The 57,671-nt window shown below is 56.9% G+C and carries 43 protein-coding genes (1 of these 43 cut by a window edge); 36 read left to right on the forward strand and 7 right to left on the reverse strand.

Translation table 11 applies throughout. The annotated features are described in order from the left end of the window. Window positions 1-281 carry the end of an alpha/beta hydrolase gene (locus ACFSR7_RS35430; protein ID WP_378169354.1) on the forward strand. Its footprint begins 601 nt before the window's first position, so only the last 281 of its 882 coding nucleotides appear in the window; its start codon lies off the left edge, out of view; its stop codon occupies window positions 279-281. A gap of 6 nt (window positions 282-287) precedes the next feature. Continuing rightward, entirely contained in the window at window positions 288-1,529 is a 1,242-nt protein-coding gene (locus ACFSR7_RS35435) for a serine hydrolase domain-containing protein (RefSeq protein ID WP_378169355.1), read from the forward strand. Here ACFSR7_RS35435 and ACFSR7_RS35440 read toward each other — a convergent pair. The 3 genes from ACFSR7_RS35440 to ACFSR7_RS35450 form a co-directional block, all read right to left on the reverse strand. Beyond that, window positions 1,524-1,877: a hypothetical protein gene (locus ACFSR7_RS35440; protein WP_378169356.1), complete on the reverse strand. Its 354-nt coding sequence runs from the start codon at window positions 1,875-1,877 to the stop codon at window positions 1,524-1,526. The two genes, ACFSR7_RS35435 and ACFSR7_RS35440, sit on opposite strands and share 6 nt — an antisense overlap. Window positions 1,878-2,306: 429 nt before the next feature. Then, window positions 2,307-3,281 carry an N-acetylglucosamine kinase gene (locus ACFSR7_RS35445; protein WP_378169357.1) on the reverse strand — a complete coding sequence of 325 codons (975 nt, stop codon included), beginning with the start codon at window positions 3,279-3,281 and terminating at the stop codon, window positions 2,307-2,309. A 14-nt stretch (window positions 3,282-3,295) separates the two neighbouring features. Beyond that, window positions 3,296-4,060 carry a DeoR/GlpR family DNA-binding transcription regulator gene (locus tag ACFSR7_RS35450; protein WP_378169358.1) on the reverse strand — a complete coding sequence of 255 codons (765 nt, stop codon included), beginning with the start codon at window positions 4,058-4,060 and terminating at the stop codon, window positions 3,296-3,298. Between the two features lie 202 nt (window positions 4,061-4,262). Between ACFSR7_RS35450 and ACFSR7_RS35455 the strand changes: the two genes are divergently transcribed. The 6 genes from ACFSR7_RS35455 (at window position 4,263) to ACFSR7_RS35480 (ending at window position 13,314) form a co-directional block, all read left to right on the forward strand. Then, the gene (locus ACFSR7_RS35455; protein ID WP_378169359.1) at window positions 4,263-5,018 is read left to right on the forward strand and encodes a sugar isomerase domain-containing protein; all 756 of its coding nucleotides are present in this window, start codon (window positions 4,263-4,265) and stop codon (window positions 5,016-5,018) included. Window position 5,019: 1 nt separating this feature from the next. Beyond that, window positions 5,020-5,760, forward strand: a complete 741-nt coding sequence (locus tag ACFSR7_RS35460) for an SIS domain-containing protein (RefSeq protein WP_378169360.1) — start codon at window positions 5,020-5,022, stop codon at window positions 5,758-5,760. 16 nt (window positions 5,761-5,776) lie between these two features. Continuing rightward, window positions 5,777-6,913 (forward strand): beta-galactosidase, encoded by a 1,137-nt coding sequence (locus ACFSR7_RS35465; RefSeq protein ID WP_378169361.1) that lies wholly within the window; start codon window positions 5,777-5,779, stop codon window positions 6,911-6,913. 261 nt (window positions 6,914-7,174) lie between these two features. After that, window positions 7,175-7,609, forward strand: a complete 435-nt coding sequence (locus ACFSR7_RS35470; RefSeq protein ID WP_378169362.1) for a HEAT repeat domain-containing protein — start codon at window positions 7,175-7,177, stop codon at window positions 7,607-7,609. A 468-nt stretch (window positions 7,610-8,077) separates the two neighbouring features. Next, window positions 8,078-9,907, forward strand: a complete 1,830-nt coding sequence (locus ACFSR7_RS35475) for a hypothetical protein (protein WP_378169363.1) — start codon at window positions 8,078-8,080, stop codon at window positions 9,905-9,907. Beyond that, window positions 9,865-13,314: an S-layer homology domain-containing protein gene (locus ACFSR7_RS35480; RefSeq protein ID WP_378169365.1), complete on the forward strand. Its 3,450-nt coding sequence runs from the start codon at window positions 9,865-9,867 to the stop codon at window positions 13,312-13,314. The genes ACFSR7_RS35475 and ACFSR7_RS35480 overlap by 43 nt, the downstream gene beginning before the upstream one ends. Window positions 13,315-13,383: 69 nt before the next feature. Here ACFSR7_RS35480 and ACFSR7_RS35485 read toward each other — a convergent pair whose 3' ends face one another. After that, window positions 13,384-14,478, reverse strand: coding sequence for a GntR family transcriptional regulator (locus ACFSR7_RS35485; RefSeq protein ID WP_378169366.1), 1,095 nt, complete (start codon window positions 14,476-14,478; stop codon window positions 13,384-13,386). A 205-nt stretch (window positions 14,479-14,683) separates the two neighbouring features. Here ACFSR7_RS35485 and ACFSR7_RS35490 point away from each other — a divergent pair, with 205 nt between their 5' ends. The 11 genes from ACFSR7_RS35490 (at window position 14,684) to ACFSR7_RS35540 (ending at window position 30,179) form a co-directional block, all read left to right on the forward strand. Beyond that, window positions 14,684-15,574 (forward strand): ABC transporter permease, encoded by an 891-nt coding sequence (locus tag ACFSR7_RS35490; protein WP_378169367.1) that lies wholly within the window; start codon window positions 14,684-14,686, stop codon window positions 15,572-15,574. After that, window positions 15,568-16,512, forward strand: coding sequence for a carbohydrate ABC transporter permease (locus ACFSR7_RS35495; RefSeq protein ID WP_378169368.1), 945 nt, complete (start codon window positions 15,568-15,570; stop codon window positions 16,510-16,512). The genes ACFSR7_RS35490 and ACFSR7_RS35495 overlap by 7 nt, the downstream gene beginning before the upstream one ends. Before the next feature lie 63 nt (window positions 16,513-16,575). Further along, window positions 16,576-18,177: a type 2 periplasmic-binding domain-containing protein gene (locus ACFSR7_RS35500; RefSeq protein WP_378169369.1), complete on the forward strand. Its 1,602-nt coding sequence runs from the start codon at window positions 16,576-16,578 to the stop codon at window positions 18,175-18,177. 24 nt (window positions 18,178-18,201) lie between these two features. Continuing rightward, complete coding sequence (locus ACFSR7_RS35505) at window positions 18,202-20,976, forward strand: alpha-mannosidase (protein WP_378169370.1); 2,775 nt, start codon at window positions 18,202-18,204, stop codon at window positions 20,974-20,976. A gap of 3 nt (window positions 20,977-20,979) precedes the next feature. After that, complete coding sequence (locus ACFSR7_RS35510; RefSeq protein ID WP_378169371.1) at window positions 20,980-23,562, forward strand: glycoside hydrolase family 2 protein; 2,583 nt, start codon at window positions 20,980-20,982, stop codon at window positions 23,560-23,562. A gap of 11 nt (window positions 23,563-23,573) precedes the next feature. Then, entirely contained in the window at window positions 23,574-26,657 is a 3,084-nt protein-coding gene (locus ACFSR7_RS35515) for a hypothetical protein (protein ID WP_378169372.1), read from the forward strand. Between the two features lie 399 nt (window positions 26,658-27,056). Continuing rightward, window positions 27,057-27,269 carry a hypothetical protein gene (locus tag ACFSR7_RS35520; protein ID WP_378169373.1) on the forward strand — a complete coding sequence of 71 codons (213 nt, stop codon included), beginning with the start codon at window positions 27,057-27,059 and terminating at the stop codon, window positions 27,267-27,269. A 563-nt stretch (window positions 27,270-27,832) separates the two neighbouring features. Further along, window positions 27,833-28,465 carry a 3-hexulose-6-phosphate synthase gene (gene hxlA, locus ACFSR7_RS35525; RefSeq protein ID WP_378169374.1) on the forward strand — a complete coding sequence of 211 codons (633 nt, stop codon included), beginning with the start codon at window positions 27,833-27,835 and terminating at the stop codon, window positions 28,463-28,465. A 4-nt stretch (window positions 28,466-28,469) separates the two neighbouring features. Beyond that, window positions 28,470-29,027: a 6-phospho-3-hexuloisomerase gene (gene hxlB, locus ACFSR7_RS35530; RefSeq protein WP_378169376.1), complete on the forward strand. Its 558-nt coding sequence runs from the start codon at window positions 28,470-28,472 to the stop codon at window positions 29,025-29,027. A 134-nt stretch (window positions 29,028-29,161) separates the two neighbouring features. Further along, a complete protein-coding gene (locus tag ACFSR7_RS35535; RefSeq protein ID WP_378169377.1) occupies window positions 29,162-29,554 on the forward strand; it encodes a winged helix-turn-helix transcriptional regulator in 393 nt (130 codons plus the stop codon). Between the two features lie 34 nt (window positions 29,555-29,588). Continuing rightward, on the forward strand, window positions 29,589-30,179 hold the full coding sequence (locus ACFSR7_RS35540) for an ankyrin repeat domain-containing protein (RefSeq protein WP_378169379.1): 591 nt from the start codon (window positions 29,589-29,591) through the stop codon (window positions 30,177-30,179). 19 nt (window positions 30,180-30,198) lie between these two features. Here ACFSR7_RS35540 and ACFSR7_RS35545 read toward each other — a convergent pair whose 3' ends face one another. Both ACFSR7_RS35545 and ACFSR7_RS35550 read right to left on the reverse strand, forming a co-directional pair. Continuing rightward, on the reverse strand, window positions 30,199-31,710 hold the full coding sequence (locus ACFSR7_RS35545; protein ID WP_378169381.1) for a response regulator transcription factor: 1,512 nt from the start codon (window positions 31,708-31,710) through the stop codon (window positions 30,199-30,201). Then, on the reverse strand, window positions 31,707-33,623 hold the full coding sequence (locus tag ACFSR7_RS35550; RefSeq protein WP_378169383.1) for a cache domain-containing sensor histidine kinase: 1,917 nt from the start codon (window positions 33,621-33,623) through the stop codon (window positions 31,707-31,709). The genes ACFSR7_RS35545 and ACFSR7_RS35550 overlap by 4 nt, the downstream gene beginning before the upstream one ends. Window positions 33,624-33,830: 207 nt before the next feature. Here ACFSR7_RS35550 and ACFSR7_RS35555 point away from each other — a divergent pair, with 207 nt between their 5' ends. From ACFSR7_RS35555 to ACFSR7_RS35575, 5 genes are all read left to right on the forward strand, one after another. Continuing rightward, window positions 33,831-34,730, forward strand: coding sequence for an ABC transporter permease (locus ACFSR7_RS35555; RefSeq protein WP_378169384.1), 900 nt, complete (start codon window positions 33,831-33,833; stop codon window positions 34,728-34,730). Window positions 34,731-34,745: 15 nt separating this feature from the next. Continuing rightward, window positions 34,746-35,627: a carbohydrate ABC transporter permease gene (locus ACFSR7_RS35560; RefSeq protein ID WP_378169385.1), complete on the forward strand. Its 882-nt coding sequence runs from the start codon at window positions 34,746-34,748 to the stop codon at window positions 35,625-35,627. A gap of 30 nt (window positions 35,628-35,657) precedes the next feature. Beyond that, the gene (locus ACFSR7_RS35565) at window positions 35,658-37,256 is read left to right on the forward strand and encodes an extracellular solute-binding protein (RefSeq protein ID WP_378169386.1); all 1,599 of its coding nucleotides are present in this window, start codon (window positions 35,658-35,660) and stop codon (window positions 37,254-37,256) included. 111 nt (window positions 37,257-37,367) lie between these two features. Further along, window positions 37,368-38,378 (forward strand): family 43 glycosylhydrolase, encoded by a 1,011-nt coding sequence (locus ACFSR7_RS35570; RefSeq protein ID WP_378169387.1) that lies wholly within the window; start codon window positions 37,368-37,370, stop codon window positions 38,376-38,378. A gap of 580 nt (window positions 38,379-38,958) precedes the next feature. Continuing rightward, window positions 38,959-40,239 carry a carbohydrate-binding domain-containing protein gene (locus ACFSR7_RS35575; protein WP_378169389.1) on the forward strand — a complete coding sequence of 427 codons (1,281 nt, stop codon included), beginning with the start codon at window positions 38,959-38,961 and terminating at the stop codon, window positions 40,237-40,239. Between the two features lie 41 nt (window positions 40,240-40,280). Here the strand turns inward: ACFSR7_RS35575 and ACFSR7_RS35580 are convergent, their stop codons facing one another. Continuing rightward, window positions 40,281-41,192 carry a helix-turn-helix transcriptional regulator gene (locus tag ACFSR7_RS35580; protein ID WP_378169390.1) on the reverse strand — a complete coding sequence of 304 codons (912 nt, stop codon included), beginning with the start codon at window positions 41,190-41,192 and terminating at the stop codon, window positions 40,281-40,283. A gap of 89 nt (window positions 41,193-41,281) precedes the next feature. Between ACFSR7_RS35580 and ACFSR7_RS35585 the strand changes: the two genes are divergently transcribed. The 12 genes from ACFSR7_RS35585 to ACFSR7_RS35640 all read left to right on the forward strand — a co-directional run bounded on the left by ACFSR7_RS35585 (window position 41,282) and on the right by ACFSR7_RS35640 (window position 57,224). After that, window positions 41,282-41,749, forward strand: coding sequence for a VOC family protein (locus tag ACFSR7_RS35585; protein WP_378169391.1), 468 nt, complete (start codon window positions 41,282-41,284; stop codon window positions 41,747-41,749). Window positions 41,750-41,774: 25 nt separating this feature from the next. Continuing rightward, window positions 41,775-42,344, forward strand: coding sequence for a YdeI/OmpD-associated family protein (locus tag ACFSR7_RS35590; protein WP_378169393.1), 570 nt, complete (start codon window positions 41,775-41,777; stop codon window positions 42,342-42,344). 191 nt (window positions 42,345-42,535) lie between these two features. After that, window positions 42,536-42,856, forward strand: coding sequence for a hypothetical protein (locus ACFSR7_RS35595; protein ID WP_378169395.1), 321 nt, complete (start codon window positions 42,536-42,538; stop codon window positions 42,854-42,856). Between the two features lie 190 nt (window positions 42,857-43,046). Then, window positions 43,047-44,285: a stage II sporulation protein P gene (spoIIP, locus tag ACFSR7_RS35600; RefSeq protein ID WP_378169397.1), complete on the forward strand. Its 1,239-nt coding sequence runs from the start codon at window positions 43,047-43,049 to the stop codon at window positions 44,283-44,285. Window positions 44,286-44,434: 149 nt separating this feature from the next. After that, on the forward strand, window positions 44,435-44,992 hold the full coding sequence (locus ACFSR7_RS35605; RefSeq protein ID WP_378169399.1) for an RNA 2'-phosphotransferase: 558 nt from the start codon (window positions 44,435-44,437) through the stop codon (window positions 44,990-44,992). 172 nt (window positions 44,993-45,164) lie between these two features. Next, window positions 45,165-46,715, forward strand: a complete 1,551-nt coding sequence (locus ACFSR7_RS35610) for a response regulator (protein WP_378169444.1) — start codon at window positions 45,165-45,167, stop codon at window positions 46,713-46,715. Beyond that, the gene (locus tag ACFSR7_RS35615; protein ID WP_378169400.1) at window positions 46,712-48,421 is read left to right on the forward strand and encodes a cache domain-containing sensor histidine kinase; all 1,710 of its coding nucleotides are present in this window, start codon (window positions 46,712-46,714) and stop codon (window positions 48,419-48,421) included. Before ACFSR7_RS35610 ends, ACFSR7_RS35615 begins: the two co-directional genes overlap by 4 nt. A gap of 665 nt (window positions 48,422-49,086) precedes the next feature. Then, a complete protein-coding gene (locus ACFSR7_RS35620; RefSeq protein WP_378169402.1) occupies window positions 49,087-52,284 on the forward strand; it encodes a polysaccharide lyase family 8 super-sandwich domain-containing protein in 3,198 nt (1,065 codons plus the stop codon). Window positions 52,285-52,448: 164 nt separating this feature from the next. Next, a complete protein-coding gene (locus ACFSR7_RS35625) occupies window positions 52,449-53,411 on the forward strand; it encodes an ABC transporter permease (protein ID WP_378169403.1) in 963 nt (320 codons plus the stop codon). Then, entirely contained in the window at window positions 53,405-54,265 is an 861-nt protein-coding gene (locus tag ACFSR7_RS35630; RefSeq protein WP_378169405.1) for a carbohydrate ABC transporter permease, read from the forward strand. The genes ACFSR7_RS35625 and ACFSR7_RS35630 overlap by 7 nt, the downstream gene beginning before the upstream one ends. A 32-nt stretch (window positions 54,266-54,297) precedes the next feature. Continuing rightward, a complete protein-coding gene (locus tag ACFSR7_RS35635) occupies window positions 54,298-55,845 on the forward strand; it encodes an extracellular solute-binding protein (RefSeq protein WP_378169406.1) in 1,548 nt (515 codons plus the stop codon). Further along, window positions 55,842-57,224, forward strand: coding sequence for an FAD-dependent oxidoreductase (locus ACFSR7_RS35640; protein ID WP_378169407.1), 1,383 nt, complete (start codon window positions 55,842-55,844; stop codon window positions 57,222-57,224). Before ACFSR7_RS35635 ends, ACFSR7_RS35640 begins: the two co-directional genes overlap by 4 nt. Window positions 57,225-57,671 lie beyond the last annotated feature (447 nt).

Raw genomic sequence — 57,671 nt, forward strand, 5'->3', positions numbered from 1 at the left:
ACGAAAAGGAGAGGAACAGTCCGCTGCGTTACGTAAACGCCGGCACGCCGCCGACTTTTCTGTGGCATACGGCCGACGACGAGCTCGTCAGCGCACGCAATTCGTTGCTGTGGGCGATGGCGCTCGGGGATCGGGGTATTCCGTACGAGCTACATGTATTCGAGAGCGGCGTTCACGGGCTGTCGCTGGCCGATGCGACATCGGCGGCGGACGATACGCATATCAACGCAGGCTGCCAAAAATGGTTCGAATTGGCCCTGACGTGGCTAAGGAGCAGATGACGGATTATGGCATTTGAAGCATGGAAGGCTTGGGGATCGCCGGAAGAAGGCGGCTTTGACGCAGGCAAGCTGAGCGTTGTCGCGGAGCTGCTCGAACGGCGCATCCGCGAGGGGAAGCTGGCGGGAGCGGCTTCATTCGTGTCGCGGGGCGGAAGGATCGCGCTATGCGCGGTTCAGGGCTATGCGGATAAGGAGAACGGGCGGCCGCTTCGGCAGGAAGCGGTCTTCCGGCTTGCTTCGATGACGAAACCGATCGTGGCGGTCGCCGTCATGACATTGGTGGAGCAGGGAAAAATCGGGTTGACGGATCCGATCGGCAAGTACGTACCGGAATTCGGCGGGAATGCCAATGTCGCTGTACCTGACGTTCAAGCGTCCGTTGCCGCTTACGAACCGGACCCGGAGGCCCCGGCCGGCGCGATGCCAACAGTCGCTGCCTCCTATACGCTGGAACCCGCGGCCCGTCCGATAACGGTGCGGGACCTGCTCACCCATAGCTGCGGCTTGGGGCAAGGTCCGGTCGGGTTTCGCGAGATGCGGATGCCCGGCGAGGGCGCGACGTTGGCCGGTCATATTCCGGCCTGGGCAAGCGTACCGCTCGATTTTCAGCCGGGTGCGTTGACGGGGTATAGTCCGATTGCAGCGTTCGATATTGCGGGAAGAATCGTCGAGGTCGCTTCGGGACTGCCGTTGGATATTTATCTGCGGAGGGCACTGTTCGAGCCGCTCGGCATGCGCGATACGACGTTCGTCCTATCGCCGGAGCAGCGCAGCCGGCTTGTCCCGCTGTATGAAAGCGTCGAGTGGGGTCTAAGTAGAACGGAAGAACAAAACCCGTTCTTCCATCCGACCTATCATTCCGGTGCGGCCGGCTTGTTCGGAACGTTGGAAGACTACTGCCGCTTCGCGGGGATGTTGTCAGGCGAAGGAAAATTCGCAGGGACGCGGATTTTAAATGCGGACACGGTGAAGGAGATGGCTTCGCCGCAGCTTTCGGCCTCGATAGCGGGCTTCCCCGAGTGGCAGACATGGGGACTCGGCATGCGTGTCATCACGGACGGGGAGTCTGCGGGGACGCCACTGACCATCGGCAGCTACGGATGGAGCGGAGCATGGGGGACGCATTTCTGGATCGATCCGGGCAAGGACCTCTTCGCCGTGCTCATGACCAATCTGGCTAACGCGGGAGGCTCCGATGCCGAAGCCTCCCGCGAGTTCGAGGTCGCGGTAATGAGAGCCGTTTTATAAGAAAAGACGCTGGGCTGATGCTATCTCTGCTATCCAACCCATATAGGCAAACTTTCGGCGTGTCGGTGCTTTTCGATGGTTTGCGGGTCGAAAAACCTGCATTTGTACATGTATTTTCTGCCGACCAACGGTACTTGATAAAATACCTGCAATTGTGCAGGTAAATTCCAAGCGCAAGCCAGTAATCGAACTGATGGAGGAAAATACCTGCACTATTGCATCTTTTCTGCCCAGAAGGGGCGACAACGGCAAAAAAAGATGTATATTTGCAGGCATTGCGGCGAAAGAACAACGCGGGCGGGCGAAGATGGCCCAACCCATCGCAACGGCTGTCGGATGAACCATCAAGAGGCGTTCCGCCAAAGCAAGTTTCGGATATCCGCCAAACCTAAAAGGACCGTCAGGGCGATTTTCCTTAAAAAATAGTGTATGAGATCAAAAGAATATTACATGAAGCGTCCGCTCGCCGCTCTTATCCACGAGAAAATCCATTTGGTCGTTGATATTATATACGCCCTCATTTTCATGCAAAACGATCTCGTCCGCGGACGTCGGTGCATACGGTGCCGGCGAGAACGGCTTCCAGACGATGGAGACGCCGATGATGAGCAAGGCGATGGCGAAAATGAAAAAAAACGGTTGTTGGCAATAATGGATTGCTTGCTCGCCATTGCGGCGAATCCCCGTCTATATCTATGCATCCCCCATATCAAAAACATAGCGTGTCGAATCTGTCTACGGCGCACAAAGCGGGAATCGGATATTAAAAACAAATGGTCAATCCAAACTTAGATTAGGGAACGAAAAATCGCTATACGAAGCGTGCTCCAGCCGCTTCGCATCCATGCCGGCCGCCTCGAGCCCGAGCAAGATGCCCCCGATGACGGGATCGAACCTCGGCGGGATCAGGGCGATGTCCGGGTAGCGCTCCTTCACGCGCCGGCCGAACGATCGGAACAGCAGCGGGCTCGATTTCCATACCCCGCCCGATACCGTCAGCGGCAAGTCTTGCGCGTTGGTCTTCCCGATCAAGTGAACCATCTGATCGGCTAGCTGTCCGGCGGCCTCCGCGAGGATCCGGGCGGCCACCTCGTCGCCCGATGCGGCGCACTGTCCGACGAGTGGACAGAGAGAGGCGACGAGCTTGCGCTGCACGTTCAGCTTCGTCGCATAGAGCATGATCATGACGTCCAGTAGACGGGGAAAATTCCACAAGCGCAGAATCTGCTCCAACATCATCGTGGACGGGCCGCGCCCGTCCGCCATGAGCGAGCATGCCGCCAACGCCTGCTGGCCGATGTGCGTCCCCGAGCCTTCGTCTCCGATCATGGCGCCCCATCCGCCGACTGCCGAAAAGCCGTCCCGGTTGCACACGCCGGCAAACGATCCGGTGCCCGCCAGCGCGAGGCTCCCGTGCCGCTCCTGAATGGCGCCGAACAGGGACAGCGTGAATTCGTCCGAGATATGGATCTCCGTATGCCCGCAGACAAGCGTGTCCAGCGCTTGTCGGATGATCTCGATCTTCAGGACGGGCATCGCGGTATAAATCGCCGAGAGGTCCGAAGCCGCGATGCCCGCGGACGCCAGCGCTTCCGTAACCCCCGAGCGAATGGTCGATATGATCTCATCCGCGGTATCGAACTGCGAGTTCGTCGAGCCCGCGATCGACCGGCCCACAAGCTTGCCTTGTTCGTCGGCGATCAGGCAGCTTAGCTTGGTGCCGCCTCCGTCCAGCGATGCGATATATCTCATCGGACATCCTCCGCCTACGTCAGGTTAGCGACGCGAACTTCAATTCCCTTCTGCTGAAAAAAGTGGCTGAACGGCTCGATCGGCGTCTGATCCGTTACCACGTGCCGAACCTTGTCGAAGCTGCTGATGCTGAAGACGACGTTCTCGTTGTTGAATTTGCTATGGTCCGCGAGCGCGATCACCTTGTCGGCGGACGCGATCATTTTGTTGCGGATGGCCGCCTCCTGCACGCTCGTATCCCGCAGCCCTTCCGGCAAGAGACCTTTCGGCGCGATAAAGGCTTTGCTCACCCTGAGCTTGGCGATCATCTCTTCGGCGAAGGGGCCGACGAAAGATTGCGTGTACGGACTCAGGGTGCCGGCGATGCCGATCACCGTTCCGTTGCGGTATTCCTTGAGCTTGTCGAAGATCGGGATTGAGTTGGTAATGACCGTTACATTGCTCATCTGGGCGATGGCGTCCGCCATCAGAATCGTCGTCGAGCTCGAATCGAGGAAGAGGCTGTCGCCTTCTTCGATCAAAGCGGATGCCTCGTGCGCGATCGCCGCCTTGATGTCGCTCAATAATTTAGATGTCGTGGAAAGCGGCTGCACGTCTTCCCTCAGAATGGACGCGCCTCCGTAGTTTTTCGTAATCTTGCCCTGCTGCTCCAGCAGCTTGAGGTCGGACCGGATGGTGACTTCGGATACCTGGTACATGCTGCTCAGTTCGGCAACCGAGATGAATTGACGATCCTGGGCTAATTTATAGATCTCGTCTCTTCTTTGCGAAGCGAACATCGTCGATCTCTCCTTGCGCGATGCGATATACGGACGGATGTACGATGATTTTATATCAAAACCTTACGATTCACAATGAAAACGAAAAAAATATAAAAATTGACAGTGTAAAAACCGGAAAATATAATATAAACGTAAAACAACGAAAGATAACGAAAGATTTCGGCGTATTCCGAACTGTTATTCTATTCCGGGGAGGCGTATGGTTATCCTTGCACAACCGTTCGATCTCAAGCAAGTTTACTTTCAGAAGATTAATGAATTAATTCATCGGGTGGAGCAAACGCAAAGCCAGGCGATCGATCAGGCCTCGGCCATCATCGCCGATGCGGTCGAGCAGGGACGGGGTCTTCATGTATTCGACACCGGTCACATGCTGGACAGCGAATTAATCGATAGAGCGGGCGGGCTGTACAGCTTCAAGCGGCTCTCCATGAAGTTCGAGATCGACAACGATGTCCGCAAGCGCCCCGGGGACGGGGAGAAGGACCGCAGCCTCGAAGGTCTGATGAAGTATGCGTTGAAGTCGAGCAACGTCCAGCCCGGCGATGTCCTTGTCATCGGGAGCGTATCGGGCAAAACCGTATTTCCCGTCGACCTCGCGTTCGAAGCCCGTCGGCTCGGCGTCACGGTCATCGCGCTGACGAGCCTGACTTATTCGCAGCTGTTGAAGAGCGATCATTCCACCGGCAAAAGGCTGTTCGAGCTGGCCGACCTGGCAGTCGACAACTGTGCGCCGGCGCTGGATGCCATGATCGATGTGCCGGATATGGACGCGCCGATCTGTCCGGCTTCGGGCATCTCTTCGGCCGTCATCATGTGGGCGATCGAAGCCAGGACGGTCCAACTTCTGCTGGAGCGGGGGATCAAGCCGACCGTGCTTAAGTCGATCAATAACCCCGGCAGCGACAAGTTTAACGAAACGCAGATGCTGCGCTACCAAGAGACGGGACATTGAGATGGACCCGATCGCGGAGTACTGCCATAGCGTGACCGAGGCGGTGCGGCGGATTCAAAGCGAGCAGCGCGATGCGATGACCGCCGTCGCGGCGATGCTTGCGGATAAGGTAGAAAGCGGACGGTCGATTTATATTACGGGCTGCAGCCACTCCAGCATATTCGCCCAGGAAGTGTATTACCGGGCCGGCGGTTTTTTGCTCATGAATCCGATCCTCCTGCCGGGCATGACGCTCGACATTCGTCCGGTCACGCTCACGAGCCAATATGAACGAATATCGGGCATCGCCGAAGCGGTATTGTCCGGCTCGCCGATCCGGGCGGGGGATGTCCTGTTTATCGCTTCGGTGTCCGGACGCAACGACGTTCCCGTAGAGATGGCTTTGTGGGCGCGGGACCAAGGCATATCCGTCGTCGCGTTGACTTCAATGGCATACTCCGGGGCCGTAACGAGCCGGCATGCCAGCGGGCTTCGTCTATTCGAGGTGGCGAATTTCGTTCTGGATCTGATGTGCCCGGAAGGAGACGCGGTACTCGATATCGCGGGACTGCCGGTCAAGACGGGCGCCATCTCCACGGTCACCGGCATTACGATGATGCATGCGGTCATCTCGGAGACGCTTCGGCTCCTGGTCGAACGCGGAATGACGCCGCCGGTGTTCATGTCCGGCAATCGGGACGGCGGGGACGATTACAACCGGGCGCTGCTTGCGCAGTACCGGTCGCAAATCCATTATATGTAAGCAGGGGGATCAGGTCATGAGCAAAGCTGATTTTGTCGGCGCGCAATCATTTCCGGTCGGGATGTGGGTACCGCCTCCGGCAGCCGAGATTTCCGTCGAGCGATACAAGGAAATACGCGACGGCGGGTTTACTTTTGTAATCGGATTCAGGGAGATCGAGGATGGCGAGGAGACGGTGCGCAAGGCGCTCGATTGCGCCGAGGCGAACGGCCTCAAGTACCTGGTCAGCGATCCGCGCGTGAAAAATCTGGCTATATCCGAGGTGGCGCAAATGGGGCCGCTCGTCGCCCCGTATACCGCGCATCCCGCCTATATGGGGCATTTGTTCTTCGACGAGCCGGGCGCCGGCGAATTCGAACGGTTGGCCGCGCTTGCCGAGAGCTACTATACGCATGTGCCTGACGGTCTGGCGTACGTCAATTTGCTGCCCACTTACGCGAAGCCTCCGATGTGGGGGGCGGATACATACGCGGACTATGTGGAGCAATTTCTCAGCACGTTTAAGCCGAAGGTGTTGTCGTACGACCATTATCCGCTCTTGATGGAGAAGAACAAACCGGACTACTTTGCGAACCTATGGTCGATTAGCGAAGCTTGCCGCCGGCACGACGTGCCGTTTTGGCTTTTTATTCAGACGCTGTCGTTCAACGGCAAATACAGGGAACCGAACGAAGCTGAGCTTCGTTGGCAGGTCTATCTGAGTCTGGCTTTCGGAGCGGTGGGGATCCAATACTTTACCTATTGGTCGCCCGACGATTGGAATAACGAGACCTTCGGGGAAGCGCTCATCCGCAAGGACGGCTCCAGAACCGAACAGTACGACCGCGTCAAGCGAATCAACGAGGAGCTGGCCGTCGTGGGTCCGGTCCTGCAGGCCTTGCAGCCGGAAGGCATTCTCGTATGCGGGGAGATTCCGGACGGTGTCGAGCGCGTGTTGCCGTCCTTCGGACCGGTAACCGCTCTGGAAGGCGACCCGGTCGTCGCGGGTTGTTTCTCCGCCGACGGGCAGCCCGATTCGTTGTTTATGGTCAACCTCAGTCACGACGATCTGGCCGAATCCGTCATCGTATTCGATCAGGCGCCTGCCCTGACGATCCGCTTGGAGCCGGGAGCGGGTAAGCTGATTCGGCTGCGGGAGACAAACGGAGCGTAGTGAATGTGCGGAGCGCAGGGAGAGTACGAAGCGCAAGCAGTGAATGTACGAAGCGCATGCAGTGAATGTACGGAGTGCATGCATGGAATGTTTAAGAGCGTCCTTGGCGGGGACGTTCTTTTTATTTTCCGGAGGGTGGATGGAGGGGATTGTTGTTGGTTGACGCGCAGCGTGTTGCTTGTTAGAAACGAAGCCTATACTATATAGAGCAGGGTGCGTATTAACTTGCGCTTACAATCACAATGGACGGGATGGATTCAATTGAGCATAGATGAAGTGAAAAATGAATTGCCTCCGAATTATGAAGAGCTAAAGGGAGCCGCGAATCGGACGTCCAGTTGGAGAGAACGATTGAATGCCGTGGAAGAGCTGGGTCAGTGGAACACGCCCAAAACGATCGACGTGCTCAAGCACAGGTTAAATAACGACACGGTCTATCAAGTTCAAGAGGCCGCATACCGTAGGCTTAAGCAATGGGGCGAAGACGTTCAACCGCCAACGAGAAAAACAGGCGACCTAATCAAAGGCGTTACTAAAATCCTGGTACGAATTAAGAAAAGCTTGCCGGCAGGTCATACCTTCGAAGCGTTTAAAGAGAAGCTGAAAAAGATGAGACTCGACGTCTATGATGCCTATGAAGGCGAAAGAGGCGCCGACTTCGATACATGGCTTGAAAAGGTTTGGACTTCGTTATAGTAGTAGGATAGCAAATGCCAAAGCCAACTCCGCAGTCGGATTTGGCTTTTTTTGCGTGCGCATCGGCTGGTCGGAGTCTCTCGAAGGTTATGCGAATCGAAAAACCTGCAATGGTACATCTATTTTCTACCGAGCAGCGGCGTTTGATGAAATGCCTGCAAATATGCAGGCAAATCTCAAAGAAGGAGGCAGCAGCCGCATGAAATACCGAAATAGATGTATTTTTGCAGGCATTCTCTTTGAAAGGGGCCCCTCTAGGCGAAAAAGATGTATTTTTTCAGGAATTGAAACGAAAGCGCAAGTGGGGAGGCTGCCAATCAGCCGAGGTTATGCTTGAACGAACACAGTTAATATCATTTTATATTGACATAATACAAATTATAAAGATATATTTTGTTATGTAATAATATATATCAAGACTGAATTTTCCTTCGGAGGTGTGTAATGAAGAAAAAGAGGTTAAGTTTTTTGGTAGCGCTAACAATAGCGGGGTCTATTCCTGCGTATGCGGCGGCGAATCCCGCGACCGACCCGCCGGTCGTGCGTACGACATTCCAGACGTCGGCGGCAGGGGACAATGAGAGCGCCCACGTATTGACGGATTCGGTGATGGTCTATGTTGGCGAGCCTGCGTCGATACAATCGAAGGTTTCGGCTTGGGCTAATCGGGGATATCAAGTGGATGTGATGATGGCTTTAAATCGGGACATGAATTATTACAAACGGGGGCTCTATGACGGCGTAGAACACGAGGACGAAATTCAGAAGGATAAGAGCGGGAATCTCATCACCCACTCGACCAGCGTCGATGTCCCTTATATGGTGCCGACGGAGAATTGGAATAACTTCATTTATTCCATGGCGAAGACGAGTATTGATGCAGGCGCCAGACGGATTGTGTTCGAGGAGCCGGACGTGTTCATCAAATCCGGCTATTCCGACGCGTTTAAACGAGAGTGGCTGGCTTATTACGGGGAAAATTGGGTGGACCCTTCTTCCTCGAAGGAAGCGGCGTTCAAATCGCAGAAGCTTAAAGTGTATTTGTGCTATCGTGCGCTTAAAGAAGTATCCGAACGAATCAAGGCGTACGATCCGGACGTCAAAGTATTGGTGGCCTCGCATACGGCGATCAGCTACCTCATGTACGGGATCACGACTTCGAACTACGACTATTACAACATTCCGACGATCGACGGTTATATTGCGCAGGTATGGAGCGATACCGCGCTTGTGCCGGTTCCGACGAACGGGACGAGCGAACGGCGGGTTTTTGAATCCGCTTACATCGATTATTCCTCTTTTGCTCATTTAAAATTGGACGATGACGGCAAGCAGCTGTACGCGTTGGCCGACCCGAAGGCCGATACGCCGGGATATAGCTGGACGGAGTACGAGCAGTTTTATAAAACGACCATTGCCGCGCAGCTGATGCAGCCGCAATTCAAGCAGTTTGAAGTCGTGCCGTGGTCGGAGCGCGGATTCGCGCAGGCGCCGGGGGCTTATAAGACGATCCAAACCAATGTGTACCGGGCGCTGCAGGATATGTACGACAAATCCGCAACGATCGAGGCCGGCTCGCAGGGGATCGGCATCTTGTACTCGGATACGATCTCGCAAATGTCGACCGTAGGCGCAGTCACGTCATTCTATGGTCCGATGGTTCCTTTGGTGGCCAAGGGCATACCGCTGCAGGTGATTCCGGCGGAAACGTTGACCAAGCCGCATGCTTTGGCCGATACGAAGGTGTTGTTCGTCAGCTATGACGATTGGAAGGCCATCGAAGGCAACGCGGGTGCCGGAAACGGCACGGGCGCCAAGGTGAACGACGCCTTGCGCGACTGGGTGAAGGCCGGCGGCGTTCTGGTGTACACCGGGGGCTCCGGCAGTACGGACCAATTAAATGAGTGGTGGACGGAAAAGAACCTGTCTTCGCCGAAGCAGGACCTGTGGAACAAGCTTGCGTTAAACGTAACGGGCGAGCGGGCTTCCGACGGTACGAACGATGTCGTGCTGCAAGCTTCGGGCGGGACCGGCGTATTCGGCGGACGTTCCTCGATTAACGTTCCGAAGCGGTTTACCGTGACCGCTGCCGAGCTCGGTGCAAGAGCGACTTCGCTGTACGCCGCGAATGGCCGGTCCGTTGCTTATGAGCAAGCGGTCGAGCAAGGCAAGGTCATCGTCATGGGCGTATCGCCCGATTATTTTCTTCCAGCCCGGCGGCTTCTCAGCTCATCCGCGATATTGCGAAATATGCGGTGGAGCAAGCGGGCGGAACGTACGCCGAGGCGAATCTGTTGAAGTCCGTCCGCGGACCGTATACGACGATTCAAGTGATGGATCAGCCGGAGCAATTGCAATTGCAAGGCGCCTACATCGATCTGTTCGACGACCGGCTGCAGGTCGTTACAGGCATGACGGAGATGCAGCCCCGCACCAATGCGATGCTGTACGACATCAATGACCGAGATGCGGTGAAGCCCGAGGTGTTGTTCGCAAGCGGCGACCTGACGGAAGTCGTGGAAGGCGCGGCCGAAACCAGCTATAAGCTGGCCGGTACGCCGGGTTCCCGTGCGAGCGCCAGACTGGGCGCGCCTGCGGGACTGTATCCGGAGACGGTGACGGCAACGGATGCCGCGAACGAACCCGTAACCGTATCGACGGAATGGGAGAACGGCTCGAGGACGCTGCTGATCCGGCACGATCATCAGAAGCAAGGCGTGACGATCCGCGTCCAGTGGTCGAGTACGCCGGTACCCGATTCGGCGCCGGTCGACTTTGCAGAGAAGCGCGTGGAGACGAATCAGAATGATCGTGACGCCGCCTATAAAGTCCGTTACACCGGCGGCCAGCACCCCGATTTTAGATATACGGACCACGATCAGGAGCTTGTTTATAAATTCAATGTCAATCAATATCCGCAAGCCAGCCTGATGCTGGAGCTCGCGAACAACTATGTCATCAGCGTCTCCGGCGACGATGCGGCCTGGACGGAGCTTTTCCGCGCGGACCTGGATGCCAACGGAGAGCCGGTCGTCGGAGGCGCGAATAAAGGAATACGAAGGATCGGCGATTTGGCCCAATATGCGAATGCCGACGGCGAAGTCTACGTGAAAATGACGAACGCGGACCCTACAAGAGGATACGGTCCCGTTATGTACAGCTTCACGCTTAGTTACGAAGAGCGCATTGCGCCATTTACCGTGCGCGCGAACGACACCTTGAACATCCAGCCGGGAGAGACGAAAGCCCTGGAGCTGGCCGTGACCAATCGAGATACGGCAGCCCATCAGGTCGAGATGTCGATTCTTCCTACCGTAAAGGATGCCTTGTCTTTCGTTCCGGAATCGACTGCAGAGGGAGACTACCTGGTCGAAAACGCGGGCTCGGCGATATCCGGAGGCGCGCGTTATGCGGATGGCGCCAACTATTTCGTTTACAAGATCCCCGTGCCGCAGGACCTGGGCAACCCTGTAATAAAATTGGCTTTGTCCAACCGCTTTGAAGTGTCGCTGTCGGCCGATGGAACGGATTGGACCGTCGTGGATTACGAGCCGGACAGCGCCGTAGAGGGAAGCACGAACAACAGGGAGCGCAGCTACCCGGTGAGCGGTTACCAAAGCGATGCCGGATCGGTCTATGTCAAGATCGGCGATCGTTACGGACGGGGCTGGGGCGGCATGCTCCACAGGCTGACGCTATCCGGCGATAGCGAACCGGAGCTGGCGATCGCTTTCCCGGACAATAACATAGAGATCCTGCCGCATCAGACGCGAACGATTCGCGTCCAGGTCACGCCGAATGCGGATATTGCGTCTTCTTCGCCGCAGCAGCCGATCCGTCTGTCGGCAGGCGCGATCGGAGTCGACTACATGCTGCCGATCAAGATCAACTTCGTTAAACCGGTCTATGCAGGCAATTGGGCATCCTCTCCGATCTCGGTAGACGGTGTCGTGAATGAAAGCGAATGGAGCGACGCGAAGGACATCGTCATTAATCAGCGCGATCCGGATCTGCTGCGTTATGGCGCATTGTGGGGGAATACGGGGACCATCAACGCCAAGTACCGGCTGAAGTGGGACGACAAAAATCTGTACGTGCTGGAGCAGCGGGAAGACAGCGAGTTCCTGTTTACCGAGACGGGCGCCAATATGTTCAGCTCGACGGCGTCGATGCTCTTCCTCGATATCGACCGCAATAAGTCGGGGGCGGCATACCGGTCGGGCGATTATGCGGTCCTGTTCACGGCCGGCGGACCGGATTCGCAGCCGCATGTCTTTATGAGGCAGGGAGAGGACGGCGGGGTGCAACAATATCCGTTAGCCGATGCGGTTATTAAATCTACTATCGATACGGTGGCCCACAAGTACGTGCTCGAGTTGGCGATTCCTTGGGACGCTTTGCAAACGACGCCTTTCGTTCCGGGCAATGACCGGCTCGTGGGGATGAGCATGCTCGCGACCCGCAAGCTCAGCGGCGACGTATGGGGACAGCTCATGTGGATGGGCAATGGCGACGATCAGGCGAATTGGGCGGATATGAAGCTGGTCGGCAAGCCTGCGCCGGAGATCCCGCCGACGGTAACTGTAGACACTGGCAAACAACAAACGGTTACGGAGGCAGATCTCAAAAATGCTAAGGATGGCCTGATCAGCATTCAAGTCCTGGAAAATAAGGAATCCGTGCTGCTTCCGACCAACATAGCCGACCTTATCGGTTCGAATCGTTTGCAAATCGCGCAAAACAAGATGACGATCGCGTTCTCCAAGACGCAGCTGCAAAGCATTCAGGGCGCCGCCACCGGCGCGCAGGCCAACGGCGCGCAAATCCGTTTCTCGGCAGCCAGCGTTCCGGGCGAGAAGGTTGCGACGATCGTTCAAGGTTTAAATAAGGGATCGGTTCATGTAACGGCGGCCAGCGACGTCATTGATTTTCAGCTGAACGTCGTTGCCCAAGACGGCTCGGTCCTGCCGGTAACTGCCTTGGCGGAGCCGTTAACGCTCACGTTGAAGGTCGATCCGGACACGAATCCGGGCTTGTTAGGCGCGTACGAAGTGGCTGCGGGCGGAACGATGACGTATATCGGCGGAATATTAGGCAACGGCGTCATGGCTTTTAAAGTTGATCATGCAGCCCAATATGCGGTGCTGGCATACGATAAATCGTTTTCGGATGTGAGCGCGGGCTTCTGGGCCGGAGAAGCGATTAAAAATATGGTTGCGAAACATGTGGTTGAAGGGGTGTCCGATACGCGGTTCGATCCGCAAGGCAACATCACGAGAGCGGAATTCGCGGCCATGATCGCGCGCGCATTGGCGTTAAAGGCCGTAAATAACGCGACATTTAATGATGTCGACGCCGCGAAGTGGTATGCGGACAGTGTCGCCGCCGTCTACGAGGCCGGCATCGTGCTTGGGCGCAGCGCGGATTTATTCGCGCCGAACGATACGATCACGCGCGAGGAAATGGCGGCGATCGCGATTCGCGCTTACGAGCACCAACAGGGGAAAGAGGATGCCATCACGAAGATGGAGTCATTCAGCGACATGGCTCAGATTAGCGTGTGGGCGCAAAACGCAGCGAGTAAAGCGCGAGAGCTGGGCTTGCTTGACGGACGCGGAGATAACCGCTTCGCGCCCAAAGAAAAGCTGACCCGAGCGGAAGGCGCGCAGGTTCTGGCCAAATTGCTGGCCGGCCTCCAATCGTAACCAAGCAAAAAACCGCCCTGCCGCAGCGCTTGAACGCTCGGCGGGGCGGTTCGTTTGTTCCGCGATGATTTACGTCGTCCGTCCTTCGTTCAACTTAACGGGAATGACGATTTGCCGGTTGATGGCGGGATCTTCGATGGCCGCCAGCAGCAAGCCGATCGCTTCTTCTCCCATTTTATCTTCCTGCTGCTCGATGTAAGTGAACCAGCACCCTTGAAAATCGCGGATCGGGGGAGCGTCGAAGGAAAGAATGGCAAGCTCCTCGGGCACCTTTTTGCCCATCATCGCCGCTACATCCGCTACATAAAGAGCGATGGCGCTTGAAAAAGCAAAAATGGCCGTAATTTCGGGTTGGGATTCAAGCCACTTTCCAATCATATCACGACCGAAATTGGGGTCCATATAAGTGACCTCGTCAATCCGGGTCAGCCAGTGCGCGGGTTCGATTTTGAGCCCGGCTTTTTTGGCCATATCCAGATACCCGGAGAAGCGGTCTTCGGAGCTGGACGTTTTGGATTTGGTGCCCGATATGATCCCGATTTGGCGATGGCCTTTTTGAACCAAAAATTCGGTGCCCATGCTTCCGCCGGCAAAATTGTCGGAATAGACGGCATTCGTTTTAATGCCCGGCAGATAGCGGTCGATGAGAACAAAAGGGAAGCCTTCCGTCTTTAAATTCAATACGGCCTCGCTGTACGCTTCTCCGTCTACCGGAAAAATGAGCAGTCCGTCCACGCCCGCGGCGCGCAGGAACCGAATGCCTTCCTGTTCCTCGAACTGCGTCGAAGCAGACCGCACGATAAGAATCAAATTCTGTTCCTTGCAAGCTTCCTGCACGCCGAGCAGCAGCTTCATCGAAAACTCGTCGTTGGCGAGCGGACTCAAAAAGCCCACTTTTTTATAAGGGGCGTTCAAATCGATCGGGATCGGCTCGGAAGAATCGGGATCGGACACAAACGTGCCTTTCCCTGCGATTCGATAGATCAGGCCGTCTTCGACAAGCATCTTGAGCGCGCTCTTGATCGTAATGCGGCTGACGCCGTGCTGCAGGACAAGCTCCGACTCGGTTGGAATCTGGTCCCCGGGCTTTAATTCGCCCTGATTGATCTTTTCTCTAAGCATATCTCTGATCTGGAGGTATAACGGCTGATTATCGGAGGTCAAGGACATATTCCTCTCGTCAAAAGGTATTATAAAGTAATATAACATTATGCTATTACAGACGCAATCAGGGTAAGCTGAATTGCTCAATCTAATTTAAATGTATGATATAAATATAACATAATTAATATTGACATAAGACAATATGTGTACTATGATGTTGCTGAAAGAAAGCGGATACATAAATCTCGAGTCTGGGGGAAGGCATTTGCGTACGATTTGGAAATGGCGATACTTTTACTTATTGCTGACGCCCACGGTGCTGTATTTTATCTTGTTCAGCTATATTCCGTTTTACGGCGTCGTTATTGCCTTCAAAAACTTTCAACCGTTTTTGGGCATAGGAGATAGCCCCTGGGTCGGGTGGAAAAATTTCGAGACGATGTTCTCTTCCGTGAAGTTCCCCGAACTGATCCGCAATACGGTATTGATCAGCTTTTACAGAATTATTTTCGGTTTTCCCGTCCCGATCCTCTTCGCCCTGCTGCTGAATGAAGTGCGCGTCATGTGGTTCAAGCGAAGCATTCAGACGATCGCCTATTTTCCGCACTTTCTGTCGTGGGTCATCTTCGGAGGCATTATCTACAATGTCGTCGGCCCGTCCGGCATCATCAATCTATTGCTTGAAAAGGTCGGCATCGAATCGATCAATCTGTCGGCCAACCCGGATCTGTTCCGCCCGCTGGTCGTCGTCACCGGCATCCTGAAGGAGTTCGGATGGGCGGCGATCATCTACCTGGCTGCGTTGACCGGCATCGATCCTCATCTGTACGAAGCCGCGAAAATAGACGGCGCGAGCAAGCTCCGGCAGATTTGGCATATTACGCTGACGGGCATTCGGCCGATGATCGCGATGCTGCTCATTCTTCAGCTGGGAAGCATTCTGGATGCCGGCTTCGAGCAGATCCTGATCCTGTCCAATCCGGTTGTCTATAGCGTCGGGGACATTATCGACACTTACGTGTACCGCGTAGGACTGCTGGAAGCGAATTATGGATTAGCCACGGCAGTCGGCCTCTTTAAAGGCGTGATCGCTGCGATCTTGATCGTGTCGGCCAATCATATCATTCGACGGACAGGAGAGAAGTCGCTGTGGTAAATCCAACGGTTCAAGCTGAAACGAATGAATTAGCGCTCATCAACCGCCCCAAAAGCTTGGACCGCAATCCGGTATGGGTGCAGACCTTGATTTATCTCGTCCTGACCGCGATGGCGCTCGTCACCTTGCTGCCGATTCTGAATGTGTTCGCGATGTCGTTCAGCGAGGCGGACGCGATTTTTAAGCACCCGCTCATGATTATGCCTTACAGCTTTACCTTTGCGGCCTACGAATATATTTTTTCGACCTCCATCTTGCTGAAGTCGTTTTCCGTCACCGTCTTTGCCACGGTCGCCGGCACGCTCTGCAATCTGGCCTTTACGATAACCGGAGCCTACTCGCTATCCAAAACCGCGCTGCCGGGCAACAAATTTCTGCTATGGATCTGCATCTTCCCCATGCTGTTCGGGGCGGGACTGATCCCGACCTACATGCTGCTCAAGGAACTGCACCTGCTCAATAACATCTGGGTGCTGGTCGTATCGGGCATGGTCGTTCCTTTTAACCTGATCCTGATGCGCAATTTCTTCTGGAGCATTCCGGAGGAGCTGGAGGAGGCGATGCGGATCGACGGGGCTTCCGATATGGGGATCTTGTGGAAGATGATCATCCCGCTCTCGAAGCCGGCAATCGCGACGATCGGCCTTTTTTACGCCGTGGGCCACTGGAACGACTTTTTTACCGGCCTGTTTTTTCTGAACGATAATACGAAATGGCCGCTTCAGGTGCTGCTTCGTTCGATCGTCATCGATATGAATGCGCTCAATACGCGAGGGGTAACGGCGGTGATCGGGCAAGATGCGACCAAGATCATGCTGACGCCCGAAAATATCAAGGCGGCGGCCATCATTTTCTCGATCGTACCGATCCTGCTGGTCTATCCGTTTCTCCAGAAGTATTTCGTAAAAGGCATCATGCTAGGCTCCGTGAAAGGTTAAGCGCGTTGGGAGATCCGCCAGGATTTTTCATATAAAACAATTGGCGAAGGGGTGTCGTGCAACATGCGTAAGCGTGGACTTATTCTGCTCGTTCTGGCAATGATTGCGACAATGCTAGCGGCTTGCTCCGGCAACAAAGAAAACGGAAAAGCAAGCGAGTCGAGCTCGGCTCAGGGAGGAGAGCAGACTGCAAGCGCGTCTGCGGGGAGTAAAGAAAAGACGGCCAAGTTCAGTTATGTCCGGCCGGTGTGGGGGGCGGCCACCTATACGAAAGGCGGCGCCTACGAGAAAGAGATGTTCGAGAAAGCCAATGCAAAAATCGACGTACAGATCATACCCGTAACCGAATACGACCAGAAAATCATGACCGTCATCGCATCCGGCGACATTCCCGACGTGTTCTGGGCAGCGGGACCGACGGACAAGAAGTTCAAGGATATGCAGGACCAGGGCGCCTTTTTGAGAATTAACGAATACCTCGATAAATACCCCGCCATCAAGGAAGCCGTGCCGCAATCGGTGTGGGATATGCTGACGGACGACAAAGGCAATATTTATTTTATCCCCAACGTATCCAATCCGCTTATTCCGATCTTTATGTACTACCGCCAGGACATCTTCGAGAAGCTCGGCATTCCGGAACCGAAGACGGTTAAAGAGCTGGAAGATGCCTTGGCCAAAATCAAGCAAAGCGATGCCAAGATGATTCCGCTGACCGCCCAGGATACGATCTGGGGACTTGGCGCACTGTCGACCTCGTTTGGCTTCACGCATTTCGGTTGGGGACCGGCGACCGGAGAAGACAAAGAAAACCCGAATACGATCGTTCCTTTCTATCTGACGAAAGAGATGAAGGAATACTACTTTTACTTGAAAGACCTGAGGGCCAAGGGGCTGCTGGACAAGGAATTTCTGATGGCGAAAAACTGGGATCACGCCAAGCAAAAGTTTACTTCCGGCCAGGCGGCGGTGCTCGGCATCAACTGGGGTTACGGTCCGGAGATCTACTCGACCTTGAAGAAGACGCATCCGGAAGCGAAGATCGGCATTCTCCCGCCGCTGGAAGGCCCGGGCGGCGCGATGGGCGGCATTCGCCCGTTCGGCGCTTGGGACAGAGGCATGTACGTGAACGCGAAAATGTCCGATCCCGACGGATTCTTCCGCGTGCTCAACTGGACGCTTACGGAAGGCAGCGACTTTAGAAGATACGGCGTCGAAGGCAAGACCTACAACGTGGTAGACGGCAAGAAGGTGCTGCTGGGAGAAGACGAGAAGGCAGCGGATTATAAGACAGGTCAGATCGAACCGCTGAAGTTCCTGCAGCCGATGTCCGAAGCGCTGGATTGGGACACGATCGAAGCGACCTACGAAGGCTCCGGCGTCGGAGAAGCCTTCGCGGACGCCAAAGCCAAATTTGAGGCCTACAACGCCGTTCAATATCCGGAATACCGCAATCCGACCGTCTTTTCTCCGCTTGAAGTCGAGCAAGGCGCGCAGCTGTACACCGATTACCTGCAATCGGTCATCGACGGCGCGATTATCAACGACAAGGTGACGGAACAGGAATGGGATACGGCCATCGACAAGTATCTGAAGGCCGGCGGACAGAAGATCGTCGACGAAGTCAACGCGCTTCAGAAAAATAAAACGAAGCCCAAGTATTAAAAAGAGGATAGGAGAATACGGAGAATGACCCTACAGCAACAGAGCAAGCAGCTCGGCAAAGTATTCGTCGTCTCTCATACGCACTGGGACAGGGAATGGTACCAGGACTTCCAAAGCTTCCGGACACGGCTCGTCTATATGATGGATGAATTACTTGAACGTCTGCAGAAGGACGATTCTTATCGTCACTTCATGCTGGACGGTCAGACGATCATGATCGAGGATTACCTGCAAATACGCCCGGAACGAAAAGATGAGCTGTTGAAGCATTTGCGGGAGGGCAGATTGATTGCGGGACCCTGGTATGTGATGCCGGACGAATTTCTCGTGAGCGGGGAGTCGCTTGTGCGCAACTTGCTGACCGGCTTCCGGCAATCGCGTCAAATGGGGTTCGAGCCTATGAAGTCCGGCTACGTGAACGATATTTTCGGACACAACAGCCAGATGCCGCAAATTTTCCAAGGTTTCGGCATCGATAATGCGGTTTTGTTCCGCGGCTTTTACGGCAACGCGGATCCTGCGGAATTGTGGTGGGAAGGCGCCGACGGCAGCCGATTGCTTGGCTTGAAGCTGGATGAAGACCGATCGTACAGCGACTTTTACTTCTTCCTGCGCTGGCCGTTCGTGGACCGGGGATTTCAGTACGAGGAGGAAGAGCTGATCGAGCGCGCCGAGGGGATGCTCGCGTACAAAGCCAAACGCGCGACGACGGACATTGCGATCAGTCTCGACGGCTGCGACCACATTGAGATCGAACCGAATCTCGGATGGATGCTGGAGCGGTTAAACGAAAGGACGCCGGGCGTCGCGTGGGCGCATAGCACGATCGAAGCTTATGTCGCAGCGCTGCGCGCCCGGATCGGCGAGCTTGAAGTGTTCAAGGGCGAGCAGCGCATGCCCGGCTATAACGGCGTCAATAACATGGTGCTGGCGAACGTTCTTTCGTCCCGCGTCCATCTCAAGCAGCACAATCAGCACTGCGAGAACTTGCTGACCGGGTGGGCGGAGCCGTGGAGCTCGTTTGCGTCGCGGGAAGGCCGACCTTACCCGAAAGCGTTTCTCGATCAGGCCTGGAAGCATCTGCTTGAGAACCATCCGCACGACTCGATATGCGGATGCTCGATCACGCCGGTGCACGAGGATATGCTGTATCGCTTTGCCCAGAGCCGTTCGCTCGGGGAAGGCATGCTGACCGAAGCGTTCAATTATGTGTCGGGGCATATCGCGGAGAAGGCATTGGAGGGCAGGCATGCCGCCGTGCTGTTCAATTCGTCCCAGCGCCCGGTCGACGGCGTGGTGCAAGTCGAATTGGAGCTGCCGCTCAATTCGGCCGTGCCCGCCATCTCTCCGCAGATCGGCGGCACGAACTTCCGCTTGCTGGACTCGGAAGGCGAAGCGGTGCTTTTCCAGGTCGTCAGCGTGAAGAAGCAGAGCATGAGAAGATGGCGTCCCTACCGCGATCTTCCGCGCGGGGAGCAGGTCGACAGGATCACCGTCGCGCTGAAAGGCGACATTCCCGCGTTCGGTTATACGACCTACACCGTCGATATGCAAGCATCGGAGCTGCCGGGCAAAGGAGAATACGCATTCCGTCGGGCTGCGGAGCCCGTACGTTACGTCGGCAGTCAGCAGACAGCGCCGAACGTATGGGAAAACGGCAAGCTGCGCCTGGAGGTCGCGGCGAACGGCACGCTGTCGCTTCGCGATCTGGAGACCGGCTATGAAACCGAAGGCTTGCTGGCCCTCGAGGATCAAGCGGACATCGGGGACGGCTGGCAGTATATCGCGCCGGTCGGCAACGAGACGGTAAGCTCGACGGTCGGCCGCGCGTCGGTGTCCGTCGTGCACGACGGGCCGCTGGAAACCTGTCTGCGCCTGGCGCTGCAGCTGGAAGTGCCGGAAGAGATCGCTTCGGACCGAATGAAGCGTTCGGACAAGCGGATCGGACTGCCGGTCACGACCTATATCACGCTGCGCAAGGACGATCCGGTCATCCGCTGCCGCACGATCGTCGATAACGGCGTACGCGACCACCGCCTCAAGCTGCTGTTCCCGACGCGCGTCGACAGCGACCGTTATTATACGGGCACGCCGTTCGATCTCGTGGAGCGAAGCGTCCAGCTGCCGGATTATAGCCGTCATATCGAGAAGGACAGCGGGATCGTGCCTTCGAATGGGCTGCTGGCCATTCGGAGCGAACGGCATGGGTTCGCGATTTACAGCAAGGGGCTTTACGAAGCGCAGCTGCGCAGCGACCGGACGCGGACGGCGGCGCTTACGCTGTACCGCAGCACGAGGGACGAGGTGATGAGCGACGGCGGCGACGGCGGACAATTGCTGGGACGACTGGAATTCGAATATGCGTTCCGGCCGTTTAATCCCGCCGTTACCACTTGGGGCGACTTGCTCGCCGATCAGCAGCAGTTTTCGCTCGGCATTCGGGCCGTGAACCGGAAGCCGGGGCCGGTCGCCTTCGAGACGCTGCACAGACGCGACAGCAACCTGCCTGCCCGACACGCCTACCTGAACCTGACGGGCTCCGATCTGATCGTCAGCGCCTGCAAGCGGGCCGAAGACGATGCCGACGCCTGGATCATCCGGTTGTGGAACAGCGCGAATAACGAGTCGAGCGGTTGCATTCAACCGGCGGATCCTGTGATCAAGGCGGAGCGGACGAATCTGGATGAGCAGACCGTCGGTACGCTCCAGGTCGAGCAGGGGAACATCCTGCGCGTTACGGCGAAGCCCAAGGAAATCGTAACCTTGAAGCTATGGTTTGGACTGAATAGGGAGCGTTAACCGATGCGCATCGATCTGACGGAAAATTGGGAATTGACCGGATCGTACCCCGGCTTCTGGGCGTTCGGGCGGAGCATGGAAGTGGGCGTGCAGCTCAAGGGGATCGTCCCCTGGATTCCGGCCGAAGTGCCCGGCAGCGTCCATTGGGATTTGCACCGCGCAGGCTACTTGCCCGACCCGTATTATGGCGCGAACGCGCCGGCTTGCGAATGGGTGAACCAGCGGGACTGGCTGTACAGAACCGCTTTTACCGCCGAAGCGTCGTGGAAAGGCAAACGGATCGCGCTGGTGCTCGAGGGCGTCGATCATTCGGCGCAGGTGCTGCTTAACGGCGAGCGTATAGGCAGTCATACGGGGATGTTCGTTCCCGGCGAATTCGATCTGTCGGCATCGCTGCGGTACGGCGAGAGCAATACGTTGGTCGTGGTCGTAGAGCGATCGCCGGACGGGGTGGCGCAGCTCGGCTACACCCAGCAGGTGGACCATCTGAAAAGCAGATTCGGCTACAGATGGGATTTCTGCCCGAGGCTGGTGCATATCGGACTTTGGAAGGGCGTCAGCCTGCAAATATCGGAATGGAGCCGGCTGGACAACGTCAGGGTCGAAGCGGTTCCCGGCGCGGACGGAAGCGGCGAGGCGACGGTCAGCGCCGCGATCGACAGCGTACGGTCGGGGCGATTCCGGCTAACGGCCGAGCTGTACGAACCTGGCGGCCGGCTCGCCGCAGCGGCAAGCGTTGAAGGCGAAGCGGTTCCCGGCCTGCAGACGGTCAGGCAGCGCATCTCGGTTCCGGACGCGCGGCCGTGGTGGCCCAACGGTTATGGGGAGCAGCCGCTGTACCGGTTGAAGCTGCGGCTCGAGGCGGCTGATTCGGAGGGCGAATATCGCTCCTCCGACGATCATGAGTGCCGTATCGGCTTCCGCACGCTGTCGTTCCGCGCCAATCCCGGCGCCCCCTCCGATGCGCTTGCTTTTACGGTGGCAGTGAACGGAGAGCCGATTTATATCAAGGGATGGAACTGGGTGCCCGCCGATCAGCTGTACGGCAGACGCCGCGAGGACCAGGTCCGGCACCTGATCGCGCTGTCCAAACGTGCCAACGTCAACATGCTTCGCGTATGGGGCGGCGGCCTGATCGAGAAGGACTTCTTCTACAGGCTTTGCGACGAAGCGGGCATTCTCGTCTGGCAGGAGATGATGCAGTCCAGCTCGGGCTTCAATAACGAGCCGTCCGCAAGCCCCGCTTTTCTCCATACCGTCTCGCATACGATGCGGCACGTCATTCGCGACAAACGCAATCATCCGTCCCTGGCCGTCTGGTGCGGCGGCAACGAGCTGACGGAGGGCGGGCATCTGGATAGCCAGATGGTGCCGCTCACCGACAGGCAGACGAACCTGCGATTGCTTCGGGATCTGGTATCCGATCTCGACGAGACCAAGCTGTACCTGCCCACTTCGCCTTCAGGCCCGACCTTTTTCCTGGAAGAGGCGCACGCCGGCCAAGGCAAGATGTACGACGTGCACGGACCGTGGAAATATGCGGGGGAAACCGCGCATTACCGGCTGTATAACCAGAGCGATGCGCTGCTTCACAGCGAATACGGCGGAGACGGCTTTGCTTCGATCGAAAGCATAGAACGCTTCATGCCGGCGCATCGGATGGAAGCCGGGCATGCAGGGTCGGTGGAGTGGTTGTTGCATGGCTATGAATACTGGAATATGGACGACCAGCTGCAAAGCCTGTTCGGCGCCTCCTTCGGCACGTTCGAACGGATGGTTATGGCGTCGCAGTGGCTGCAAGCGGAAGGCATCCGGTACGCCGTCGAAGCGAACCGCAGGCGGGCGCCTCACTGCAGCGGAAGCCTGCTATGGCAGCTTAACGAACCGTATCCGAACGTATCCTGCACGAGCGCGATCGACTACTACGGCGACCCGAAGCTGGCTTACAGCTGGGTGGCGAAGGCGAACCGCAATTTGCACGTCTCGCTGCAGTACGACGGCATTTCCTATCGGCCGGGCGATGCGTTTAGAGGATCGATCTACGTAACGGCGGATGGCAGGAAGGCGGGCGATCTGACGGTGGCATGGACGGCAAGGGACGAGAAAGGCGGCATCCTTGCGGAAGGCTCCTGCTCGCTGCGCGATATAACGAATCCGACCGCTTTAGCAGGCACCGTTGAATTCCAGGTTCCCCGGCTTGCCGCCGTATTCGTCGCGCTTATCGTGGTCGACGCCGCGGAAGGGCGAGCGCTGGCGGACAACGAATATGCCTTCGCCGTCAAGCAAGGGGAAGAGGAACCGCCGCTGCAAGCCTTTCTTTCCCTGCCTGCGACCTCCATCGAATGGGAGGCGAAGGAGGAAGACGGCGGAACGACAGTCGCTGTCCGAAATACGGGAGAGACGGTCGCGTTATGGGCGAGGATGAGCGGCACGGCGCCTGAAGACGGCGGCAACCAACCGGTTGTCCGGCCGCTGGAAGACGGATTTCTGATTTTCCCCGGCGAGTCCGTAGAGCGTCGCTTCGCGGATATTTTGCCTCAGGACCGGCGCTGGCTCGTCAAGGCTATGAATACCACTATCGAGTGAGGTGGTCGTGAATGAAAAAGTCCATTCGTACGCTGGCGACAGCCGCGGTCGCAGTCGCGGCGCTGTCGCAGAGCGCCGTCGCCGCGCAGGCGAACGCCTACACGTTTTTTCAGACCGGGCAAGACTATCGGACCAATCTGCATCTGCCGGTCGACGCCGCGGCTCCTTATTTGATCAGCAACAAAGAGCCCTACGAAAACGCGATCACGAACTACGGCAACGCCGGCTACGAAAAGATGGCGATGATTTCATTCACCCACGACTTTGACAACCGTTATGTCGGCGGCTTCTACGACGGATCGACGCACGACGATATCGTACAGAAGGACGCCGCAGGCAACCTGAAGCAGCATCTGGGCACGCACAGCTACGTGACGCCGACCGCCGGTTGGAACAATTACGTCCGCGACCAAGCGGTCAAGGCGATCGGCAAGGGCGCGACGACGATCATTCTGGAAGAGCCGGAGATCTTCGGCGACGCGGGCTACGAGGACGCGTTCAAGGCCGAGTGGCTCGCCTATTACGGCACGGCGTGGGCCGACCCGGCCGGCAGCGCAGCCAATTTCCTCAAAGCCTCGAAGCTGCGGAATTACTTGCTGCAGCGGGAGATCAACGCCGTCCTCGGGTATATCAAGACCAACTATCCGGCCGTCAAAACGTATATTGCGGCGCACAGCCAGCTCTCCTACTTTCAATGGAAAAATCCTTACGCGGGACAGGAAGGATTGGCGAACGCCGGCGTCGACGGCATCGTCGGGCAAGCGTGGTCCAATACGATGGAAGGCGGCGTGCTGTACGAGGGCTCGTCCGTATCGCTGCCCTTCGAGAACGGCTATCTGGATTACAGCTACTTCGCGCAGCTCGGCCGGGCGAATCCGGGCAAAGACGTCGCGCTCATCATCGACCCGAAGGGCGACGGCTACGCGGCCAAGTCATGGGATTGGCTGGCGGACATGAACGCCCACCAGCTGGCGGCGGCCGTATCGCAGCCGATTGCGTACCGGTACGAGATCCCGATCTGGCCGGAACGGATTATGGGCATCGACGAGAACGAAGCGCCGGAGAGCTTCAAGACCGCGATGGCGAACGAGATTACGGTTTTGAACGATATGCATAATTACACGGGCGCGATCGCAACGTCCAATCGCCCGCTGAAGGCCGGTATCCTGATCTCGGATACGACGAACTGGCAGGCGGGCGGCCCGGGCAATTCGGCCAATCAGGACAGCGTTTATTCGCTCGCGATGCCGCTGCTGCACCGCGGCTTCCTGATCGACGGCGTGCCGCTCGAAGGAATTACGGCCGCTGCGAACCCGCTCAGCCAATTCGATGTCGTCTACGTGAGCTACGACCTCATGAAACCGCAAAGCAGCGCCTACAATATCAAGCTGCGGGATTATGTGAACGGCGGCGGCATCGTCGTTTACTTCGGCGGGCGCACGCCGTACGAGAACACGCCGAACCAATGGTGGAACTCGGGCGGCAGCAGCTACGCCAGTCCCCAGGATCACCTGCTCGGCCTGCTTGGCATCGGCGCGACCGGACGCACGGCCGGCACGTTGTCCAGTGCGACGCTGTCGGCGGAAGCAGGCTCCGCGCTGGCTGCCGGCATCGGCTCGCTGCCTTCGACGTCCGGCGTCGGTTATATCGGCTACACGGGCGGCAGCTTCACGCCGATGTATAAGCAGGGGACGACGACGATCGCGTTCGAGAAGAGCTACGGCGCCGGGAAGTTCGTGTACTTTGGCATCGATCCGTATTATTTCGGGAACAGCGCCGGCGGCAGCTCCAAATTGTTTAACATCATGCAAAATATCGGCTCCGTCTACAAGAGCGCGTCGGTGAGCGCCCAAAACACGATCGCCTATACGAGAGGCCCGTACAAAGGCATCTATTCAATCAGCGGCACGGCGGTGGAGACGGGCAAATACATCGACGTGCTTGATCCCGACCTTCAGGTCGTCACGACGCGCAAAGTCGCGCAAGGCAAGTCGGCGCTGCTGAAGGACGTCTCGGGCATCGCGGTGACGACGATTCCCCGCGTGCTGTTCGCGCAAGGCAACAATCCGGCGATCGCCGAGAGCGCTTCGAGCACCGTCGTTACGGCCAAAGGCGCGTCGAATTCGCTTGGCGCGATTCGTATCTTAAGCAAGGACGGCCTCGTGCCGCAGCTCGCGACGGCGGTGAACGGCAGCGGCCGCAGCACGCTGTATTCGCAGGAATGGGACGACGAGAGCAAGTCGGCGCTGGTCAAATACTGGAACGATCCCGGCGGCGTGACGGTGACGGTGAACTGGAGCGCCGCGGGCGCGCCGGCGAAGCTGCAGACCAAATACGTCGACGATCGGGACGCTGCCGTCACCTATAGCGGAGCCTGGAACAATTGGGACGGCGACAAGCTCGACCATGCCGCGACCGAGAAGTTCAACTACACGGCGGGCGGTTATGCGCAATTCTCGTTCACCGGCAGCCAGATCCGGGTCATCGGCAAGTACGGCGGCAACCAGGGCAAAGCTGACTTCTATATCGACGGCGTGCTGCAAGCGTCCGACGTCGATCTGTATGCGCCGGACGCGCGGTACCGCCAGGTGCTGTTTGCGAAAACGGGGCTGACGGACGCCGCGCATACGGTCAAGGTGGTCGTCAAAGGCACGAAAAACGCCGCCTCGACCAACGCGAACGTCGTCATCGACCGCTTCGAGTACGGTACGTCGCTCGCGACCAAGGTGGACGACCGCCATGCATCCGTCGCGTACACCGGCGGCTGGGGGCAGTGGTCGGACGCGTCGGATTACGCGGGCACGGAGACGTTCGGCAGCGCCGCCGGCAACAACGCGCAGCTGACGTTCACCGGCACGGCGGTTCACGTGATCAGCAATTTCGGCTCGAACGAAGGCCGGGCCAACATTTATGTGGACGGCAAGCTGGTCCGCACGGTCGATCTGTACGGCGCCGCCAAGAAATATCAGCAGATCATCTACAGCACGGCCGATCTGGCGCCCGGCTCGCACACCGTCAAGGTGGAAGTCGACCGGACGAAGCACGCTGCCGCGAGCGATTACAACGTCGTGATCGATGCGTTCGAATACGGTTAAGTTTATTATCGTTTGTATGATGAGAACGTCCTGTCGTATAGGATGTTCTTTTTTTACATCCAATGTCGCGTGTCGCTCGAATACCTGCAATTGTGCATCTATTTTCTGCCGAGCAGCGGCGCTTGATAAAATGCCTGCAAATATGCATCTAAATTTCAAAGAAAGAAGCGGAAATCGCATGAAATAACGAAAAAGATGTATATTTGCAGGCATCCGCTTTGAAATGGTTCATATCAGGCGAAAAAGATGTATTTTTGCAGTTTTATCGGCAGCTTCGTTTAGGATCCAGTCCTACTCGACTCCGCTCCATCGCTTGCCGTCCGGACCGTCGCCACCACCTCAAGGAAATGATGATTGCTTGAGGCCGTTCGGGAATGTGCGGATCATGAGGGTGCCCGGATGCTGGAGAAACGATGGAAGGAAACGATCCCTTCCAATAAAAATGAGCGCGACGTGTTGTTGGAAATCTGGGGATATGCCGGATTGCTGGTGCCGCGCGATACCCCTCGCAAGCACAGAGGAATGAGCGATTGGGACGCGGTCGCGGAATGGCAGGGGGAAGACGGCTATTCGGAGGAAGCGGTCGACTATTACTTTGGAGCATTTTTGTAAATGATTCGATACTAAAAACCTCGCTTCGTGCCCATTCATTCGGACACACGATCCGCTATTTTTACGCAACTCTCGCATTCCCATGCGCTTGTGGACCCTGGATCCGCTATTTAGCCCAATGCAGGCCGTTTAGGCTTTTATTGGGCTAAATAACGTACCTCCGTCCGCAACCGCCGCGTATGGACCGCTTTTTCACAAAATAAGGTCTCCTGTGTCCGCCAGCACATTAACATAACCGCCCCAACCGCCAACCGTCATAACCGCCCGAGACGTGACTCCTCAGCCGCCAACCGTCATTAGATTGGTTATTCCGCCGGCCCCAACAGCTTGCGCAAGCCTGGTGCATAGTCGTCTGGTACGTTGATGGCAGCGGTCAGGCGATCGCGGTGGCAAACGGACATTACGAAGATAGAGCTACATCGACGCGGGTCTTTTTTTCCCGCCCATAGTTTCCTCCAGGTAACTCCCTCACGCGAAAGTGCCTACTTACGCAAATGGAACGATGACTCTACAATGGGCTAGAGCTAAGCAAGCACAATCACCTCTGAAGGAGAGATCATACCATGGAACTTCAATTGGCGCTGGATCTTGTGGATATTGACGGAGCGAAGCAAGTCGTTGCGGAAGTGGCGGATCATATAGATATTGTGGAAATCGGCACGCCTGTCGTCATTAACGAGGGGCTGCGGGCGGTAAAGGAAATCAAGGAGGCATTCCCGTCGCTGCGCGTGCTGGCCGATCTGAAAATCATGGATGCCGGCGGCTACGAGGTCATGAAGGCATCCGAAGCTGGTGCGGACATCGTCACCGTGCTGGGCGTATCGGACGATTCGACGATTCGCGGCGCCGTCGAGGAAGCCCGCAAGCAAAACAAAAAGATCATGGTCGACATGATCAACGTGAAGGACATCGAAGGCAGAGCGCAAGAGATCGACGCGCTTGGCGTTGACTACATCTGCGTTCACTCCGGTTACGACCATCAGGCGGAAGGCAAGAACTCGTTCGAGGAGCTTGCGGCGATCAAACGCGTCGTCAAGCAAGCCAAAACGGCGATCGCCGGCGGCATCAAACTGGACACCCTGCCGGAGGTCATCAAAGCGCAGCCGGATCTGGTCATTGTCGGCGGCGGCATCACCGGTCAGTCGGACAAGAAGGCGACTGCGGCCGAAATGAAAAAACTGGTCAGCCTGGCCTAAACGCATGGAAGCGATCCAATACGTCGCCGAGATCGTCAAGGAGCTCGAGCGTTCCGCCGAGCAGATTGCCGATGCAGAATCCGAGACGCTCGCGGATCTCCTTTTGCAATCGAAAAATGTGTTCGTCGCCGGCGCGGGAAGATCGGGTCTGATGGGACGGGCCTTCGCCATGCGTCTGATGCATACCGGAACCAACGCGTATGTGGTCGGCGAGACGATTACGCCCGGTATCGGCAAAGGCGATGTGCTGATCATCGGGACCGGCTCGGGGGAAACGAAAAGCTTGATCCCGATGGCTCAAAAAGCGAAAAGCTTCGGTGCATCCGTCGTGGCCGTCACGATCGCGCCCGAGTCGACGATCGGAAGCCTTGCCGACGCGGTGGTCAAGCTGCCCGGATCGCCAAAGGATCAAGCGAGCGGCAGCTATACGACCATACAGCCGATGGCTTCGCTGTTCGAGCAGACGTTGTTAATCTTTTATGATGCAATCATTCTCCGGATGATGGAGAAGCAGGGACAGGACACCGGCCGAATGTACGGCAGACATGCCAACCTGGAATAAGCGGACGCCAGCCGCTCAAATAACGGACAGTCCTTGCCTTCGCGGCAGGGGCTGTTCTTTAGTTTCCAAATGGAAGGTATAAGCTTTTACATCCTGTAATCTCCCATTGTATACTGCCTAGAGGAGGGATGACGATGGCGACGGAAATCAAGGATCGAATCGACTTGGCGACGATCAACTGCGAGAAGGAATTGACGCTGGCGGTGATCGGCGGCAAATGGAAGCTCATCATCTTGTGGCATCTTGGCTTGGAAGGCACGAAACGCTTCAGCGAGCTGAAAAAGCTGATTCCTCACATTACGCAAAAAATGCTGACCAATCAGCTGCGCGAATTAGAGGAAGACCAGCTGGTCTCCCGTAAAGTATATCCAGTCGTCCCGCCCCGGGTGGAATATACGTTGACGGAATATGGCGAGAGTCTCATCCCCGTCTTAAAGATGATGTACAATTGGGGCAAAAATTACGGTGAACAGGTCATCTGGAAAGACGGCAAGACGGCTCCGGAGACCGCAGCAGCCGACGCATGATAATCGGTTGTTTGCAGAAAAGAAGGTGAGTATCGTGAACAAGCAATTGATCGTCTCGGCGGAAAAAGGCGACGTGAAACGCGTGCTGAAGCTGCTCGAAGACGGAGCGGACATTAACGCAACGGATCGCGACGGAAGAACGGCCGTCGTGGCAGCCACCTATCACAATCGGGCGGAAGTCGTAAAGGCCCTTATTGAAAAGGGCGCGGACATCAACATCCGCGACCACCGCTTAAATAATGTGCTCTTGTATGCCGGAGCGGAAGGGTACCTCGATATCGTCAAGCTCGCGATCGAAGCCGGTGCCGATTCCAGACTTACGAACCGGTTCGGGGGAATCGCGGTGATTCCCGCTTCGGAACGCGGACATGTCGCGGTTGTCGAAGCGCTGCTTAGCCGTTCGGACACCGATGTGAATCACGTCAATAACCTGCATTGGACGGCCTTATTGGAAGCGGTCATTCTAGGCAATGGCGGAGAAAAGCACCAACAAATCGTGCGGCTGCTGATTAGCCATGGCGCCGACGTGAATATCGCGGATAGAGACGGACTCACGCCGTTGATGCATGCGCGGCAAAGAGGATTCCGGGAAATCGCCGACATTTTAACCGAGGCGGGGGCGTAAGGAGCGGGGGCGAAAAGCCCTAAATGTCCGTCTCCGTCGCCTGCATGCCCACGATCCGGTCGCGGTAGTCGCTCGGATGATAGCCGGTCGCTTCTCTAAATATTCTGCTGAAATGCTTCCAGTCGCTGTAGCCGACTTGCGAAGCAATATCGTAAATTTTGGCTTTGGGATCCGCCAATCGCTTTTTGGCTTCCTCTACGCGAACGTTCGTTAGATACTCGAGAAACGTCGCATTCGTGCGAGCCCGGAACAAGCGGCTGAGATGGCTCGGGCTGACATAGACGGCCGCCGCGACATCGCCGATGTTGAGCGCTTCCGAAAATCGGGCTTGAATGAACGTTTTGGCCAGCGCCACGATGCCAAACTCGGAGTGATCGGGAAGCACGGCTCCAAGCCAACCGTTCATTTCGGTCAAGAGCAGCCCAAGGAATTGTTCTTTTGTCCTTGACCATAACAGCTTTTCGATAAGCTTCGAAATTCGGTTGAAGAGCGGGAGGCTTGCCGAGGGGGAGCTTTTAGCCAATTGGGCGTACAGAAACTGGATCAATCCCTCCGAAGCCGAGAGCGGGGGCGCCGCTTGGCCCTCGAAGATGCGCAGCAGTTCCTTTTCGAGCTCGGAGAGAACGGCCCTCGCATCGCCGACTTCAATCGCGGATTGAAGCGAAGCTTTGGCCTGTAAGGACAGCGGCAGGGGCGCCGCCTGTGCGAACCGGTAGATGCCGCTGCGCAGATGGACGCGATAAGACAGTGCGCTGCAGGCCTCTTTCTCCAAGGCGCGAAACGGCGTCGTCCCGCCGGTCGCAGACAGGCCGAAGCTGATCTGGAGCTTGATGCTGTCCGACCAGAACGCGCGAACGGCTGCCGCCAGCTTATCCAGCTTGCCCGCAGCCGCTTCGGGCGTCTCCGCGCCGGCGCCGATCAGCATATTAAAGCTGTCTAACGGAGAGCTTGCCGAGATAAAATAAATATGGTCGATTCCGTCGGCAGCCTCGTAAATGACCTTCCTGTACATCCAGAGGATCATTTCGTCGTTTCCGAGCTGAGATCGCCTTTCTCCGCCGCCTTCATCCAGATCGCACGCGACGATCATTTTCGCCGGATACGCAAGCGCGTCGAACTGATCCTCGCGGATAAACCGGCCGCGCTTGCGGTCGGTCGTCTCTCGCAGGTTGATTCTTTGGAACAGGCTCGCGAGATCTTCCTTCTTGACGGGCTTGAACAGGTAATCCTCCGCTTTGAGCCGGATCGCTTGCTGCATGTAGGAGGCATCGTTATAGCCGGTCAGCATCACGACCGGAATCTCGGGATGGCGGTACCGGATCGTTCCCGTTAAGGATAGGCCGTCGATCCCGGGCATATGAATGTCCGTGATGACGAGATCCACGGGGCGGGAAGACAGCAGATCCAGCGCTTCGGCGCCGCTAAGCGCGCTGTAAATTTCTCCGCCTGCTCCAGCCTCCGGCAATTCGGAGATGAGCGCGGCCAAGCCCTTCAGAATCGTATCCTCGTCATCGACGATCAGCACGTTCATCGCGTGACCCCCTCTCCGTAGTCGAATTTAAGCGGGATTTTTAAGGTGACGATCGTTCCGTTATGCGGCTCGCTTTGAATATACATTTCCCCCTCCTCCTTGTAGATCAAGCGAATTCTGCGATAGACGTTCAGCAGGCCGACGCTGCCCGTTTGGCCCGTATCGGCACTCAGATCGCTCCAAATCTTGTTGAGCTTATCCGGCAAGATGCCTCTGCCTTCGTCGATGACGGAGATGCTCAGCTGCCCCTGCCTGGCTTTGATGCGAATCGTCACGGCGATCGTGCCGGACAGGCTGCTGCCGTGAATGATCGCGTTCTCGACGAGCGGCTGGAAGAGCAGTCCCGGCAAATAGGCGGAGAGCGCGGCATCGTCGATGTCGTACTCGATTTGCAGCCGTTCGCCGAAGCGAAGCTTTTGCATGTGCAGATAGTTTTTCATAAATGCCATTTCCACGGCGAGGGCAACCATCTCGTGCTCCCGTACGGCATGATAACGGAACAAATCGGCCAATGCGATCAGCCCTTGCTCCGCGGATTCCGCCCGGCCGCTTTTGACGAGATAACGTAGCGTTTCGAGCGAGTTGTTCAGGAAATGGGGGTTGATTTGGCTCTGCAGGGACCGGATCTCCGCTTCCTGCTTCAAGATTTTCGATTGATACACTTCGTTGATCAGCACGTGGATCCGTCCCGCCATTCTGCTGATCGCTCCCCATACCCGCCCGACTTCGTCGGTCCGCATCGGGGGAAACGGCATCTGAAAGTCGTTTTTTTCCAGATCCCGCAGGCTCACGACGAGAAGCCGAAGCCGCCGGGTCATGCTGTATGCCAGCAAGATGGCGGCAATGACGGCCACGGTCGTGCCTGCGGCGATGCCCGCGATCGTCCACCATTTAACCTGGCTGACGCCTTTGGTGAGGTACTCGGCCGGGATGACCGCGATGACCTTCCAGCCCGTCTGGTCGGACTTGGTATAGCTGACGAGATGCCGGATGCCGCCGATCGAGACAAAGCGGGAGCTCCCGGCTCGCGACCAATCGCCTCCGGCAAGGCCGAAATCGCCCTTCCATTCCTCGCCCGCGCCGACGCTTGGATCGCCTTTAACGTACATCAGCCGGTCGTGGTGATCGAGGACGAAGAGACGGGTGTCCGGCCCGAAGTTCACGTCGAGCAGCATGGTGTTGATCAGCTGCAAGGAGCCGTCTACTTCGAGAAAACCGGCCACGTTCTGGCCGTCCTGGCTGCGGATGGGCTGAACGATCTTGAACACGGACGGCGTGCCCGGCGTGTCCTTGAGCGCTTCGGTGCCGAAAATGACGGGGACCGGGTTGTTCTCGTCGACTTCCGGATACCACGACTCTTTCCGGTAATTCCGCTGGTCCAGCCACATCCCGCCTTCCCCGATCTGATAATAGAACGCGCCGGCATCGTGCGTATAGAGCGTCACGCCGCTTACATATTGCCGCTGCTCGATGTTCAGCTGCCGAATCGCGTCGTTGAGCAGGATGGAAGTCATCAGCGACTGCGGCCTTGACGAGCCGTCCGACTCGGCTTGCCGGAGCGCGCGGCGGATCGATGCGATGTTCTGCTTGGCCAATGCCGTCCGGGTGACGTACAGCAGCTCTCCTTGATACGTGTCCAGATGGCGGCTCGTCTGACTGAGCAGCTGCGGGATATACGCTTTGATTTGATTTTCCATGGAGAGGCTGTAGTAGTAATAAGAAACGATGCCTACCGTGGAGATCGTCCCCGATATCAAAAGAGAGTAGACGACGATCAGCTTGGTGGCGATCGGCCAATTGTCGATGGTCCATCGTTGACTGGGGCGCTTCGACGGCTTCGGCGGTTTCAACGGCTCCAACGGCTCCAACGGCTCCAACGGCTCCAACGGCTCCAACGGCTCCAACGGCTCCAACGGCCCCCCTCCCTGAACCGGAACCAAGAAAACGGCGCGGTTATCTTCTATGATGTTTTCAGTTAATCACGATCGGCGGGAATGCGCAATTTGCGACGCGCGACAAGGTCGGATCGTCCCCCCATGCGCAAGGATTGACCTATTTTCTTTCGGCGCTCCATTCCCTAACATTAGGCGTATACATCGGCGGCGAAAGGAGAGGGACGCGTGCTTCGGTCGAAAATAGGGAAACACAAAATTCTCTATCTTCTGTTTATACCGGTCATCATCTATTTTATTACGTTTCGATATTATCCGATGTTCGTTCAGGTGCTGCTGGCGTTTAAGCAGTACAATCTGACCGGCGGCATCTGGGGGAGCGGCTGGGTCGGCTGGGACAATTTCAGCGCGCTGCTTCATCACAAGGATTTCAAGAGGGTCTTTCAGAACACGGTGGAAATCAGCCTTTTGCGCCTCGGATTCGGCTTTTTCCCGCCGATCCTGCTGGCCATTTTGCTGTTCGACCTGGCTTCCTCCCGGTTCCGCAAAGTAAGTCAGACCGTGCTTTACATTCCGCACTTCTTCTCTTGGGTTATCGTGTATGCAATCTCCTATGCGATGCTATCGAACACGGGGTTCGTGAATCAGGTTTGGCAAGGGCTGACGGGCGATTCGATCGCCTTCCTGACGTCCGAGTCCTGGTTTCGGCCAATCCTGATCGGCACGGGGATCTGGAAGGAGATCGGCTGGGGAACGATCATCTACCTGGCGGGATTAAGCGCCTTGGACCCATCGCTTTACGAAGCGGCGAAGATCGACGGCGCGGGGCCGGTCAAGCGTATTTTCCATATCACCCTGCCGGGCATTTCCTCCATCATCGTATTTCTATTTACGATCCAGATCGGTTCGATCTTGTATGCGGGCGGTGAGCAGGTCCTGCTCTTCTACAATCCCGTTACGTATTCCGTAGGCGACATTATCGATACGTGGATCTACCGCCAAGGCGTTGCGCAGCTTCAGTACAGCATGGCGACGGCCATGTCCCTGTTTCAATCTTTCTTTGGCCTGCTGCTCGTCCTGGCGGCGAACAAAGCGGCCAGAAAATATGCCGGCACGGGCATTTGGTAGAAAGGAAGCGCGGATATGAAACCGTTCCGGGGCGAACGCCTCTATCAGATTTTCTCTTTTTCCATCATCGGGCTCCTGTCTCTGGCTTCGGCGTATCCGATCGTATACGTAGTGTCCATGTCGCTCGTCAGCGAACAGGAGTGGATTCAGCGCAATGGGTTCATTTTTATTCCCTTCCACCCGACGCTGCTGGCATATGAGCGATTGTTCGCCGGAAGCGTGTTTACGAACGCGCTGACGGTCAGCGTGCTGAGGGCCGTAATCGGCACCGCGCTGACGCTGACCATGACGATGATCGGCGCCTATGTCGTATCCCGCAAACGGCTGCCGGGCCGCATGGTGTTCTTGTTCCTCATCCTGGTCACCGTCCTGTTCAATAGCGGACTGATCCCGACCTATCTGGTCGTCAAGGATCTGCATCTGCTCGACACGTTCTGGTCCCTGGTCGTTCCGGGGTTGATCGATAGCTGGAGCCTGCTCGTGTTGAAGCAATTTTTCGAAGGCATTCCGCAGGAGATCGAAGAGTCGGCCGAAGTCGACGGGGTGAACGACTGGTCCTTGATGACCCGCATCATTCTGCCGATGAGCAAGCCGGCGCTGGCGGCCATCGGGCTGTTCATTGCCGTGGCCCACTGGAACAGCTGGTTCGACGCTTTTATTTATATCAACCGTCCGGATTGGATGCCGCTGCAATTGATCATGCGGAATATGTTCGCAAATGCGAATATCGGCTCCGACTTCAATCCGACCTCCGTGCTGAATCCCGCGCAGCGCGTCTCGACGGAATCGCTCAAGATGGCGGTCGCGGTGATCGGTACGGTGCCGATCTTGCTGGTTTATCCGTTCCTGCAGAAGCATTTCGCCAAAGGAATGTATCTGGGCGCGGTGAAAGGATAAATGCAGAAACTGACAATGGGGGAGCAGCAAATGACGAAAAAGCTTGCAAGCGCACTGGTGTCGATGGCTTTGTTCAGCACGGCGGTATTAACGGCATGCAGCGGAGACAAGTCCGGGACGGGCAGTCCGAGTCCATCGTCCGCGAGCCAGGCGGCCGGCCAGACAGCCGGACAAGGCACCGCGGCAGCATCGGATTCTTCCGCGAAGAAGGTCACGATCTCCTTTATCGAGAACGGATGGGTCAACACGCCGACCGACGACAACGATCCGTGGAAAAAGTGGATGAACGAGACGTACAATGTCGATTTCAAGCTGTCCGCCTATCCCGAATCCGATCTGGAAAGCAAGCTCATGGTGCAATTCGCTTCGAACGATCCGCCCGATATGATCTACGCCTGGGATCTCAATACGATCAAAAAGCTTTACAAGCAAGGCGTATTGCTCGAGGATTGGACGCCGTATTTGGATAAGCTGCCGACCCTGTCGGGCACCTTCTCCAATCAGTCTAAAGCGTACGTGAACGAGGGCGGCAAAATGATCGGATTGCCGACGCTGCCGAATCCCAACACGTTTTCGTTCAAAATCAGGCAGGACTGGCTCGACAAATTACAATTGAAGCAGCCGACGACGCCGGAAGAGCTGCTGGACGTTTTACGCAAATTCACGCACGACGACCCGGACGGCAATCAGAAAAACGACACCTGGGGCATCAGTTCGGCCGGCGCCGGCGCCAATCTGGGCGAGCTGAAAAACCTGGAGCTGATGTTCGGCAAAAGCCGCATTTTCGCAGGCAGTGGCGAGGCGGAGAGCGCGATCGTCAACGGCACGCACAAAAAGCTGCTCGACTACGTCAAAACGATCGTGGACGAGAAGCTTATCGATCCGGACTGGTATACGCAAGGCTGGGAGCAGCGCAAGCCGAAGCTGTTCGCAGGCAAGGTGGGCGTGACGTTCTATCCGGGCGTGCTTGTCAACGAGGTAGAGGGCGGCACCGGCTCGACCGGGTCGACCATCGGCTGGTTCGAGAACCTCCCGATGCCCAAAGGGGGGCCGGAAGGCGGCAATCTTCCGCCCGGCGCGATCAACAGCGGGATCATCACCATCTCCAAGGCGGCCGCGCAGGATCCGGCGAAGCTGGAACGCATCCTGAAGATCATCGAAAATTCGACTTATCCGAACGACGGCTACTGGGCGCTGCGTTGGGGCGTCGGCGTCAACGGGCAGAAGGCGATGGATGTCGAAGGCGGCGGCAAGTTTGTCAGCCTCAAGGGCGAATTATATCGTCAGGACAACAAAGGCGCATACGACTGGGGAACATGGGTCGCCACCGGGCAGGACGGCGTAGTGGAGAGCACCAACGAACAGCCGGCAGAGTCGGACAAAAAGCAGATGAAGCTGGACCGCGAGACGATGCAGATGCCGGCCAATCCGAACGATATGGCGATGCTGTCCCTCGATCCCCAGATCGTGTCGGACCTCGATACGCTGCAAAACGAGTTCGACATCAAGTACATTCTGGGCGGCACCAAGGATTACGACGGGTTCGTGAAGCAGTGGCTGTCCGCCGGCGGACAGACCTTGCTCGACGAGGCGACGAAGCAGTTCAAGGCGGCAGGCCTCATTAAATAACGGGATAAGCTGGAGGCCCAAGGCTCCGGAAATGGCGGCTGCCGCTTCCGGCCCTTGGGCACTGCGGTTCGCGGGCTTCGTGCGGGAAATGGCACAACAGGAGGGGAGCGCTTGAAGTTGGAAGAGGGCATGGACTTTACGGCGTGGCGCACGGATTATAAATGGGGAGCGCCGCTCATCGCGGCGTCCGGCTTGCCGGGCACCTTCGACAGCCACGGCGTCGATTGCCCGTTCGTGTTTTACCACCGGGGCCGCTACATGATGACCTACGTCGGCTTCGACGGCTTGGGTTATCAGACCGGGCTGGCGGAGAGCGACGACTTGATTCATTGGAAAAGCCTCGGGACGATCTTGCGCCGCGGCGAAGGCAGCGATTGGGAATGCGTCGGGGCGGCGGGCACTTGGCTGCTGAAGGCGTCGAACGATCTGTCCGAGCTACCCGTGCTCAAGAAGGTAGATGGGAAGTACTGGATGGTCTATCACGCTTATCCGGAAGAGGGGTATGAAGCCGGACCGGCCGAGATGGGCCTGGCCTGGTCGACGGACGAGGAATTAAGGGAATGGCATCGGCTGGAGCGGCCCGTACTCTCCTGGAGGGACGGATCGGACTGGGAACGAGGCGGCCTGTACAAGGCCTGCCTGATCGAGTACGAAGGCACGTATTACTTGTTCTACAACGCCAAAAACGCCGATCGGAGCTGGCGGGAGCAGACGGGCGTGGCCGTGTCCCAGGATCTGCTGAATTGGCAGCGGTACGAGGGCAATCCCATTCTGCCGATCATTCCGGAGAGCTGGCAGTCGACCTTCGTGTCGGATCCGTGCGTCGTCAAGGACGGGGAGCGATGGCTCCTGTTTTATTTCGGCTACGACGGCTCCCATTCGCAGGAGGGCATCGCGGTGTCCGACAACCTGCTCGATTGGAAGCGCAGCGAGGAGCCCATTCTCCGGCACGGCGCCCCTGGTGCGCTGGACGAGATCCACGCTCACAAACCTTCCGTCGTGCGCCGCAACGATGTCCTCTATCATTTCTACTGCGCGGTGCGGCCGGTTCGCCCCGAAGATCGGACGTTAGGGAACGAGTTTCGCGCGATTGCGGTGGCGACTTCGTCGCGGATCGGTTGAGCGTTGTCGGAGCGACTGAGCGTCTGTCGGATGGACTGAGTGTCTGTCGGAGCGACTGAGCGTCTGTCGGAGTAACTGATTGTTGTCGGAGCGAAGAGACGCGTAGGCGCGATATTGGCGTACCGGCGTTTTCCGGATGTTGTGCGGGTAGAAAAGCCTGCATTTGTACATGTATTTTCGGTCGGCGCTTGTCACGCAATGAAATACCTGCAAATGTGCAGGTAAATGCAACGCGCAAGCCGTAAATCCGGCGATGAAGGGAAATACCTGCATTTTCGCATCCTTTTTGTACAAAAGGCGCGTTAGCCGCACGAAAAGATGTATATTTGCAGGCTTTTGCGGCGAAAGAATGATGCGGACGACGAGCGGGTTTGCCGGAACGGCTGTCGGATGAACGTTCGATAAGGCATTTCGGATATCCGTCAATCCGCATAGGAACGTCAGGGCGATCTGCCCCTGGCGTTTTTTATGTTTAAGGTTGATTTAAGCCGCAGCCCGCATGATGTGAATAAGACATGAAGCACTAAACGCTGTCTAATCACAAAATGCTCGTTACCGGGCGTTCGAGGAGTGTTGATCAATGAAATCGAAAAAAGCGAAGACCTTAAGCGCCGTGACGATGGCCGTATTGCTGAGCGCGACGATTGCAGGATGTTCCCAGGCGCAAAGCGGCAACGAAAATGCCGCAGCCGCCCAAACCGCGGCCGCTTCGACCGCAAGCGCGCAATCGACGAGCGATCCGTCCGCAACAACGTCCACGACAAGCACCGCAGCATCATCCGGCGGAACGTCGGCAGCCGCAACGACCAAGCTGGACACATCGACCTTGTTCAGCGACCGGGATCTGGCGCAGACAGCGGATCTGACGGGTGCCACGCAAGTTGCGTTGGAGAGCGGCAAAGACGTAACGATCGATGCCGAGGGCGTCTACGTCCTGAGCGGCGAGGCGACGGATGCGACGGTGATCGTCGAGGCGCCCGACGATGCGAAGGTACAGCTCGTGCTGGACGGCGTCAGCATCGTCAATGCGGACGCGCCTGCCATCTATGTGAAGGCAGCGGACAAAGTATTCGTGACCTCCGCCGACGGCACGAATCATATGGAAGTTACCGGCACTTATGCGGCGGACGGGGAGACCAATCTGGACGCGGTCATTTTCTCCCGATCGGATCTGACGTTGAACGGCACCGGAACCTTGGACATCGTATCGAAGGAAGGAAACGGCATCTCGTCGAAGGACGATCTCAAGATCACGGGCGGCGTCTACAGCATTCAATCGGCTGCGGATGCGCTGGAAGCTAACGATTCCATTCTGATCAACGACGGGTCGGTCACGATCGATTCGGGCAAGGATGGCCTGCACAGCGAAAACGCAGATGATGCGACGCTCGGATATATCTATATGAAAGGCGGCACACTGAATATCGCCGCAGCCGACGACGGCATCCAGGGCACCAGCCTGGTACAAATCGACGGCGGCACCATTAACATTACGAAAAGCGAAGAAGGCATCGAAGCCAACTATATCCTCATCAACGACGGCCAGATCACGCTGTATGCGAACGACGACGGCATTAATGCCGCGCAGAAGGCCGAGGGCGACGTGGCGATCGTCGTCAACGGCGGCACGCTGGACGTGACCGTGGGCAGCGGCGACACGGACGCGTTCGATTCCAACGGCGATCTCTACGTGAACGGCGGTACGATTAAAGTGACGGCGCCGACTTCCTCATTCGACGCGGATGGCACGGCGCAATTGAACGGCGGAGATGTCACGGTTAACGGCGAGAAGATCACGGAGATGCCGGTGTCGCGCATGGGCGGCGGCGGTGGCGGAGGTAGAGGCGGCATGCGCCGGTAAGCTAAGTCACCGAACGAAGAGAGGCGAACAGCCTCTCTTTTTTAGCTGTAATTTTTGAGAATGCCCGCTATATACCGACCAAATTCCTCTGCATAAGATGGAGGCTCCACAATCCTAAGCTCCGTTCCGAAGCTCGCCAGATGCCGGAAGCCGATTTGATTTTGCGGGATATGGATCGTTGCCGACAACCATTCGTCGCTATAGGGCATGAGGCTGCTGCGGCCGTACCTTTCGATAAATTGATCCTTGATCGCAGGCGAGATTAGCGCCTTAATCTGAACGAGCGCAGGCGAATATCCTTCTGCGAAAGCCCGGTCCGCAGCGTGATCTCTGGGAACGAATGTCTGCTTGTCCAGCATCAGGTTGTCGGTTCTGGACAATTTAAACGTTCGATATTCCATACGCGTCAAACAGTAACCGATCAGATACCAGCTCATTTCGTTAAAATGAAGCTGATAAGGCTCGACCGTCCGAGCTGTCGACGCCCCGTTTTTATCGATGTAATCGAAGCTTACCTGTCTGTTATGCGCGATCGCTTCTTGACATAACTTCAAGATCCCGGTCATCTCATCGCGACCGCTCCAATCGTAAAAGGACAGATGAAAAGTGCTCTTGAGCGGTGCGGCGCGAACCATCGTTTCCATTTTTTTAATCGTGATCTCGACTTCCCGACTCAAATAGATTTGCTCCAAGCCGCCCAGGGCAGCCAAAATATTTTCAAGGTCGCTGCTGTTCAAAAGGCGTTTATCGATCTTGTATTCTTCCATAATGCCGTAGCCGCCGTTGGACCCGTGAATCGCATAGACCGGTATATTCGACAAGCCGAGCGTCTCCATATCACGGAGAATCGTTCGTTTAGAGACGTTGAACAGCCTTGAAAATTCCGTTGTAGAGACGAGTTCCTTTTGCAGCAGCATCATCACGATCGCGATTAACCGCTCGATTTTCTCCATCTTTTTCTCCCGTTCAGATGAAATGATGACAATATGCTGTCACCTATCATAACGTATGCTGCACCTATAACAAAGAGGAGGTTTTATTCATGGCAGTAATCGCGTATTTGAATTTCGATGGGAATGCGGCGGAGGCGATCGATTTTTATGCGAAGGCGTTCGAGGCGGACGAGGTTAAGCAGGTGAGGTTCGGGGATCTCCCGCAGGATCCGAATTATCCGTTGCCGGATCACGAATTAAACATGATAATGGAGTCGTCGATCGCGTTTGCCGGCGGGAAGATCATGATATCGGACCTGTTGTCCGCGATGAAGCAGGGATCGGGCGAGCCGGTCAAAGGCAACAATGTGCTTGTCAGCATCGCGAACGAACCCAAAGAATCGCTGGAGCGCTACTTCGAGCGTCTGTCGGCGGGCGGACATGTGATCATGCCACTCTCCGATACGCCCTGGTCTTCCTGCTTCGGGATGCTGGTCGATCCGTTCGGCATCGTCTGGAAGTTCAATAGCGACGCGGACAAGTTCCTGGATCGCGTGCTCGCGATGAAGCAACCGTAAAAAAAGGAGCGGGGCAGCCTACTTTATGGAGATTAAAAATCTGCTGGCTGTAAACACCATAGAAGCGTTAAGGGCTTGGCTCCGCGACAATGGCGGGACCGAAAAAGAATGCTGGGTAGTCGTCGGCATGAAGCCGGCTTCGGATGCGCTGCTCTATCTGGACGTCGTCGAACAGGCCTTATGCTTTGGGTGGATCGATAGTACGAAAAAGAAAATCTCGGAGACGGAGGTTGCGCAAAGACTATCTCCCAGGAGCCGGAAAAGCGCATGGACCGAACTGAATAAAGCGCGGGTTCGCCGCCTCGAGAGGCTGGGACTGATGACGGAGGCGGGCAGAAACGTCCTTCCTGATCTGCGTCCGGAAGCGTTTAAGATCGATCCGGTCATCGAGCAAAGACTGCAAGCGGACGCGACGGCTTATGAGAATTTCGCCAAGTTCCCGGCTTTGTACCGTACCGTCCGAATCGACACCATTCAAAGCAACAAGAAAGATGCCGAATTATTCAACAAGCGATTGGATAAGTTTATTCAATGCACCAGGCAAAATAAAATGTACGGCCAGTGGCATGATGACGGACGGCTGTTGGAAGAGTAGCAGTTATGTTCAATGGATGCATAACCTTGAGCGGTACCGCTCAAATCCCCAAACCCATTCGTTTGGGGATTTTAAATTTAGGCAGCCTCGGCCTTTACCTTTCACGGGAGTTTTGGTAATGAATAGGTAATGAATAGGTAATGAATAGGTAATGAAGGGCACTTACTCATATATAGAGAGGGACCGGTCTTGTGCTCCTGCTTAAGGCAAAGGTTATGTTCGAAGGCCATAAAAACAATCTCAGTACTAAAATAGCGCTCAGGCCCGGCGTTAATTTTGGCAATGGATTAATCTTCTCCGGAGACATAAAACCGATTGGAGGCGTTGGCGATTTTCTAGTATTAAACGAGTGGTATGAAGTCGATATTGAGATGTTCACTGTTGAGGAAGAGGCTTTTCAAGCCATCGGTCATCTTGTGAAAAACGGAAATCCTATTGTTTTCCAAGTCGGCAATCGCAAGGTTGGGAGAGGCGAAATTATAGAATATTTGTATATTGAAAAAAATATCTAGCGAACCAAAAGAGATTTGATAATCCCCATAGCAGGTCGGCCGGAATTCCCGGCTGGCCTTTTTATTTGCCGTGTTCACGACGGAATTTGCCGATTCAAGCAGGAAATCGAAGCTTCATGTCGAAATCTTGTTGGTCGAGAAGCCGGATGAGTCATCTTCCTATTTTTTTGAAATGAAAGGGGCGGACTTATTGCGTTATGCGATCGGAAGCGCGGTAATCAGCGCATGTCTGTTGCTCGGTACGGCCGGACCGTCTATCGCACAGGCGGCTTCCTCCCAGTCGAAGAGCGGCGCCGCGATGAAAACGGCTGACGTGAAGGCAAGCAAAACGTATGCACAGAGCACGGTCGACCGTCTGAACGTACGGACGTCGCCGAAGCTGACTGCGTCGGTCATCCAGATGATCGGCAAAAGCGGCAGCTACGAGGTGCTGGACAAGCAGGGCGAGTGGCTGAAAATTCAGTTGTCGGAGAAGCAGACGGGCTGGGTGTTCGCTGAATATATCAAACAGACGACCGGAGCAACGACCGGTAACGTCATCCCGGCGGTCGTCAAGACCAGCAGCGAGTCTGCGGTCGTGAAGATCACGGACGTTACGAATTTGCGGAAGGGCCCGAGCACCGAGGACGACATCGTCGGCAAGGCGCAGCCGGGAGAGACGTATCCTATCCTGGCCAAGGAAGGGGACTGGTACCGCATCTCGCGCGGCGCGAAAGGGACGGCCTATGTAGCCGCATGGGTCGTTTCGACGAATAGTACGGGTGCGGTCAAGGCGGCATCGTCGGCGAGCGGACGCCAGGTGTATATTTATCATACGCATAACCGGGAGTCCTGGAAAAACGTAGCTACTCAGACCAAAGGCTCCTCGATCGACGATTCGAAGGTCAATATCACGCTGGTGGGCGATCGGCTGGGAACCGCGCTGCAGAAGAGAGGCGTCTCCGCGTTCACGGCGGACGACGATATCACGGAGCGGCTTGCGGAAAAGAACCTGAGCTTTTCGCAATCGTACACCGAATCCCGCAAGATCGTGCAGACGGCGATGAAGTCGAATGCGTCGCTCGGTTATTTCTTCGATATCCACCGGGACGGCGACGTGCCGCGCAAGCAGACGACGGTGACGATCGGCGGCAAGACGTATGCCCGGGTGCTGTTCGTTATCGGAATGGGCAATGCGGATTACAAGGCCAATCAGCAATTCGCGGAGGCGCTGAACGAACGGCTCGAGAAGAAATATCCAGGCTTGTCGCGTGGCGTGCTGATGAAGGACAAGGCGCACGGAGACGGCGAATACAACCAATCGCTGTCGCCCAACAGCATGCTGCTTGAATTCGGCGGCGCTAACAACACGCTGCAGGAAGCGTTGAATACGGCCGATGCGTTCGCCGATATATTTGCCGCTTATGTCGGGGCGACGAAGCTGAGTTGATGAGCGAACGATAGACTTGATGCTGAGAGCCATGAAGAATCTCCTCGAGGAGTTTTTTTATGGCTCTTTTTCGTAGATTGAATCAAATTTAGCTTTGGATGATATAACAAGTTTTGTAGGTGAGTGAGACTCGCCGAGAGGTGATCGCGATGTTAAGCCCGTCAACAGAGAAAAGCTTAAGCAAGCTGATGACCAAGATTCTGCGGCACAGTCCCGAGGCATTCGGCGTAACGCTTGATCCGGAGGACGGCTCGTGTCCGCTTCCGTCCTTCATTCAATCTGTTCAAGCCCAGTCCGGCTGGTCGTGGGTGAAGCTAGAGGAACTCGAGCAGGTCGTGCGAAATTCCGATAAACAGCGGTTTGTCATCGCGGACGGACGCATTCGGGCCAGGTACGGACATAGCCACGATAAAGTCCAATATGCGCCGGGCGAGCCGCCGGAGATGCTGTACCACGGCACGAATACGAAGGCGCTCCCGTCGATACTGAAAGAGGGACTGCTTCCTATGGGCCGTCAGTATGTGCATCTGTCGGAAGGCGTTCATTTTGCGACGCTCGCAGGAAGCCGAAGGGGCGAACTTGTTATTTTGCGCGTGAACACGGCGGAAGCGCGGCAGCTGGGCATTGCGTTTTATTATGCCGGCAATGAAGTATGGCTGGCTGACCGCGTGCCGCCTGCGTGCTGTTCGGCAGGGGACGCAAGGTGAGGGCGCTGCTTGACTGACCGCACGCGCATCGGCAGCCGGTCTGGCACTAAAAGAACAGGGGAAAACCTTGCGTTTTCCCTGTTCCTATTTCCCCGTCGCTCGATTAAGATGATAGCAATATGAATGAAAATGTGACGTCGAATCTAGCGAAAAGGACGTGACGTCCGTGCATATGATGCTCATCGAGGATGAACCCGACGCACTCTCGGGCATGACCCGGATTGCGGCCGGCTTGAACCGGCCAGACCTCACTTTGCATACAGCGGACAATGCGGAGAGCGCCCTCTCGCTTATCCAAGCGTTCCGGCCGGAGCTCATCGTCACGGACATCATGCTGCCGAGGATGACGGGCTTGGAATTGATCGAGACCGTCGTGGATGAAGGTGGCTACAAGCCTAAGGTCATTGTGGTCAGCGGATTCAACGACTTCGAGTATGCGCGACAGAGCATTCGCCTGGGCGCGTTCGATTATCTGCTGAAGCCTTTTCGTACCGAGGACTTTAAGGAGCGGATCGAGAAGGCCATCGACCTGGTGCTGCTGGAAAAGAAGCTGGCGATTGAAAACTCGAAGCAGCAGTCGCTCGCGGAAAGAGGCAATGACGCGATGCGAAACGAGTATCTCATCGAGTTCTGCACCCGTCCGACGAGCTTGGAGGAGCACCTCTATCAGCGTCTCCGATTCTGGCAGATCGCGTGGCTCGCGGAAGCGCCGTACACGGTCATGCTGATGGATGTCAAAGGCTATCCGGACGGCAAGCCGCTTCATCGGGATTACGCGCTGCAAACGTTCGCGATCGGGAATATCGTGAGCGAGCTGGCCGAGGCCGGCTCGTCCTCCGTACTGCTGAAAGATCCCAAAAACAGGTGGATGCTCATCACGACCTCCGATCAACCCGAACAAACGGCCAAGAACGCGGTGGCATCCGTCGGCAGATATCAGCGGATTACGCTTGCCGTCGGCATAAGCGCTAAGATGCAGCGTTTTGAGCAGCTGCATGAAGCTTACGCGCAGGCGCAGCGCGCGTTTCAAATTTACTCGCTGTCGGACGATGCTCCGATGCATTACGAGTCTCCTGCGGCCTCTGCCGCCCTAACGGCCAATTCCATTCCCGAAGCGATCGCCCCCTTGATTGTCAGAGGGGATAAAGAGGCGTTGAAGGACGCGATATCGACCTATTTCCGGCAAGCGGTCTTGCAGGGCGCGCATTCTTACAATCATGAAGAAGTCGTCCGGATTTTGCTCGGTTTTCTCTCCCGGATCCATCTGGCGCTCAAGGACGCCGAAGGCTGGCAGCTTGAAGAAGTGCCCATGCGGGTGTGGGAGGAGCTCGACGAGTGCCGGACGCTAGACCAATATTCGAGCGTTCTCGTTCAATACGTATTGAGCCTCTGCCGCAAGACGACGCAAAATGCGGTCATCGCCAGGGCGATCCGAATCATCGAGGCGCATTACGCGGAAGATCTGACGCTGCAGACGATCGCCGACCGCTTGTCCATGCATCCGGTGTGGCTGAGTCAGTCCTTCAAGCGCGAGACCGGGCAGACGTACATGGATTTTCTGACGGAGACGCGGCTGGGGCATGCCAGACGCTTGCTGACCGAGAGCTCGATGAAAATATACGAGATCGCCGAAGCCGTCGGCTATCGCGATTTGCAGCATTTCGGCAACGTCTTCAAAAAGCGCGTAGGCCTGACGCCGAAGGAGTTCCGATACGGGAAATGAAGTGGACGCGAATCGCCGCAGGCGACCTATTCCGGAAAATGATCCTGCTCATGTGCCTCTCCGTGCTTATTCCGTTAGGCGCGCTCGGCTACTTGTCGTACGAGCAGTCCAAAAGGCAGATCGGGGTCGTGACGACGCAATTCCTCGAGGACAATCTGCGGGTCAACGCCAAGGTAGTCAACGATTTTCTCCTGGACGTGGAGCGGCAATCGGAAAGCATCATCGGCTCCGTCGAGCTGCAGTCTTTTCTGCGGCAGCCGGAGCCATCGGTCTATACGGAAGAATTGACCTTCATTAACCGGATGAACGCCCTGATCGCCCAGCTGAGGGGGCCTTATGAACTGTATATCAGGCCAAACAGTCTTAAAGCTTACCCGAATTACCGGAATCTGCTCGGACTCTCCCGCATCGACCCCGAATCGCCCTACTTTGAAGAAGCGTTGACGAGAAACGGCCGGGGAAAATGGGTTCATCTTTGGGACGAGCGGCTGCGGCAGCCCGTTCATCTCTACGTCCGGGCCATCCGGTCGCTTGACGACTTCGAGCCGATCGGCATCATGGCGATCCGCGTCCCCGAATATCTCGTGCGAACCGAGCTGATCCCGCCGTCCTCCTTTAAAAACTACCGCTTCGTCATGGCCGACGAGACCGGCCGTATCATTTCACAGCCTTACGAGGGGGCGTATCTCGCGCCGTATCGGCCGATCGAGGGCTGGTCGAGCGCGGAGATCGCCCTGCAGGACGGGGGGAAGCTGATCGCGATGCTGCCCGAACGGGACTTGACCGGAAATATCGGGCGCATTAAAAGCTTCACGATCGGAACTGTCATCGCGAGCTTCCTTGTCATTGCCTTGTTCGTGGCCATCGTTATCCGCAACTTCACGCTCCCGATTATGCAACTGGTCAAGCATATGAAACAGGTGCGCAAAGGACTGTTGGAGCCGTTCCGGGCCAACCGTCCGCGCGACGACGAGATCGGCCAGCTGGTGAACGGGTACAACCGGATGACCCAGGATATGTCGGACCTGCTGAATACGACCAAGCGGATGGAGTCGGACAAGCGGCAGCTCGAGATGCAGTCGCTGATCCATCAGATCAATCCGCATTTCTTCTACAACACGCTGGATTCGATCAAATGGAGCGCGGAGCGGGCAAACGTGCCCGATATCGCCGCGATGGTGACGAAGCTGGCCAATCTGCTCCGCTTCAGCCTGAACAACGGCGAAGAGTGGACGACCGTCGGGCGCGAGATCGAGCATGCGAGGAGCTATATGGAAATCGAGCTGCTGAGGAGCAAGCGGGCGTTCCAGTTTTTCGTGCAGGCGGACCCGGACGTGTTGGGACTGAGGCTTATCAAGCTGATTCTGCAGCCGCTTGTGGAGAACGCGGTGAAGCACGGCATTAACCGCATGCCCGAAGGCAAGGGCAAGATCAGGCTCACCGTCAGGCGCGCCGGTGACAGCTTGATCTTCGTCGTCGAGGATAACGGATCGGGCCTCAGCGGTCCCTTGGATATCGGCGGGGACGCCGGCGGCGGCACGGGAAAGGCGTGCGATGAGGACCGCTACGGCCACGGCATCGGGCTGTCCAACGTGCATAAGCGGATACGGCTCCACTTTGGCGAGCCGTACGGGATCGAGATCGAGGAAGGTAGGATGGAGGGCTTCCGGATCTCGATCCGCGTGCCCGTGCAGGAAACCCGGTAGCGCGTCGCGGCCGGGCGGACAAGCGAGCAAGCAGCGAAAGGCTAGCTAGCAAGCGGCAAGCAAGAGCGAACAAACGGGCAAGCGGGTCCTCCCCTTGGCGAACCGGAAATTATGTAGAAGATGGGCGATTCGCGGGCAGGCAAGCGCATATTCGCCATGCCGGCACTTTTCGGCGGCTTGCAAGCCCCAAAACCTGCATTTAAACATGTATTTTTCTGCCGACCTGCGGTATCTGACGAAATACCTGCAAATGTGCAGGTAAATGCAAGGCGCAAGCCGGAAATTCGGCTGTTGGCGTAAATTAACTGCGGTTTTGCAGCTTTCCAGTTTAAAGGGGCCGATATCGGCGGAAATAGATGTATATTTGCAGGCATTGTGGTCAAAAACGAAGCAGGCGACGATACACGGGCCTGTTTTGGATTGGATTGGATTGGCTGTCGGATGGGTCATCGACGCTTTCGCGAATCCAGTTGCGAATATTCGCCAAACTTAAAAGGAACGTCAGGGCGATCCGCCCCTGACGTTTTTTTATTTTCCGCATCCGAAGTCGATAAGAATCCAATGCCAAACCTGAATATTGCCGTGTTCATCTTCGGTATGTCAACGGCTACGATGAGAATGCAATAACGAATCATAGACGTACAATCGAATGGAGGCCGGGAAGTATGAGGAAAAGGAAAGCATGGCTGGGCTTGCTGCTCGCAGTTGCGATCGTGGCGAGTCTATGGCAGGTTCCGGGGCAACAAGCTTATGCAGCGGGCGAATACGACGCGTTAAGAGCCAAATGGAAAGAGATGCTGACAGGGGGGACGAGCTATAATCCGTCAGATCCCGAGATCGCGCCCAAGATCGCTTCGATTCAAGCGGATGCCGCCACGGATATGACCACGATGGACGTATCGCCGACTCGGACCAAGTTGTGGTCCTTCAACGGAGCCACGAGCGGCGAGATCGCCAAGCTGTCTTACCGGAAGCTGAAAGAGATGGCGCTCGGCTACGCCACCAAAGGCACGTCGATGGAAGGAGATCCGGACTACCGGGACGCTATCGTTGCCGCGATGGACTGGATGTATGCGAACCGGTACAACGAGACGATCGCTGAAGCCGGCAATTGGTGGGATTGGGATATCGGCGCGCCGATCGAGATCACCAATATCGTCATCATGATGTACGACGACTTTACGCCGACGCAGCGCACGAATTATATGAACGCGATCGAGCATTATGCAAGCGCTTCCCTGTATGCTTATTCGGGCGCCAATCGGGTATGGCTCTCTTATCTGATGGCCGTGAGGGGCATGATCCTGGAGGACAGCGGCAGAATTGCAGCGGGCAGGGACGGGCTGGGGGACGTCTTCGAGTACGTCGCTTCCGGCGACGGCTTTTACCGGGACGGCTCCTTTGTCCAGCATACCAGGTTCGCCTATACCGGCGGATACGGCAAGGACCTGCTGAAGGATATTTCCAACCTGATGTACGTGCTGAGCGGTTCGTCCTGGGAGGTGACCGACTCGCGCAAGGACAATCTGTTCAAGTGGGTTTACGACGGCGTCGAACCGCTCCTCTACAAGGGAGCGATGATGGACATGTCGCGAGGCCGCGAGATCTCGCGCTACAAGTTCCAGGATCACGTCGTCGGCCATGACGTGATCCAGACGCTGATCCGCATCTCGCAGTTCGCGCCGCTCGCCGACCGGCTCGCGATTCGCTCGCTCGTCAAGTACGAGATCGGAGCGGATACGTACCGCAGCTTTTACGACGACGCCAGCATCAATATGATCCTGCTCGCGCATCAGATCATGAACGACACCGCCGTCTCCGCACGCGGCGAGCTGTCGCTGAACAAAGTATTCTCGCAGATGAATCGCGTCGTCCACGACCGGCCCGGCTTCGGATTCGCCGTGAGCATGAGCTCCAAGCGCATTCTTCCCTATGAGATGATCAACGGAGAGAACCGAAAAGCCTGGCACACCGGCGAGGGCATGACTTATCTGTACAATGGGGACCTGGGGCAGTTCAGCGAAGACTTCTGGCCGACGGTGGATCCTTACCGGCTGCCGGGAACGACCGCTCAATCCGGGACGCAGACCCAGACGTCGAGCGGTCAGGGCGGCGACGTGGCCGGCGGCGCTTCGCTCGTCGGGTACGGCGTGGCGGCGATGCGCCTTGCGCCGTATGCGCAGACACTCGACGCGAAGAAGTCGTGGTTCATGTTCGACGACGAGGTCGTCGCGCTCGGGGCGGGCATCTCCGCGTCGGACGGCAAAGTCGTGGAGACGACCGTCGAAAACCGCAAGCTGAACGCGGCCGGAGACAATGCGTTCACGGTTAACGGCACGGCGAAGTCGAATGCGCTCGGCTGGAGCGAGACGATGACCGGCATCAACTGGGCGCATCTCGACGGGAATGTCGCCGGTTCGGGAATCGGCTATTACTTCCCGACCCCAGCGACGTTGAAGGCAAGCAGAACGGCGAATACGGGCGCCTGGAACGCTCTGAATACGTACGTCGGATTTAACGACGCTACCCCCATCACGCGGAACTATCTGAACCTGTGGTTCGATCACGGCACGAATCCGACTGCCGGCGGCTATGCCTACGTGCTCCTGCCGAACCGCACGGCATCTCAGGTGAGCGCCTATGCGTCAAGTCCGGACATCGCCGTGCTGGAAAACTCGGAAGACGCGCAGGCCGTACAGGAGGCGGGGCTTGGCGTCAAGGCCGTGCAATTCTGGAAGGACCAGTCGAAGACCGTAAGCGGGATCACCAGCGACAAGGTAGCCTCGGTCGTCGTGAAGGAGACGGCGAGCGAGATCGCGGTAGCCGTGTCGGACCCGTCGCAGTTAAATACGGGAACGATTCAGATCGGATTGAACGTGCCTTCGGCATGCACGATCGAGAGCGATCCGGGCATCGTCGTCCAGCAGACCGCGCCGGGCATCCAGTTCGCGGTCAACGTGAACGGCAGCGAAGGCAAGTCGTTCGTCGTTTCGTTCAAGAAGAGCGGCACGTGCGGCGGGACGCAGCAAACGACGTACGAGTCGGAGAGCTTACCCTTCGATTCGTCCGGAGACGTGTCGCAAATCGTCAACTCTGACGCGGCGGCCAGCGGCGGTAAGTGGAGAAAGTATGCGTCGAACGCTGTAGGAGACTATGCGGAGCACGCACTGAACGTGCCGCAGGCCGGCACCTATAATGTGTCCGTACGCGGCAAGCTGTCGACCGATCGGGCGACGGCCCAGTTGACGGTGCAAGGAATCGCGGTGGGCGCTCCCGTGGACTTTTACAAGTCCGGCACGGCGTCGTTCCAGACGATTCCGGTCGGCACGATGTCCTTCGCTTCCGGCGGACCGAAGACGTTCCGCTTCACCGTCACGGGCAAGAACGGCGCCAGCACGGACTATGTGCTTCCGCTTGATGCCATTATTCTGGAGCGCACAGGGCCGATGCCCGCCTTATCGAGACAGGAGGCGGAACTGCTATCCTCGTCGAGCTCCGCCGGCGATACCGTCGTCGCCGTCAACGACGGCGGGGCGAGCGGAGGCAAGATGTCGAAGCTGAACGCGAACGCGGCGAACGATTACGTCTCATACGCCGTGAACGTAGCCGCGCCGGGCACGTACCGGATCTACGTCAAAACGAAAAACTATACGGACCGCGGCATTTTCCAACTCTACGTAGACGGGATTGCGCAAGGTACGCCGGTGAACGAATACGCATCCGGCCAAACGTTCCTGACGTACAATCTCGGCACGATCAACTTCTCTTCGGCCGGCACCCGAACCTTCAAGTTCCAGGTGACGGGCACATCGGGGACAGGTTATGTCCTGGTCTTCGATCGCCTGGAGCTGGTGCCGGAATGATCGCGTTGGGCGCATAGCCCCCGATCGATCGGCGCAGGACGTTCGCGGCTGACGCGAACGTCCTTTTCACTAAAAGAACGGGGGGAAACACTTAGAACCCCCTGTTCAAATGGAATGCGCCGACAGGTAACATGGAGTCAGAGATTGAACGAAGGAGTGACACCATGAACACTGTCGTCAAAGCCGTACCCCGAGCCGGCCGTGCGCCCGGCCTCCCGTTGGCCCGATTCGGCCAAGCGGTGTGGAAGCACAAAATTTTATACTTGTTTCTACTGCCGGGCCTGATCTATTACCTGACCTACAGGTATACGCCGATGCTCGGCGCGATCATCGCTTTCAAAGATTACAACATCATGGACGGCATCGCCAAAAGCCCGTGGGCCGATCCCTGGTACAAGCATTTCCAAACCTTTTACGAGTCGCCGTACTTCTGGCAATTGCTGACGAACACGCTGCTCATCAGCTTATACAAGCTCCTGTTCGGCATGGTACCGGGCATCGCCCTCGCCGTGCTGCTGAACGAGATTAAGAATAAGATTTTCCAGCGATTCGTCCAGACGGTCACCTACTTGCCCCACTTCTTGTCCTGGGTGATCATCTACGGCATCTGCGTCGCCTTTCTGTCGGAGACCAACGGACTGGTGAATCACATGATCAAAGAGCAGGGCGGGCAGGCCGTCAATTTCTTGTCCTCCACGCAGTGGTTTCGCAGCATCCTCGTCGGCTCCGAGATCTGGAAGGACACCGGCTGGAGCGCCATCATCTACCTAGCGGCGATCGCGGGCATCGACCCGGCGCAGTACGAGGCCGCAAGAGTGGACGGGGCGGGAAGGATGCGCGGCATCTGGCACGTCACCTTGCCGGGAATCCGCAGCGTGATCGTCCTGCTGTTCATCCTGAAGCTCGGGCAGATGCTGGACGCGGGCTTCGATCAAATCTACATCATGTACAACATACAAGTCTATCCGGTCGCGGACATTATCGACACCTGGGTGTTCCGAACGGGACTCGAGCAGTTGAACTTCAGCATCGCGGCTGCCGTCGGGCTGTTCAAGTCGCTGGTCGGCTTCGTGCTCGTCGTGTCGGCGAACCAGGTAGCCAAGAGATGGGGGGAACAAATATGGTAACGGGTCTCAGAGATCGCTTGTTCGATTGGACGGTCATCGTCATTCTAAGCTTGTTCGCCCTGGCGATCATCTTCCCGCTGCTCTATGTCGTGTCCGTCTCGCTCACGCCTTACAGCGAGGTGCTCCGAAACGGCGGGTTCATCCTCATCCCTAAGAAGCTGACCTTCGATGCGTATGCCGCCTTCCTGAACGATTCGCTCATCCCGCGGGCTTACGGGGTTACGATCTATATTACGGTCGTGGGCACGTTTCTCAATTTGGTCTTCACTTCGTTAATGGCGTATCCGCTCAGCAAAAAATATTTGCCCGGACGCAAGCCGCTGCTCTTCTTCGTGACGCTGACGCTCCTGTTCAACGGCGGCGTCGTGCCTACCTACCTGGTCGTCAAAGGAACGGGCATGATCAACTCGCTGTGGGCGCTCATCATTCCCAGCGTCATCTGGACCTTTAACCTGCTGATCGTGAAGACATTCTTCGAAAATCTCCCGACGGAGCTCGGCGAGGCGGCCCGGATCGACGGCGCCGGCGAAGTGCGTATCCTCACCCGTATCGTGCTGCCGCTGTCGATGCCCGTCCTCGCTACCGTGGGCCTGTTCTACGCGGTCGGCCACTGGAACGAATTTTTCCAGGCGGTCATGTACATCAACGACAACGATTTGAAGCCGCTGCAAGTCATCCTGCGCTCTATCCTTGCCAGCGCGCTTGCGCCGCCGATGGACGCGGAGGACGTCCTCCCGTCGCAGTCGCTTCAGATGTCCGCGGTCGTGCTCTCGGCGCTTCCGATACTCGTTGTTTACCCGTTCCTCCAGAAGTACTTTACGCAAGGGATGCTTCTGGGCTCGATCAAGGGTTGACATAGACTACGACTACGAAAAGGGGAAATCGTATGGGACTGAATACGAAATGGAGCAGAAGCGCGGTCTGCGTCCTTCTGCTCGCCACGGCTATGACCGGCTGCGCATCGGGCAATAAAGACGGCCAAGCGAGCGGCGGCGACGCCGGTCAAGCCGGGGGCAAAGGGAGCGCTGCCGTCAAACTGAATTTGTTCGTCAGCGGCACGAATCTGCCTGCGCCGCAGGAGGACTTCATTCTTCAGAAGCTGAACAAGGACTTGAACATGGACCTCTCGTTCAACGTCGCGCCGCCGACCGAATACGAGCAGCAGCTGAACGTGAAAATCGCGGGCGGCAGCGCGCCGGATATTTTCTCCGTATCGAAGGCGCAGCTGCAAAACTACGTGAAGCAGGGCATTCTGCTGGACCTGGATCCCTACCTCGACAAGATGCCGAACGTCAAAAAGATGCTCGGAGAGAACGACCTGAACAAGACAAAAGTGGACGGCAAGCTCTACGGCATTCCCAAACGCGCTTATCTGCCGATGGCCACGTACTGGATTCGCAAGGATTGGCTGGATAAGCTGAAGCTCGAGATGCCAAAGACGATCGACGACTTCGCTAATGTCGTCCAGGCGTTCACGGAGCGGGACCCGGACGGCAACGGGAAGCGGGACACGTACGGTCTCACGGGCAGCGGCATCGGCAGCCCGGACGCGGTGAACGCGCCGTCTACGTTCGATCCGATTTTCTCCGCCTTCGGCGTCGCCACGCCGGGCCAGTTCATGGTCAAGGACAATCAGGCCGTATATTCGACGCTGCAGCCGGAAATGAAGGACGCCGTCGCTTACATTCGCAGTTTGGTCGAGAAAGGCTACGTGGACCCCGAGTTTATGAGCAACGTCATGACGCGGAGCCAGGAGAAGGTGTTCCAGGGCCAGGCGGGCATCGTCTATCTCAACTGGGCCGAGATGTCCAAGGACGAGTTCGTCAAGCAGTACAAGGCGATCAATCCGAACGCGGAATGGGTGCAGTTGCCTGCGTTGACCGGTCCGGGCGGCACTTACCAGGGCAGCTTCGATATCGGCAGCACGGGAGGCCGATATGCGTTCCCCAAGCAATTGGCCGATGAGCCGCAGAAGCTGGAAAAAGTGCTGGCTTATATCGACTATATCACGGCAGGACCGGGTTCCTTCCTGGTCATGTACGGACTGGAAGGCGTTCATTTCAATTTCGACGGCGACAAGGTCGTCCCGACCGACCGCATCTCCGAGACGGGGTATGCCTTTAACCACCAATTGACGGGACGCGACGAACGAAACTATCTGACGACAAAATTCCCGAAGCAGCAAGCGCTGATCGATTTTGCGGCCGGCGAGCCGCGCATCGAGACGTACAACGAAATGATCCCGCTCCCCGCGGACTTCCCGCTGGCGGACAAGACGAGATTCGAGATTGAGGAGCTGACGAAGTTCGTGTTCGGCAACCGGCCGATGGAGCAATTCGAAGACTACACGAAGACGCTGCAGTCGCAATACAAGCTCGATGCCTATCGGGAAGCGGCAGCGGACACGCTGAAGTCGCTGGGGTACTTGAAATGATGATCCACGAACCTGCCAGAGAGATTCCCGTGTTCCATGAAGCGGATCTATGCGTGCTCGGCGGCAGCTGTACCGGCGTGTTCGCCGCGGTGCGCGCGGCGAGACTCGGCGCCAAGGTCGTCATCGTCGAGAAGCAGAATGCGTTCGGAGGCGTCGCAACTTCGGGCCTGGTCAACATTTGGCATACGCTGTACAATACCGAATTTTCCAAGCAGATCATCGCAGGGTTGACCTGGGAGACGATCGAAAGGCTGAAGCGGGCAGGCGCCGTCTCGGAGGAGCAGAAAAGCCGTTCGGTCGGCTATGTGCTCAATACCGAAGAGCTGAAAATCGAGCTTGACCGCATGGTCCTCGAGAGCGGGATCAAGGCGTATCTGCACACGATGTTCGTCGCCCCCCATGTGGAGGACGGCGAGTTGAAGGCTATCGTGGTCGAGAATAAATCCGGGAGGGGCGCCATTCGCGCCAAGGCGTTCATCGATGCGACCGGGGACGGCGACTTGTGCGCGCGGTTGTCGCTGGCGCACCGCATGGCCTCCCATTTTCAGCCGTCGACGACTTGCGCCAAGATCGCGGGGTGGGGAACCGGCCACGGCATCCAAGACGATGTGACGGGCAGCGACCGCCTGATCAACCTCGATCTGCAGCAGGCCAGGCTGGCTCATGCCGAGGAATTCGGACTCCCCGAAGGATTCGGCTGGGGCAGACATGTGCCGGGAACCCGGGACGTCTATTTGTACGCGGGCACGCGGATTTATCATGCCAACAGCGCCGACGGGGACGATCTGACGCGCAGCGAGATCGAAGGGCGCAGGCAAGTGCGCGCCGTCATGGATCTGATCCGCAAGTACGGTCCGGACAACCGCCTTGCGCTGGTGTCGCTGCCTTCCTATATCGGCACCCGCGAGACGCGGCACATCGATTGCCTGTACCGGCTCCAGGGCGACGATGTTCTATACGGCAAGCCGTTCGACGACGCGATCGCCTACGGAAGCTACCGGGTCGATATTCATCATCAGGATAAACCGGGCCTGACGTTCAAATATTTGAACGGCGAGCAAGTCTACGTCCGCCCGGGGCATCCGAACGAAGTCGGGAGATGGCGCGGCGCGGTGGCGGTCGATCCGACCTACTATCAGATTCCATATCGATCGCTGATCCCGCAAGGCCCCTTCGGCAATGTGATCGCGGCCGGACGAATGATCGACGCGGACGAAGAGGCATTCGGGGGTATCCGGGTGATGGTGAACATGAACCAGACCGGCGAAGCGGCAGGCGTCGCCTCCTATCTGGCACTGCACCGTTCGAGCGCACTGAGAGACGTGGACGCGGCCGATCTCCGCAAGGAGCTGAAGGCGGGCGGCTCGATCATGCTCTGAATGTCTTCAAAAGAGTCGGCCGAATCGATACGGCCGGCTTTTTTTGAAAGATCGAAACGTATCAATTGGCGGCGATTCGCGGGCGGGTATACGCATCTTCGACATGCCGGAGCGTTTTGGCGGCTTGAGGATGAAAAGCCTGCATTTATACATGTATTTACTGCCGGTCAAGGGTATCGGATGAAATGCCTGCAAATGTACAGGTAAATTCAAAGCGCAAGCGGAAAATGGGGCTGATGGCGGAAAATAACTGCACTAGTGCATCTATCCTGTGTAAAAGGGCCGATATCGGTGGAAATAAATGTATATTTGCAGGCATTGCGGCAAGGGAACGGCGCGTACGACGATACGCGGGGCCATTGGAACAGGGGGCGGATGAACCGTCGACAGGCATTAAGCGGGACTCCGGTTTCGGTTCCCCCGAACTTAAAATGACCGTCGGGGCGA

Source organism: Cohnella sp. GCM10020058 (assembly GCF_042683485.1).
In the GTDB taxonomy this organism is placed as follows: Bacteria; Bacillota; Bacilli; order Paenibacillales; family Paenibacillaceae; genus Cohnella.

Bases quoted from the DNA above. Each gene is read 5' to 3' on its own strand.
- ACFSR7_RS35505 (WP_378169370.1), top strand. From the start codon at position 18,202: ATGACCCTACAGCAACAGAGCAAGCAGCTCGGCAAAGTATTCGTCGTC.
- ACFSR7_RS35435 (WP_378169355.1), top strand. From the start codon at position 288: ATGGCATTTGAAGCATGGAAGGCTTGGGGATCGCCGGAAGAAGGCGGC.
- ACFSR7_RS35625 (WP_378169403.1), top strand. From the start codon at position 52,449: ATGAACACTGTCGTCAAAGCCGTACCCCGAGCCGGCCGTGCGCCCGGC.
- ACFSR7_RS35545 (WP_378169381.1), bottom strand. From the start codon at position 31,710: ATGAACGTGCTGATCGTCGATGACGAGGATACGATTCTGAAGGGCTTG.
- ACFSR7_RS35565 (WP_378169386.1), top strand. From the start codon at position 35,658: ATGACGAAAAAGCTTGCAAGCGCACTGGTGTCGATGGCTTTGTTCAGC.
- ACFSR7_RS35500 (WP_378169369.1), top strand. From the start codon at position 16,576: ATGCGTAAGCGTGGACTTATTCTGCTCGTTCTGGCAATGATTGCGACA.
- ACFSR7_RS35450 (WP_378169358.1), bottom strand. From the start codon at position 4,060: ATGTTCGCTTCGCAAAGAAGAGACGAGATCTATAAATTAGCCCAGGAT.
- ACFSR7_RS35455 (WP_378169359.1), top strand. From the start codon at position 4,263: ATGGTTATCCTTGCACAACCGTTCGATCTCAAGCAAGTTTACTTTCAG.
- ACFSR7_RS35535 (WP_378169377.1), top strand. From the start codon at position 29,162: ATGGCGACGGAAATCAAGGATCGAATCGACTTGGCGACGATCAACTGC.
- ACFSR7_RS35610 (WP_378169444.1), top strand. From the start codon at position 45,165: ATGATGCTCATCGAGGATGAACCCGACGCACTCTCGGGCATGACCCGG.
- ACFSR7_RS35560 (WP_378169385.1), top strand. From the start codon at position 34,746: ATGAAACCGTTCCGGGGCGAACGCCTCTATCAGATTTTCTCTTTTTCC.
- ACFSR7_RS35605 (WP_378169399.1), top strand. From the start codon at position 44,435: ATGTTAAGCCCGTCAACAGAGAAAAGCTTAAGCAAGCTGATGACCAAG.
- ACFSR7_RS35635 (WP_378169406.1), top strand. From the start codon at position 54,298: ATGGGACTGAATACGAAATGGAGCAGAAGCGCGGTCTGCGTCCTTCTG.
- ACFSR7_RS35615 (WP_378169400.1), top strand. From the start codon at position 46,712: ATGAAGTGGACGCGAATCGCCGCAGGCGACCTATTCCGGAAAATGATC.
- ACFSR7_RS35515 (WP_378169372.1), top strand. From the start codon at position 23,574: ATGAAAAAGTCCATTCGTACGCTGGCGACAGCCGCGGTCGCAGTCGCG.
- hxlB (WP_378169376.1), top strand. From the start codon at position 28,470: ATGGAAGCGATCCAATACGTCGCCGAGATCGTCAAGGAGCTCGAGCGT.
- ACFSR7_RS35460 (WP_378169360.1), top strand. From the start codon at position 5,020: ATGGACCCGATCGCGGAGTACTGCCATAGCGTGACCGAGGCGGTGCGG.
- ACFSR7_RS35590 (WP_378169393.1), top strand. From the start codon at position 41,775: ATGGAGATTAAAAATCTGCTGGCTGTAAACACCATAGAAGCGTTAAGG.
- ACFSR7_RS35580 (WP_378169390.1), bottom strand. From the start codon at position 41,192: ATGGAGAAAATCGAGCGGTTAATCGCGATCGTGATGATGCTGCTGCAA.
- ACFSR7_RS35640 (WP_378169407.1), top strand. From the start codon at position 55,842: ATGATGATCCACGAACCTGCCAGAGAGATTCCCGTGTTCCATGAAGCG.
- ACFSR7_RS35585 (WP_378169391.1), top strand. From the start codon at position 41,282: ATGGCAGTAATCGCGTATTTGAATTTCGATGGGAATGCGGCGGAGGCG.
- hxlA (WP_378169374.1), top strand. From the start codon at position 27,833: ATGGAACTTCAATTGGCGCTGGATCTTGTGGATATTGACGGAGCGAAG.
- ACFSR7_RS35575 (WP_378169389.1), top strand. From the start codon at position 38,959: ATGAAATCGAAAAAAGCGAAGACCTTAAGCGCCGTGACGATGGCCGTA.
- ACFSR7_RS35445 (WP_378169357.1), bottom strand. From the start codon at position 3,281: ATGAGATATATCGCATCGCTGGACGGAGGCGGCACCAAGCTAAGCTGC.
- ACFSR7_RS35465 (WP_378169361.1), top strand. From the start codon at position 5,777: ATGAGCAAAGCTGATTTTGTCGGCGCGCAATCATTTCCGGTCGGGATG.
- ACFSR7_RS35520 (WP_378169373.1), top strand. From the start codon at position 27,057: ATGCTGGAGAAACGATGGAAGGAAACGATCCCTTCCAATAAAAATGAG.
- ACFSR7_RS35620 (WP_378169402.1), top strand. From the start codon at position 49,087: ATGAGGAAAAGGAAAGCATGGCTGGGCTTGCTGCTCGCAGTTGCGATC.
- ACFSR7_RS35510 (WP_378169371.1), top strand. From the start codon at position 20,980: ATGCGCATCGATCTGACGGAAAATTGGGAATTGACCGGATCGTACCCC.
- ACFSR7_RS35630 (WP_378169405.1), top strand. From the start codon at position 53,405: ATGGTAACGGGTCTCAGAGATCGCTTGTTCGATTGGACGGTCATCGTC.